We start from the raw sequence: 55,487 nt of genomic DNA, 5'->3' as shown, positions 1-55,487 counted from the left end.
AGTCAGGTCACACCGGAGCGAGGCCGTCGGGCACGGTGCGTAGGACGCCCCCAGAGGCACAGCGGCCCGCGGTCCACGCCCTCCACACCTCGCAGGCCTAGGCCTCCGACCCGCCGTCGCCGCTCGACTTGCGCTTGGAGCGACGGCGCTTGCGCTTCGGCTTCACGTCCGCCTCGGGCTGATCGTCGGCACGGGGCGTCTCGGAGGCGGTGTCGGTGGACACGTCGTCGCGGGCGTCGGCGTGTGCTTCGTCCGGGCGGTCGTCGGCCGCGTCGTCGTCGCGGCGGCGGGAGCGGCCCCGGCCTCCGCGGTCGTCGTCGTCGCGGCGGGAGCGGCGCTCGCCGCGGCCCTCGCGCTCCTCACGGGCCTCCCGCTGGCGGATGTCGTACTCGGACTCCGAGCGGTCCATCGCCGGGCCGACGGGCGCGCCGTGGAGGCTGGACTGGTAGGCCTCGTCCAGAAGCATGGCCAGCACTTCGGGCTCGCCCTCCTCGACCAGCGCCTTGGCGACGGCGACGAAGCGGCTCTGGCGCTCGCGCTCCAGGTTCGAGCGGGAGCGCATCCGGTCCTCCAAGAGGTTCGTCAGCCGCTGGCCGACGCGGGACGCGAGTTCCTCCTCGGTCGGCATGTCGCGCTCCTCGAGCGGGATGTCGTACTTGCGCGCGATCTGGCGCAGCGTCGGCATGTCGGTCGCCGTCGTGATGGCGATCGAGACGCCCGCCTTGCCCGCACGCGCCGTCCGGCCTGAGCGGTGGACGTAGTACTCGCGGTCCTGCGGGATGTCGTACTGAAAGACGTGGCTCAGGTCCTCCACGTCGATGCCGCGCGCGGCGACGTCGGTGGCCACCAGGAAGCGCAGCTCGCCGTCGCGCATCCGCTTCATCGTCTTCTCCCGCGCCTTCTGGGTCAGGTCGGACGAGATGCCGGCGGCGTCGTAGCCGTAGTTGTTGAGGAACGTGGCGAGGTACTCGACCTCGCGGCGCGTGTTGGCGAAGATGATGGCCGCGGTCGGGTTCTCCCACTCGATGAGCGTCGCCAGCGAGCGGTCCTTCTGCATCGGGTGGACCTGGTACGCGCGGTGCGTCATCAGCTCGACGTGGATCTGGCCGCCCGCCGTGGCCAGGAACACCGGGTCGGTCAGGAACTCCTTGCCGATGCGCTGCACCTGGAAGGGCATCGTGGCCGAGAACATGTACGAGTCGCGCTGCTTGGGCAGGTAGCGGCGGACCTTGATCATGTCGGGGAAGAAGCCCATCGAGAGCATCTCGTCGGCCTCGTCCAGGATGATCGTGCGCAGCTTGTCCAGCTTGAGCGTCCCGCGCGAGAGGTGGTCCAGCACGCGCCCCGGCGTGCCGACGACCAGCTGGGCGCCCTTTTCGAAGGCCTCCACCTGGGGGCCGTAGCCGACGCCGCCGTAGACCGGGATCGCGTTGAGCCGCTCCTCCGGGGCGAGCCCGGCGTTCATGCGCTCGAACTCGGCGTGGATCTGGCTCGCCAACTCACGGGTCGGACAGAGGACCAGCGCCTGCGTCGTCTTCTCGCGGACGTCGAGCTTCTCGAGCAGCGGCAGCAGGAACGCGCCCGTCTTGCCCGAGCCGGTCCGCGACTGCACGATCAGGTCGCGGTTGTCGAGGATGTAGGGGATCGCCTCGGCCTGGACGGGCATCAGCGCGGGCCAGCCGAGGGCCTCGACGCCCGCCTGGAGGCGCTCGGGCAGGTCGGCGATGGCCGCCGCGTCGACGTTCTCGTCGGGGGCGTCGAAGGGGGTGTCGAGCTGACGCTCGGCCTTGGCCTCGTTCTGGGCCTTCTGGGTGAGATCGAAAACGGCTTTGAACGCCATGTCGGTCGGGGGGAGTGGAGGGGGCCGCCCGGGTCTCGTCGTCTCCTCCCGACCGGCGTCGCAGGCGCGGGCTCTCGCCACGCGCGGATACGGAACGTCCGCACCTGCCTCACATTACGCATCTCGTCCGCCCTCGGTATGGCGCGCGGACGACTTCGGGCGGAGTTCTCTCCACGGTTCGTTGTCATCCCGGGGCTTCACACGCGGCCGTGACGCGAAAGGGCAGGCCTGACCGTAGGTTCCGGCATCCCACCACGACACGGTATGGATGCTCCAACCCTGGCCGAGGAGACCACCGCGCTCCTCGACGCGATCGGTCGCGGCGAGCCGCCCTCGGGCGCGCTCTTCGAGCGGATCTACGGCGACCTTCGGCAGATCGCGCAGCGTCACCGCTCGCGCTGGATCGGCAACGACACCCTCAACACGACCGCGCTCGTGCACGAGGCGTACATCAAGCTGGAGAACGCCTCGGTCGAGAACCGGGCGCACCTGCTGGCGGTCGCCTCGCGCGCGATGCGGCAGGTCCTCGTCAGCTATGGCGAGGCGCGCAAGGCGCAGAAGCGCGGCGGCGGCGCCGCCCACACGTCGCTGAACGAAGAGGTGATGGGCCTGCCCTTCACCGAGGCCCAGGCCGACCGTGCGGCGATGGTCGAGGAGGCGCTCCAGCGGCTTGAGGCCGCCGACCCGCGCGCGGCGCGCGTGGTCGAGTGCCGCTTCTTCGGTGGCCTCTCGGTGGTCGAGACGGCCGAGGCGCTCGGCGTGTCCGAGGCGACCGTCGCGCGCTCCTGGCGAGCCGCCCGGGCATGGCTCTACGGCGAGCTCCAGGGCGACATCACGGGCGCCCACGACCCGGACGCCGGGTAGCACCCCACCTCGTGGCCCTCTTCGACCCGCTTCGCCTCGTGACCGAGGCGGGCGGGGTCAGAGCGCGATGCGGAGCGACAGCCCGGCGCCGGACTCGCCCATCGGCGCCCGCAGGGGCACCGGGGACGCCTCTACGCGCCGGGAGGCGACCACCGAAGACACGCCGACGGCGGTCAGAATCCCCACGCCGCCGCCGATGAGCGCGGGCAGGAGGTTGTACTCCACCTCGGCCGTCGGGAGGTAGATCAGCCCCGCGACGAGGCCGCCGGTCACCAGCCCCGCCAGCGCGCCAGCCGGTAGGCCCAGCGCCGCATCCGTCAGCACCCGGCCCGGCGGCGCGTCCAGGCCGAGGGCCTCAGAGGCGAGCATCGTTCCGAGTGCGACTCCCGCTGGGTACGAAAGCACCAGAAGCGCCGCCCCGGGGGGCGTGTCGTACCACGAGGGGATCAGGTAGTAGGCCCCCACCACCGCGCCGACGCCGCCCGCCACGCCCACCGTGACGACGGCGGCCCGAGGAAGGAAGGCGGGCTCCCGGTCCTGGGCCTGAGCGGCGACGGTGAGGAAAAGCGAGAGCAGGACGACAGGACGCACGACGACTGAAGGAGAAACCCCCAACCTCGCACGGCGGTCGGCCTCTACCCTGATGCAGACGCACCAGGCGTGCTACATGGCCATCCCGCCGTCGACGTGCAAGACGTGGCCGGTCACGTAGGCCGCGGCGTCTGACAGGAGGAAGAGGACCGCCGCCGCGATGTCGTCCGGCTGGCCGAGCCGCTTGAGCGGGATCTGGTCCATGAGGGCCTCCGCGGCAGGCCCGAGGTCGGCCGTCATGTCGGTCTCGATGTAGCCCGGCGCCACCACGTTGGCGCGGACGCCGCGGCCGCTCAGCTCGCGTGCGATGCTCTTGGTGAAGCCGATCAGTCCGGCCTTCGACGCTGCGTAGTTGGCCTGCCCCGCGTTGCCCATCACGCCGACCACCGACGAGATGGTGACGATGGACCCGGCGCGCTGCTTCATCATCGGCCGGTAGGCGGCCTTGGTGACGTGGAAGGCGCCCGTCAGGTTGGTGTCGATCACGTCCTGCCACGCCTGCGCGTCCATCCGGATCATGAGCCCGTCGCGCGTGATGCCCGCGTTGACCACGAGCCCGTCGATGGAGCCCCACTTCGCCACGACCGCCTCGACGGCCGTCTGGGCGTCCTCTCCCGAGGCCGCGTCGGCCTGGATGGCGAGGGCCTTCTCGTCGCCGCCGAGCGCCTCGACCAGCTGGTCGGCCGTCTCGGTAGAGGAGCGGTAGGTGAAGGCCACCGAGGCGCCCGCGTGGGCGGCGGCTTCGACGATGGCGCGGCCGATGCCGCGGGTGCCACCGGTGACGAGGATGGCCTTGCCGGAGAGATCGAGGGTCATGAGGGTCGGTCGGTCAGAGGGGCCGAAAGATCGCACCCCCGGCCGCGCCCTGCTCGCTCGGCCTCGACTACGCCGTCAGCGCCGCCACCTCCGCGGCCGTTCCGGCCTGGACGGAGACCGCGTCGCGGCCCAGCGTTCGCTTGACGAGGCCCGAGAGCACCTTGCCCGTGCCCACCTCGACAAAGCGCTCGGTGCCGTCGGCCTGCATCCGCTCCAGCGACTGCGCCCAGCGGACCGGCGCGGTGAGCTGGTCGAGCAGCCGCATCCGGATCGCCTCCGGGTCGGTCGTCGGCTCGGCGGTCACGTTCAGGACGACCGGGCACGACGGGACGTGGAGCATCAGCGCGTCCAGCGTCTCTTTGAGCCCGTCGCGGGCGAATGCCATGAGCGGGCTGTGGAAGGCGCCCGAGACCGGGAGAGGGACCACGCGCCGCGCGCCCGCCTCCGAGGCGAGCGCCGAGGCGCGCTCGACGGCCGGGGCGTCGCCCGAGATCACGATCTGGCCGGGGTCGTTGTAGTTGGCCGGGACCACCTCGCCCTCGCCCGCCTCGGTGGCCTCGCGGCAGACGGCTTCGAGCGCATCGGCGTCGAGTGCCAGGACGGCCGCCATCGCGCCAGGGCGCACGTCGCCCGCGGTCGCCATCAGCTCGCCACGGCGCCGGACGGCGCGTAGCCCGTCCGCGAACGACATCGCGCCGACGGCTGCCAGCGCGCTCCACTCGCCGAGGCTGTGCCCCGCCGCCAGATCCGGCCGGACGCCCCGCGCTGCCAGCACGGCGTTGACAGCCAGACTGTGTGTGTAGAGCGCCGGCTGCGTGATCTCGGTCGGCTTGAGCGCCTCCGGGTCGTCGCCGAACATCAGGTCGGTCAGCGAGAAGCCGAGCACGGCGTCCGCCTCGTCGAGGATCGCGCGGGCCTCGGGGAGATCGACGAGGTCGGCGGCCATGCCGGGCGCCTGGGAGCCCTGGCCGGGGAAGAGGAAAGCGAGCATGTCGTCGTGCGTGGTGCGTTGTTCGTGGGATGCCTACGGCCTACGCTCCACGCCCTACGCGCCGTAGCTCCACTTGAGCCAGGTCGCGCCCCAGGTGAAGCCGCCGCCGAAGGCCGCCAGGATCAGGTTGTCGCCCGGCCGGAGCTGGTTCTCCCAGTCGCCGAGGCAGAGGGGGAGGGTGGCCGCGGTCGTGTTGCCGTACTTCGCGATGTTGACCATCACCTGGTCCGGCCCGACGCCCATCCGCCGCGCGGTCGCGTCGATGATGCGGAGGTTGGCCTGGTGCGGCACGAGGTAGCGGATGTCCTCGCCGACGAGCCCGTTGCGCTCCATCACCTCGGCCGCTGCGTCGGCCATGCCGGTGACGGCGCGCTTGAAGACCGTCTTGCCGTCCTGGCTGGCGTAGTGGAGGCGGGCGTCGACCGTCTCGTGGGTGGCCGGGTGGAGGCTGCCGCCGCCCGGCATCCAGAGCGAGTCCACGCCTGAGCCGTCCACGTACTGGACGCTGTCCTGGAAGCCCGTCCCGTCGGTGGTGGGCTCCAGCAGGACCGCCCCGGCGCCGTCGCCGAAGATGATGCAGGTCGCGCGGTCGGTGTAGTCGATGATGCGCGTCATCGTGTCCGCCCCGATCACGAGCACCTTCTGGTGCATGCCCGCCTCGATCATCTTCGAGCCCGTCGTGAGCGCGTAGAGGAAGCCCGAGCAGGCCGCCGAGATGTCGTAGCCCCAGGCGTTCGTCGCGCCGATCTGGTTCTGCACGAGGCAGGCCGTCGACGGGAAGACCACGTCGGGGGTGACGGTCGCGACCAGGATGCAGTCCACCTCGGACGCGTCGACGCCGGCCTTGGCGAGGCACATCCTGGCCGCCTCGGACGCCATGAACGAGGTCGCCTTGGTCTTGTCCTTGAGGATGCGGCGCTCCTCGATGCCCGTCCGCGTCCGGATCCACTCGTCGTTGGTGTCGACGAGCTTCTCGAGGTCGGCGTTGGTGAGGCGATCCGGGGGGAGGTAGGTCCCCACCGCCGTCACGGCGGCCGTCGTCTTGGAATCGGGCATCAGAAGGGAATCAGGAGGACGAGGCGTCGGGGCCGGGGTCGCGGAGCGCGCGGCCGATCCGGGCGGTCAGGTTCTGCTCGACGAGGCTGGCCGTGGAGAGCACCATCTGGCGGATGGCTCGCGCCGACGACCCGCCGTGGCCGATCACGACCGTCCCGTCGATGCCGAGCATGGGGACGCCGCCGAAGGCCTGGTAGTCGAACGGGGCCAGCATCCCCTTGAGGACGCCGCCGACCAACTGGGCCTGCTCCGGCGCGAGCTCCTGGCGCCCGATCTCGGACCGGACCATCTGGGGCAGGATCGTCGCCACCGACTCGGCCAGCTTGAGGACCACGTTGCCTACGAACCCGTCGCAGACGCACACGTCGGCGCCGTGCTGGAGGATGTCGCGGCCCTCGACGTTGCCCACGAACCGGATCGTGCCCTGCTCGCCGAGCGCGGCCAGCGTCTTGTGGGCCTCCTTGACCGTGTCGGTGCCCTTGCCGGGCTCCTCGCCGACGTTGATGAGCCCGACCGTCGGGTCCTCCTTGCCGAGGAACGCGGCCCCGAAGACGGCGCCCATCTGGGCGAACTGCACGAGGTGCTCGGGGCGGACCTCCACGTTGGCGCCCACGTCGAGCACGACGCACGTGCCAGACGGCGTGGGGAGGTAGCCCGGCAGGGCGGGGCGGAGCACGCCAGGCAGGCGGCCCAGTCCGAACAGCGCTGCCGTCATCACGGCGCCCGTGTTGCCGGCGCTGGCGAACGCGTCCGCCCGGCCGTTCTTGACGGCGCCGATGCCGATGTGGATCGAGGACTCGGGTTTGGTCTTGAGCGCCACCGTCGGGCTCTCGCCCATGCCGATGGCCTGCGGCGCGTCCACCACGCGCAGCGTCTCGTTCTCGGCGCCGCCGAGGCGGTCCAGCTCGGCGCGGACCTCGGCCTCGCGGCCGACCAGCAGCACCGTCACGCGGTCGCCGGCCTCGGCGAGCGCATCCAGCACACCTTCCACGACGACGCCCGGAGCATAATCTCCGCCCATGGCGTCGACGGCGACTCGGACGGGCATGGGCAGGCGGGGCGAGACGGGCGGGGAGGAGGGGACGGGAAGATACCCGCCGCCGTCAACGGACGCCGCCCGCGCGAGCCATGTCGGGTCGCGCGGGCGGGCAGGCGATCAGAGACGATGAGACCCCGCGAGGGCCCCGGTCCGTCTAGACGTAGCCCTTGACGGCGAGGACTTCGCGACCTCGGTAGTGGCCGCAGGTCGGGCAGGCCCGGTGCATCAGCTTGGCATTGCTGCAGTTGGGGCACTCGTGCGTCTGGGGCACGTTCTTGACGCGGTAGTTCGCGCGGCGCGAACGGGAGCGCGCCTTGGAATGCTTGCGTTTGGGGTTGGCCATCGGAGTCGGGGGTGTCGCCTCGCGGCGGGGTCAGTCGGAAGAGTCGGGGTCGCCGTCGGGGCGGAGGCCTCGAAGGGCCGCCCAGCGGTGGTCGGCCGGGCTGTCGTCGTCGTCGTCGGGCTCGCCGAACGTCGTCGGGATCTCGGCCGCTCGGGCGGCCGGGCTCACGCGCCGGAGCGGGAGCGCGAGCAAGAGCGTGTCGTGGACCGGCGCGGTGAGGTCGATGGCGAGCGCGTCCGCGTCGAGCGGCAGGAGGTCGTCATCGGGGTCGTCCCCGTCGGGCTGCGCGTCGGCCGAGAAGAGCACGGCGTGGTCGGCCTCGACCGGCTCGTCGTACATCTCCAGGGTCCGGTCGCACTCCAGGCGGGCCGTGGCGCGGGCCGTGTAGGCGGCCAGCACGCGTCGCTCGGCGACATCGAGCCGCAGGTCCACCTCGATGCCGGAGAACACCTCCGGGTCGAGGCCGAGATCCTCGGCCGAGGGGTGGTGGGTCTCCTGATGGAGGCCGTCGGGGAGCGGAGCGATGCGAACCCGGAACACGGTGTCTCGGACGTCGGTCGTCAAGGAACGCGGGCACAGGCCCGGCAGAATGAGGGCTGTCGCCCTGGGAGCCCGTGAAGGTAGAGGCGGGGCCGAGCGCCCGCCAAGAGCCTCACGCGATGTTCGATGAAGCCCCGCCCGGCATCCACATGCTGGAGCGCCGTCGCCTGTCGGTCCTACGGCCATCGAGCGGACCGAGGCGGAGCCCTGGAGCCTCTCGCATACGGCGGTAGGGAGAACCCGTGCCACACCTCATCCGGTACTGGAGCCAGAGCGTGCACAGGGTGTGGATAACGAGATTTCGAAATCGGGTCCACCGGCGCGCCATGCGTCATCTCGTGGTAATCCGCGCAGCCGTGCTCTGACCTGCTGGCTGCAACGTGTTGTCCTGCAACGGGCAGTGAATCGCTGTTGGTGGTGGACGGCCGGTGGACAACCTCATTCTGGAACCTGCGATCCTGGCGCGTATGGCGCATCGGCCGCTCGGCGGGTTGTGGACAACTCTCTGTGGAGGTTGTCGGGCGGGCTTCCTTTTGCGGCGGCAGTCCCGATATTCCAGGCCCTCCCACCCACATCCCTGCCCGTCACTCCCCCATGGACCGATCGCGTGACGACGTCTGGGACGAGTGCCTCGGGATCATCCGGGACAACATCAGCCGGCAGAGCTTCCGGACGTGGTTCGAGCCGCTCCGCGCGGTCGGGCTGGAGGAGGAGGACGGCGCGCTCAAGCTGACCGTCCAGCTGCCGAGCCGGTTCTACTACGAGTGGCTGGAGGAGCACTACTTCGCGCTGCTGCGCAAGACGATCACGAAGGTGCTGGGGCCGGGCGGGCGCCTCTACTACGACATCGTGATCGAGCGCGACGAGCCCACCTCGGGCGGGCGGCGGGGGGCGTCGATGGAGCTTCCGGCGAGGCAGCCGGCCAACGTGCCGCCTGCCGAGCGTCCGCCGCGCGTGGAGCTGCCCGAGGGGGTCACCCCGCCGCGCACGGCTGCCGACGTCCCGTCCGACGCTGGCCGGTCGGTCGACCGCACGCGCGGGTTCGACCGGTCGCCGGAGCGGCGCCGGGCGCCGTCGGCGCACCCGTTCGCGCTGCCGGGCGTCAAGCCGATCGAGGTGGACCCGCACCTCAACACGTCGTACACGTTCGAGAGCTTCATCGAGGGCGACTGCAACCGGCTGGCGCGCTCGGCGAGCTGGGCGATCGCGCAGGACCCGGGCGGCACCAGCTTTAACCCGTTCCTGATTTACGGGGGCGTGGGGCTGGGCAAGACGCACCTGATCCAGGCGATCGGCAACTACGCGCTGGCGAACAACCACGCGAAGACGGTCCGCTACGTCTCGTCGGAGATGTTCACGGCGGAGTTCGTGCAGTCGATCCAGTCGAACCGGATCGGGGAGTTCTCGCAGTTCTATCGGGGGGTGGACATCCTGATCATCGACGATGTCCAGTTCTTCGGCGGCAAGGAGAAGACGCAGGAGGAGTTCTTCCACATCTTCAACGAGCTGCACCAGCAGGGCAAGCAACTCGTGCTCTCGGCGGACCGTCCGCCGAAGGACATCGTGGGCATCGAGGAGCGGCTGCTGAGCCGCTTCCAGTGGGGGCTGGCGGCGGACGTGCAGCCGCCGGACTTCGAGACGCGCATCGCGATCCTGAACCGCCGGGCAAAGGACGACGGCACGAAGGTGCTGCCGGAGGTGATCGAGTACATCGCGACGCACGTCAAGAGCAACATCCGGGAGCTGGAGGGGGCGCTGATCCGGTTGCAGGCGCACGCGGCTCTGACGGGGCGCGAGATCGACCAGGAGCTGGCGCGGGACGTGCTGAAGGACCTCATCAAGGAGGCGCGCCCGCAGCTGACGATCGAGGTGATCCAGGCGGTGGTGTGCGAGTACCTGGGCATCCCGGAGGACCTCGTGCGGGCGCGGACGCGCAAGCGGGAGGTGGTGCAGGCCCGGCAGGTGGCGATGTTCTTCTCGAAGGAGATCACGAACCACAGCCTCAAGACGATCGGGCTGCACTTCGGCGGGCGCGACCACTCGACGGTGATCCACGCGGTGCGGAGCGTGGAGGACCAGGTGGACACGGACCCGCAGTTCCGGGAGATGGTGAACGCGGTGCGGAAGAAGATGGAGATGCACCAGCGCTGAGCGGGTTCGGGGTTCAGGGTTCGGGGTTCGTCGGCGGGTCGAGGGTGCCCGCCTCGGGGTCGAGGTGGGCTGGAAGGCGGTCGGAGGGGTCTGGAACCGGGTCGGAGGGTTCTTGAGTCACGTCCGACTCGTCTGGGGCCGGGTCGGAGGCTTCCTGGGTCAAGTCTGAGACCTCTTTGGCCAGATCGGAGGGCTCGGATGCCGTTTCGGAGGGTTCTAGTGCCGTGTCGGAAGGTTCTGATGCCGTCTCGGAAGGTTCTGATGCCGTCTCGGAGGTCTCCGATGCCGCGTCGGATTGCCTTCACAATTGGGGGGCGGTCCGCCTCGGGGCCGAGGTGGACGGGACTGCGGAGTCAGGCGAGCGTCATCTCGCCGGTAGGGGCACACCGCCGGTGTGCCCCTACGGAGGATCGAGGAGCGGGCCGCCACGTCTGGGTGGACGAGTCGGCGGACCCTCGGCGGCGGCGGCGGGTTGACGGCGGCCCTGTCTCCCCGCTCGTCCATGCCTGCCGTCCCGCACCACCACGTCGCTATCGTCGGCACCGGCTTCGGGGGGATCGGGGCGGCGGTGAAGCTGCTGGAGGACGGCGTGGACGACGTGGTCCTGTTCGAGCGGGCGGACTCTGTCGGCGGCGTCTGGCGCGACAACACGTACCCGGGCGCCGCGTGCGACGTGCAGGCGCACCTCTACGCGTTCTCGTTCGCGCCGAACCCCGACTGGTCCTTCCGCTACGCGCGCCAGCCCGAGATCCGGGCGTACCTCGAGGAGGTGGCCGGGCGGTTCGGCGTGACGCCGCGCATCCGGTTCGGCCACGAGGTCACCGAGGCGGCGTGGGACGAGACGGCGGCGCGCTGGCGCATCGCGACGACGGGCGGCGACGTGACGGCGGACGTGCTGGTGGCGGCGCCGGGCGCCCTCGCCGAGCCGCGCCTGCCCGCCATCCCCGGCCTGGACACGTTCGCGGGCGAGGTGATGCACACCGCGCGCTGGGACGACACGGTGGACCTGGACGGGAAGGCCGTCGCGGTGGTCGGGACCGGGGCGTCGGCGATCCAGGTGGTGCCGGAGCTTCAGAAGGTGGCGGGCGCGCTGACGGTGTACCAGCGGACGGCGCCGTGGGTGATCCCGCGTCGCGACGCGCCCATCAAGGAGGCCACGCGGCGGCGCTTCCGCGAGCAGCCGGCCGTGCAGCGGAAGCTGCGGCAGACGCTCTTTCAGTACCACGAGACGAACGGGCTCGCCTTTCGCCACGCGTGGATCGGGCGGGCCGCGGAGCGACTCCTCGCGCGCCCGCACCTGAAGCGGCAGGTCCCGGACCCCGCGCTGCGCCGCGTGCTGACGCCGGACTACCGGATCGGCTGCAAACGGGTCCTCCTTTCGGACGCGTACTACCCGGCGCTCATGCAGCCCAACGTGACTGTCGTGGATGGCGCGCTGGTCGAGGTCCGTCCCCACGAGACGGTCGGGGCGGACGGCGTCGCGCGGCCGACGGACGTGTTGGTGTTCGCGACGGGCTTCTACGCGACCGAGATGCCGTTCGGGACGCGTATCGCGGGGCGTGCCGGGCAGCGGCTGTCGGACGCGTGGGGCGAGAGCCCGGTCGCCCATCTCGGCACGACCGTGGCGGGCTTCCCCAACCTCTTCCTGATCCAGGGGCCGAACACTGGCCTGGGGCACTCGTCGGTGGTGCTGATGGCCGAGGCGCAGATCGACCACGTCGTGAACGCGGTCCGCGTGATGCGGGAGCGGCGGCTGGCGGCCGTCGAGCCGACGCGGACGGCGCAGGCGGCATGGGTGCGGGAGGTGGACGCGGTGGGCGAGGGGACGGTCTGGACGAGCGGCTGCGCGTCCTGGTACCTGGACGCGACGGGGCGCAACGCGGCGATCTGGCCGGGCTCGGTGCCCGCCTTCCAGAAGCGCGTCGCGCCGTTCGACCCGGACGACTACCGCTTCCGTCCGCTCGGCCCCGACGTCGGCGGCGCTCGCGCGCTAGGACGCCTTCCCTCCGCACCGGCGTCGCCGCCCGCCGAGCCGACGCCGGTGGACCGCGTCCGCGGCGTCGGGGCCCGCGTGCTCGGCGCGCTGCCGGAGGCGGTCCAGGTGGCCGCCGCACAGAGCGCGCCGCCGGAGGTGGACGGGCAGCGCCTGGACCCGGCCGTCCACGCCGTCCTCGAACTCAACCCGCGCCCCGACGGCGCCGTCATCGTGCGCACAGACCCCGAGCGGGCGCGGGCGCAGTACCGACGCGACACGCTCGCCATCGGGAGTGCGTCGGCGACGGTCGCCAGCGTCCGCGACCTGACCGTCGACGGAGCCGAGGGGCCGCTCGACGCGCGCCTCTACCTGCCCGAGGGCGTCGAGCGGCCGCCGTTGACGGTGTTCTTCCACGGCGGCGGCTACGTCCAGGGCGACCTCGACACGCACGACGGCCCATGCCGCATCCTGTGTCGCCAGGCCGGGCACGCGGTCCTGAGCGTTGCGTACCGGCTCGCCCCTGAGCACCCGTTCCCCGCGCCCGTCGACGACTGTGTGGCGGCGTTCCGCTGGGCGCAGGCCAACGCCGCCCGCCTCGGCATGGACGCGGGTCGGGTCGGGGTGGGAGGCGACAGCGCGGGAGGGGCGCTCGCGGCGGTCGTGGCCCAGCAGACGCGCGACGAGCGCCCGCCGGTCGGGCAGTTGCTGCTCTACCCGGCGACCGACCATCCGACGCACCGAGCGTCGCGCGACCTGTTCGATGGCTACCTGCTGCCCGACGCCGTCCGCCAGGCGTTCTTCGGCGTCTACACGTCGGGCGCCGACGTAGACGGACGCGACCCGCGGCTCTCGCCGATCTACGGAACGCTCGACGGGCTCGCGCCCGCGCTGGTGGTCACGGCCGGGTTCGACGTGCTCCGCGACGAAGGGGAGGCGTACGCCCACGCGCTCGCCGAGGCGGGCACGCGCGCCGACCTCTACCGGCAGGCAGACCAACCGCACGGGTTCATCCACCTGACCGCCGTGAGCCGGTCGGCCGAGCGGGCGACGGTGGCGGTCGCGCGGCGGTGGCGGCGACTGGTGCAGGAGGCATGAGCGCGCTCGACCTCAGCGGCGGCGTGGTCGTCGTCACGGGCGCGGCGTCCGGCATCGGCCGGGCGACGGCGCTGGCGTTCGCGCGCCGCGGCGCCGCCCTGGCACTGGTGGACCGGGACGCGGACGGGCTGGCGGACACCGCCGCCGACGCTCGCGCCCTGGGCGTCTCGGTCACCGAGCACGTCCTCGACGTGGCCGACGCCGAGGCGGTCGCTGCACTGCCGGAGGCGGTCCTCGCCGAACACGGGCGGGTGACGGTCCTCGTGAACGCGGCGGGCGTGGCGCTGGCGGGGCGTTTCGAGGAGCTGTCGATGGACGAGATCCGATGGCTCTTCGAGATCAACGTGTTCGGTCTGATCGGCCTGACGAAGGCGTTCCTGCCGGCGCTGACGGCGAGCGGCGGGCAGGTCGCGAACGTGTCGAGCCTGTTCGGCATCATCGCCCCGGCGGAGCAGACCGCGTACGCGGCATCCAAGTTTGCCGTGCGCGGCTTCAGCGAGTCGCTGCGGCATGAGTTGGAGGGGACGGGCGTCGGCGTGACCGTCATCCATCCGGGCGGGGTGGCGACGGCGATCTCGCGCAACGCCCGGGTGGCGGCGGGCGCGGTGGACCCGGAGGCCGCCTCGAAGCAGGCACTTCGCTTCGAGCGCGTGTTCCTGACGACGCCTGCGGAGACCGTCGGCGAGGCCATCGCGGGAGCGGTCGCGCGGCGGCAGCCCCGGCTGATCGTGGCGAGTGGGGCGCGGGCCGGGACGTGGCTCCAGCGGCTCATGCCGGTCCGCTACTGGCGGGTCCTGGGTCGGGGCTACCGGCGGTTCACGCGGCGGTGACCCTGCCTGCCTCGGTCCCGAGGCAGGGTCAGCCGGACACCACGCGGACGGTCACGAGCAACTGCCCGACGTGCCGCTGGGTGTGCTCGGCGGCGTGCACGAGCGTCCCGATGACGGTGGACGGCAGCGCCTTCCGCCCGACCGGGCGGGCCTCGGCGAGCGTCGCGGGGTCGGTGGCGCGGAGCTGGGCGAGCGCGGCGTCGATGCGGTCGGAGAAGGCGGCCAGCAGCGAGGCAGGGGAGAGCGTGTCGTCGGGGACGCCCTCGGCGCGGAGCGCGGCGAACTGGGCGTCGGAGAGCGGCTCGCCGCGGGCGTAGGTCAGCATCCGGTCGAGCACGCCCGCGAGGTGCTGGAGGTGGAAGCCCGCCGACGCTGCGCCGCCGGGGCGGTCCCAGAGGCGGGCCGCCGGGAGGCCGGCGACGAGCGCGGTCACGTCCTCGCGCGCCTGGAGCAGCGCGTGGGCGACCGGCTGGAGCAGCGCCGGGACGCCGTCGACGGGGCCGCGAAGCCAGACTTCGGGCACCGCCTACGCCAGGTTGTGGAAGACCCGCTGGACGTCCTCGTCGGCCTCGATCTTGGCGACGAGCTCCAGGACCGCGTCCGCCTCCTCGTCCGGCAGTTCGGTGGTGGTCGTGGGGACGTAGTCGATCTCCGAGGCGATGGGTTCGATGCCGCGCTCTTCGAGCGCCTTCTGCATCGTCCCGAAGTCCGAGAACGCGCACCGGACGAGGAGCGCCTCGCGGCCGTCTTCGGTGGTCGTCTCGTCCAGCTCTTCGAGCCCCTCGTCGATCAGCTCCAGCTCCAGCTCGTCGCGGTCGCCGACGGACGCTGGATCGAGCGTGAAGGCGCCCATCTTGGTGAACTGGAACGCGACCGAGCCGGTCGTGCCGAGGTTGCCGCCGCCACGCGAGAGGATGGCCCGCAGATTGGCGACCGTCCGGTTGACGTTGTCGGTCGCGGCGTCGACCAGCAGGGGGACGCCGTGGGGGCCATAGCCCTCGTACAGGACCTCGTCGTAGCTGGCGGTGTCCTTGCCGAGGGCCCGCTTGATGGCGCCCTCGACTTTCTCCTTGGGCATGTTGACGCCCTTGGCGTTCTGCATCGCCCGCCGGAGCTGCGGGTTGAGGTCGGGGTCCGGCCCTCCGGCCTTGACCGCGATGACGATGTCCTTCCCGATGCGGGTGAACTGCTTCGCCATCCGGTCATACCGCGCAAACATCGTGTGCTTGCGCTTCTCGAACATGCGGCCCATGCGCGCGGGGTCTGGTGAGCCCAGAAGCTACCGACGTACCAGCGTGCCGCCCGCGACGCCGTCGGCGGTCGTGACGCGGTACAGGTAGACGCCGGGCGCCAGCGCGGACGCGTCGAGCGGCACCTGCTGCGAACCGGCTGCGAGGCGCCCGTCGAAGGGGACCGCGACGCGGCGTCCGAGCACGTCGTACACCTCGACGGTCACGGGGCCCGGTCGCGGCTGGTGGATCGAGACGACGGCCCGGGCAGAGAACGGGTTGGGGGCCACGCGGACCGTGACCTGCTGCGGGGCCTCCGGCGTGGCCGCCTGGTAGCGGATCGAGACGAAGTCCGCCACGACCGGGAGGTGGTCGGAGGCCGTTCCCGTGTCGGTGGCCAGGAGCCCGGCCGCCTCCAGCGCCTCGTCCGACAGGTGCGGGGTGAACAGGACGAACGCGTTGCCCATCGCCAGCGCGTTGTCGGTGTACACGATGAAGTCCAGCCGCCCGGCCGGGAAGCTGCTTCCCGCGTCGTACCACGTGAAGGCCGCGGGCGCGCCGAGGTGGAGCGGGAGCGCGTCGGTGAGGTCGGTGCCGTCGAGGTCGGGCGCGAAGTCCGGACCGTAGCGCGCGTTGTCGACGAGGTCGCCGGTCAGCATCGTCCGCAGCGGGCGGTCGGTGCCCACCATGTTGAGGTCGCCGACAATGGCGAACGGCGTGTCGGGGGCGATGCCGGGGATGCTCCCCTCCTTGACTTGGCGGACGAACTGCATGTAGCGGTCCGTCTCGTCGAGGCGCCCGTCCTCGTTGTTGCAGCACGGCGTGTGGGCGTTGACGAGCAGCAGGTCGTGGTTCCACTCCGCCGGCGTCTGGACTACGAACGCGCTGTTGCCGCCGAGGTCGCGCTCCAGCGTCACGGGCCAGCGGCTGACCAGGAGGTTGTCCGACCCCGCGTCGCCGCTGTACCACGTGCCACCCAGCGCCTCCGCGACGAGGGCCGCGGCCTCGGCCCCCGAGTGATCGTAGATCTCCTGGAACGCGACCACGTCGGGCCCGATGGCGCGGACGAGGCGGAAGAACGCCTCCCGCGCGGCGCCCGCGAAGATGTTGTCGCGGAGCACGTTGTAGCTCATCAGGCGGACGCTCTCGGGGGATCGGTCGAGCGTGGGCCCATCGTAGGCCGGGAGCGCGGTCGCCCGGTCGATGGTGTACGCCGCGCCCGGCTCCGCCTGGGGAAGCCGCTCGCCGGTGCTCGTCGCCAGGGCCACCAGAATCTGGTCGCCGGGGAAGACCGGCGCGCCGCCGACCACCGCGTCGAGGGCGATCTCGACCTCGAACTCCGGCGCCGAGAACGTCGGCGCCCAGGAGAGGCGGAGCGGGGCGTGCCGCACCGCGATGCTGCTCCCGTCTACCACCACCGTGCCCGAGCGCGACCCGAAGGCGAAGGAGAGGTCGGCCCCGATGCCGGAGACCGGCTGGCCGGTCGTCGCGTCCGCGTCGGTGTCGATGTGGAGGACGAGGTCGTTGTTCTCCTGGAGCTGCACCACGTCGGCGAACGCGATCCGGAGGCGCAGGAACTGCTCGTCGTTCGTGATTGCGAGGGCCTGCAGGTCGACCGCGCCCGCCGGTTGATCGTCCGGGTCGGTGGCGACGGGCGCGATGGCGGCCCAGTCCTCGAACCGGCCGTCGTGGACGATGCGCGCGGCCGGGCCATCGAGCACCTGGGAGGCCGCCGGAAGACAGGCCAACCCGGCGATGAGACACAGCGCGAGACGACGGAGAGACAGGGAGGACACGGGCACGAGGGGGGACGCCCGAACCTACCTCCCCCTGCGGCGCCGCTCGGCCCGCCTCGGGAAACGCACCGGAGGGGCCCGTGCTACCCGTCCTCGCGGCGAGTGCCGTCCATCTCCAGGGCAAAGTCGGCCCCGAAGGCCGACGACGGCGTCTGGAATCCCGCCTCGGTGCGGCCGTCGAGGACCGCGAGCGCCGAGCGGAGCGCCGCGTCGGCTGTGAAGGCGTAGCCCTCCGGCCCGGCCCAGGTGGCGACGGCCTGGCGACCGGCGTCGTCGGTGGCCTCGCCCCAGACATGCGAGGCGCCGCGCTGGCGGTCGGCCTCGGTGGGACCGGTGACCGTCCTCGCCACGAGCGCCCTCAGCAGAGACTGCACCGGGGAGGACTGAAGCACCGGGCCGAGGACACGGCTCGCCTTCATCACGCGGACGGTCGACGCCGGGAAGGCCGCGTACGTCGTGATGGTCGGGATGCCGGTCGAGTGAAACGCCGTGCTCACGTCGCCCCAGGGGATGGCGACGCACGGCCGCGTCTTTCCGTCTGCGAACGTGGCCTCGACGGTGTCGTGCGCCGCCGGGACCGATACGATGCGTCCGTCGCGCCGCATCGCGCCCCCCGCGCCGAGGTTCTCGACCGCCGTCTGGGCCGTCCCGTGTGAGGCCGACGACAGCGCGCGGATGGCCAGCTTCAGCGTCGTCGCCGTCGGCAGTCGGGTCTTGAGGTGGAGCGCGAGGCAGTCCGTCGGCACCACGTCGAAGCCGGTGCCGGGGAGGACCGTGATGCCCGCCTCCTGCGCCTCGGCGTCGCGCGCCGCGAGCGCCTCGAACACCGCGATCTCGCCGGTCACGTCGAGGTAGTGGGTGCGGGTGCGAAGGCAGGCCTCGATCATCGGAGCGGACGTGCGAGAGAATGGACCCGCGGCGTGGAGCACGAGAGGGTGATCCGCGAGGGCGCGGTCGAGCGCGGCCGGGTCGTCGAGGCCGACGGCGACATGGTCGAGGCCGGTGGAGTGGGCCACGGCGGCGAGCGTGTCGGCGCTGCGGCCCGCGAGGGTGGGGCGGAGGCCGCGCGCGACGGCGAGGTCGGCGATCAGGCGGCCCGTGTAGCCGGTGGCGCCGTAGAGGAGAAAAGGCATGGGCCGTGAACGCGGCCCGTCCGGCGGGGTGCCACGGACGTGTCGCGCCCCTGCCGTAGCCTCTGGTCCCCATCGTCCCCGTGCTCATGGCCGAGAACCTGACCCAGCCCACCGACGCGTCCGTCCCCGACTTCCTCGCCGCCGTCGAGCCGGCGCGCCGCCGCGACGACGCCCTCCGCCTCGCCACGATCATGGCTGAGGTCACCGGCGAGGTGCCGGAGCTGTGGGGGGAGAAGATCGTCGGCTACGGGCGCTACCACTACACGTATGCGTCGGGGCGCGAGGGCGACTGGATGCGCGTCGGCTTCTCGCCGCAGAAGCGCCATACGTCGCTCTACCTGATGGGCTGCGACGCGGACGCCCGCGCCGAGATGCTGTCTCGGCTCGGTCCCCACCGCGCGGGCGTGGGCTGCGTCTACGTCACCCGGCTGGACGCCGTCGACGAGGAGGTGCTGCGGGAGATGATCGCGGCATCGTACACCGGGACGGCCGCGCAAGCCCTCTGACGGTCGACCTCCGCGTCCCCGAGGCGGGGAGACTGAGGGCCGGCCCAGCCCTCCGGCCGAGCCGGTTACCGTTTCGTTCGCCCGCGTCCCACGCGCGGGGCGCTCCACTCCGGCGGGGTGGACGTGCTGCCGCCGTCGCTGGTCGAGGCCACGACCGAGGCGCGGAGCGAGGTCAGGATGCTCAGCAGCGTCTTCCGGTTGTCAATCGTCCGGAGGACGACGAGGGTCGAGTTGGCGGCCAGCGCGCGGAACTCGATCACGGCAAGGTTGCCGTAGGCCACGTCCGACATGGCCTTCATGACGGCGGTGTGGTCGTCCTCGACCGACTGTCGGTAGTCGGCGTAGCGTCGGGCGGCGTCCTCGTCGAGCACGATCCCGGCGGACTCGAAGAGCGCGTCCGCCTGGCGGACCACGTCCATGGCCTCCTGGAGCAGCAGCGACGCCGTGTGGGTTGCCGAGAGCGCCACCGCGCGGTGCTTCTCGCGCTCCAGCCGCCGGTTGTCCGCGTAGACCAGCACCGCGAACACGAAGCTCGCGACGGAGACCAGCAGAGCGACGATCGCGGTGACGACGGGCATTCGAAGCCGTGTGAGCGGCGGGATCGATGGACTGTGTAGCCTACAGGTTCAGGGACCCAATCGCAAGCCTGGGGGCCAGGACGCGCCAGGGTCTGACGTGGCGGCCTCAGCAGGTGCGGGCCACGGCCACCCCGCCGACCGACACCAACTGGTCGGCGCGCACCTCGGCGCCGGTCCCGAGGCGGACCCAGTCGGCGCCGCCGCGCGCGTACACGTCGGCGATCTGCGTCGTCGCGGCGTGCTCCGCCTCGGCGTCTCGCCAGACGACCTCGACGGTCGCCCGGCGGACGGCCCAGCTTTCCAGGCGGTCGTGGAAGGCGCAGGCGATGGGGGTGTAGTCAGGCATGGGCGGTGGGCCACAGCGAGTGGCGGCGGGATCCGACGAACAGCGCGCCCAGCACGACGACGCCAGCGGCGATCATCGTACCCAGCAGGAGGCCGCTCGACTGCGTGGCGATGGCCGCGAACGCCCACAGCAGCACGAGCGCCGCCGCCAGGTCCGCCGTCCGCGTCAGTAGCCATGCGCCGACGGCCGTGACCGCCGCGATCACGAGCACGGGCCACAGCACCGCGTCCGAGGTCCAGCCGAGGTCGATGAGCAGGATGGTCAGGTTGAGGGGCGTCGCGACGGAGAGCCAGGCCATCCACAGGGCCGTCGGCACGCCGAGGGCCCAGCGCTCGGCGCCGCGCAGGTCCATCCGGTCCAGGCGCAGGTAGGTCACGACGAGCGCCACCAGGATGCCGATGATGACGACGGCCGCGATCCCGAAACGGCCCGTCAGCCACGGGATCTGCCAGAACCCGTTGAGCAGGTTGGCGACGACGAAGGGCAGCGCGAACCGGTCGTACCGGGCGTCCCGTTGCGCGGGGAGCGCCTGCCACACGGCCGTCACCAGCACGCCTGCGAAGATGACCGACCAGATCGAGAACGCCCAGCCGGGCGGCGTGATCGGCGTCGGCGCGGCGTTCGAGACGGCGCCGGTCTCGACGCCGAACAGGAGGCCCGCGCCAGCGAGGCCGTTGAGGATCAGGTTGACCAGAACGGCCAGGACGACGGCGATCTGGCGAGGGAGTCCGCGCATGAGACAGAGGAGAGGAGGCGAGGTCTACGCCTCGCTCCCGTCTCGGCTCCGCCCGCCTCGGCCCCGCCCGCCTCGGCCCCGCCCGCCTCGGCCCCGAGGCGGACTACCCGAACGCCGCGGCGACCAGTTTCTCGGACTCGTCGTAGGCATCGGCCGCGGCCGTCAGCTTGCCGAAGGCGTCCTCCAGCGAGCCGCCGCCGCCGGACGCCGTGATCTCCTCCGGCGAGCCCGTCTGCAGGATGGTGCCGTCGCGGATGACGACCACGAGATCGGCCACCTTCTCGACCGCGTCCAGCAGGTGCGATGAGTAGAAGATGGTGCGCCCGCGTGCGGCCAGCGTGCGGAGGAGCGCGCGCGTCTGGAGGACCGCGTGCGCGTCGAGGCCGCCGAGCGGCTCGTCGAGCAGCAGCACCGGCGGGTCGTGGAGGAGCGCCGCCGAGAGGAGCACCTTCTGCTTCATGCCCTTCGAGAAGCCCGTCATCGAGCGGTCTGCCGCGTCGGTGAGTTCCCAGAAGGCGAGGTGGGCTCCTGCGCGCGTGCGGATGGTGTCCTCCGGCAGCCGGTGCATCCGGCCGATGAACGTCAGGTACTCGTTCGGGGTGAAGCTCTCGTAGACGTGCCCATGCTCGGGGACGTAGCCGAACCGCCGCTTCGCCTCCACAGGATCCGCCACCACGTCCACCCCGCCGACGGTCACGCGCCCCGCGTCGGGCGGGAGGGCCCCGGTGAGCAGGCGCATGGTCGTCGTCTTGCCCGCTCCGTTCGGGCCGACGTACCCCGCCACCGACCCCGCCGCGATCTCGAACGAGACGCCGTGGAGGATCTCGACGCCGTCGATGGCGACGCGGACGTCCTGGACTTGAATCATGGGATGAGGAATGAGGGGTCCGGAATCGGGAGTCAGGGTTGAGAAACCACCTGATTCCTCGGTCCTGCGGCCAGATGCCTATCCCGGAGGCCACTGCAGGCCGCGCCCGCCGAGGAGGTGGACGTGGAGGTGGAAGACCGTCTGCCCCGCGCCCTCGCCGTTGTTGACGACCAGCCGGTAATCCGTCAGGCCCTCCGCCTCGGCGACCCGTCGGGCGACCGTGAAGAGGTGCCCGACGAGCGCCTCGTCGGCCTCCTCGATGGCGTCGGCGCGGGGGATCGGCTTGCGCGGGACGACGAGGACGTGCGTCGGCGCCTGGGGCGCGATGTCGCGGAAGGCGACCGCGCGGTCGTCCTCGTAGACGAGGTCGGCGGGGAGGTCGCCGTCGGCGATCTTCTGGAAGAGCGTTTTCTCTGAGCCGTCGGCCATGGGAGAGGTATCGGCGGGACGGCCGCCAAGCTAACCGGCGATGACGGGCGTCCCGGTGTCCTCCACGACCTGCCCGGCGCGGAACGAGATCGTCCGCTCGCAGCGCGCGGCCAGTTCGGGGTCGTGCGTCACCACCACGAGCGCCGTGCCCGCCTCGCGGTTGAGGTCGAACAGGAGCGCCTCGACGCGGGCGCCCGTCTCGGCATCCAGATTGCCCGTCGGCTCGTCGGCGAAGAGGAGGCGGGGGCGGCCCGCGAAGGCACGGGCCAGCGCGACGCGCTGCTGCTCGCCACCGGAGAGCTGGGCCGGGTAGTGTCCCGATCGGTCCGCCAGCCCGACCCGCTCCAGCAACTCCAGCGCCGTCGCCCGCGCGCCGCTCTCTCCGCGCAGTTCGAGGGGGATGGCGACGTTCTCGGCCGCCGTCAGCGTGGGCAGGAGGCGGAAGCTCTGGAACACAAACCCGACCGACGCCGCGCGCAGGGCCGCCCGCTCGTCCTCGTCGAGCGGGCCGAGGTCGACGCCTGCGAGGCGGACCGTGCCGCGCGTCGGCCGGTCGAGCCCGGCGCACAGGCCGAGCAGCGTCGTCTTGCCGCTGCCCGACGGGCCGACGATGGCGCACGTGGAGCCGGCGGGCACGTCGAACGAGACGCCGTCGAGGACGGTCAGCGAGCGGCCGGCGTTGGTGAACGTCTTGGAGAGGTCGCGGGCGGAGAGAACGGGGCCGTCCACAGGCACGGGGGGAAGGGGGCGGGCTCGAACCGGGACGCCCCGGAAGGGTTCGCGGAGACCGCGGCACGCCGGAACCGCCCGCTCGCGTTTCCGGTGTGCCGCCCGTTCCCGCTCGAGCCCATGCGCGCCGTTCTCTTCTCCGTCGTTCTCCTCCTCGCCGGCTGCCAGGAGGTCCAGCCCGACCCCGGCCCCGATCCCACCGAGGCGGCTCCGCCCAGCGCGACGGCCACGCCCGAGTCCGCCACCACGCCCGACGTGCCCCTCGCCGACGCGGACTCCTCCGCGGTCACCATCCTCTTCTTCGGAGACAGCCTGACGGCGGGCTACGGCCTGAGCGACCCCAAGCTGGCGTACCCGGCGCTGGTCGGCGCCGAGCTCGAGGAGGCCGGCGTACCGGTGCGCGTCGTCAACGCAGGCATCTCGGGCGACACCTCGGCGGGTGGGCTGGGGCGCATCGCGTGGACCCTCCGACAGTCCCCGCCCGACGTGTTCGTGCTCGCTCTCGGCGCCAACGACGGCCTCCGCGGCACCGACCCGGCGGCGACGCAGGACAACCTGTCGGCGATCCTCGACGCGGTCGAGGAGGCCGCGCCCGACGCGCGGCTCGTGGTCGCAGGCATGGAGGCCCTCCCCAACATGGGAGGCGACTATGTGTCGCGCTTCCGCGCCGTCTTCCCCGCCGTCGCCGAGGCCCACGACGCGGCCTTCATCCCGTTCCTGCTGGAGGGCGTCGCGGGCGTCGAGCGCCTCAACCAGGGAGACGGCGTCCACCCGACGGCGGAGGGCCAGCGCAGGCTGGCCGCGACCGTCGCCGAGGTGGTCGTGCCGATGGCGAAGCGGGCGGCGGGCTGACGCCGCCTCGGCGCCGAGGCGGAGGCGGAGGTGGTCAGAAGTTGATGCGGAAGCCGAGCGTGCCTCCCGAGACCGGCCAGTTGCCGACCCTCGAGGAGCGGTACGCGGGGACGATCGCGGCGTCGGTGCCGAACAGACGGAACGTGACCGGCGCCTCGACCTGGAGCCCCAGGTTGGTGCGCCAGTCTCCAGCCTCACGGAGAGACCCCTGGACGCCCGAACTCTCGATGCTCAGGAGTTGGTTGGCCTGTCCGAAGACGCCCACCGTCGGGCGGACGCTGAACGACCCGGCCACGGGCACATCGTAGCCGACCGTCGCGGAGAGGTCGAGGCCGACCGCTGCCCCGTCGTAGTCGACGAACGGCTGCTGCTGCGTTTCCTGGAAGGTGGCGCCCTGGCTCCTGTAGGCGACCAGGCCCTGCACGCGGGCGACCGTTCGCGGCGCTGGGCGCAACGTGTAGCCGCTCGCGAGGCCGAGCGACCAGGAACTGCCATCACGCTGGTCGCTGCCCAGGCCGAGCGCGCTGTAGCTGCCGGTCAGCGCCACATCCGCGCCGTTGCCGAACCGCCAGCCGACCCCGACCTCTCCGCCTCCGTTCCATCCGTCGCTCCCGGCTCGTTGGAGGGTGAACTCCTCGAAGGTGAGGAAGGCGCCTTCCTCCTCGGAGAACTGAGACTGCGCAGTGGCAGGGAGGGCGAGGACGAGGAGGAGGGCGGAGAGGACGAACCGCATGGGCAGAAGGAGAACGTGAGAAGGGTCCTCAACGGCACCTTTTCTGGGTTCGTATGCGCACGACGATACCGGATTGCAGATCACGTCCTGAGAGGTCCTGTTCTCGTCCAATCGAAGAGACGAACGATCCTGGCGACGGAGCCGTCGCCTAGAAGTCCACGCGGACGGCGGCGTCGAGGGCGAACGTCCACGGCTGCCCCGCGCGGAAGAAGTCGGTCCGGTAGACGCCGGCCGACGTGTCGAGCGTCAGGGCCAGCGAGCCGATGGCGACCGTGGTGGGGGTGGTGAGGAAGACGCCCCACGAGGTCACGTCGCTCACCGGCGACCCCGCGAGCCGACGGTCCACGGCGACCGCGAGGCCGACGCCGGGCGCCATCCGCCCGCCCTCGCGCTCGATGGGGACGGCCAGCGCGACGCTGGCCCCGGCATGCCCGAGCGTCGCCGCCGAGCGCTCGACCTGGTCCACCTCGACGTAGCCGTCCTCGGTGTAGACCCGCTCGGTATGCCGCTCGAAGGAGGCGCGCCCCAGCGCCACGGTGCCCCGCGTGCGGGCCTCGACCGCCCCGGCCGACTGGCGCAGGCTGGCGCCCAGCGTGAGCGCACGGCGCGTGCTCGTCATCTCCCCCTTGGTGCCCCCAGGCTCTGCGGGCATCCGAGACGAGGAGCCGAACAACTGGGTTGTGCGCCGGGACGCCACGCCTGCCTCGACGGCCACGCCGCCCCCGAGGCGGACGCCCGCCGTCAGCAGCGGGGAGGCGTCGTAGCGGAAGAGCGTCTGCTCTGGCGTGGCCGAACTGAAGGCGACGTAGGGCCTGAGGCCGGCGGTGGGTTGGGCGAGGGCAGGGACGGCGAGGATCGCCAGAACGGGGAGGACGAGACGCAGGGGCATCGGAACGCGGGGAGGGTGAGCGTAGCGATGGGCGATGCGGTCCGGGCAGGTGACGGGCCTCAGGCTACGCGGCGCCACTCGGCGCGGAGGAGTCACATCGTCGTCCCCAGGCGGTATGTACCGGGTGCGAGGGCGGGTTCTTCCCGGTGCCAGGCGCCGTCCTCTACGAGCGCGCCTCTGCCGGCGTGCCGTCTCTGGCCGCCGCGCCGAGGCGGGTCAGGTCGCCTTCGCCCCGATCCGCGTCTCGGTGCCGTTCATCAGGCGCTTGACGTTGGCGCGGTGCGTCCACACGATGAAGGCTGGGACGACGGTCGCGAAGATCCAGACCGGCGGCGGAGCGGACGCGCCGAAGGCGACCTGCAACACGACCAGCGACAGCGGCAGCGAGATCGCCGCCAGGATCGAGCCCAGCGAGACGTAGCGCGTCGCCGCCAGCGTGGCGATGAACACCAGGAGCGCCAGCCCGACGGCGATCGGCGCGAGGCCGGTCAGCATCCCAGCGCCCGTCGCGACGCCCTTGCCGCCCTTCCACGAGCCGAAGAAGAGGCGGCCCCACAGCGTCACGACGTGGCCCACCATCGCCGCGGTGCCCGCCAGCGTCGCCGCCCACGCCTGGGCGAGCTCGGGCCGCGAGCCGAGCAGCCCGACCAGCGACTCGTCGCCCACACGCAGTTGCGAGATCAGGGCGACCGCCGCGAGGCCCTTGCCGAAGTCGAGCGCGAACACGAGCAGGCCGGGGCCCTTGCCGAGCACGCGGAGCGCGTTCGTCGCCCCGGCGTTGCCGCTGCCGTGCTGGCGAAGGTCCACACCCATCATCCGCCCGACGACGAGGCTGAAGGGGATGGCCCCGAGGAGGTAGCTGAGGACGACGATGAGGACGAGCGAGGCCACCGGCGCGGGGGAGAGGGGGACGGGAAGATAGAAGGCGCCCCGTGTCCACTGTGCATGACAGTCGGTTGCCTTTGTGGAGGCCCGGTGGCGGTCCGCCGGAGGCCTGGTCAAGGGGCGTCCAAGACTCCGCGATACAGGGCTTGGTGCGTCGAGGCACGCGGGGGGGCGCCCTATCCTCGGCCCTCAGACCTCACGGCGCCCGCCTCTGGGGCCCGTCCGCGCTGTATCACCCGCCACCTTCTGTGTGACGCGACCGCTTTTGATTCTGGCCCTCGCGGCCCTCTCGCTCCCCGCCCTTGCCCAGTCGGGCCCCATCGCTCCGGGCGGCCGCCGCGCCGAGAGCCGCCGGGCCGCCCAGTCGGGCGTGGCGAGCTACTACGCTGCCTCCCTGCACGGCAACCGGACCGCCAACGGCGAGCGCTACAACCACAGCGCGCTGACCGTGGCCCACCGCTCGCTCCCGTTCGGGACGCTCCTCCGGGTGACCTCCGTCCACAACGGCCGCCGCGTGCTGGTGCGCGTCAACGACCGCGGGCCGTTCATCCGGGGCCGCCAGCTGGACCTCTCGGGCGGCGCGGCGGACCGCCTGCGGATGCGTCAGCGCGGCACCCACCGCGTGCGCTACGAGATCGTGAATCCGGCGACGTTGCCGAGCCGCCAGGCGCCGCCGCGGCGCAAGGTCCGCCACGTGTAAGGGCCGGGCGTCCTGCCCGCTCTCGTCACCGTGCGACGGTCAGCACGGTCGAGGCGTGGAGGCGCCCATCGACGATGAGCCGGGCGACGTAGACGCCGGCGGGCAGCGCGCGCGTCTCGACGCGGAGGCGGTGCGTCCCCGCCTCCTCGCTCCCTCCGAGGCGGGCGACCTCGCGGCCGAGCAGGTCTGCCACGACCACCTCGGCCTCGGCCGGGGCGTCGAGGGTGTAGGCCAGCGTCGCCGCGCCCGCGGTCGGGTTGGGCCACGCGCGCAGGCCGACCACCGGTGCGGGCAGCGGCTCGGCATCGACCGGGTCGTCGGTCAGCGTGACCACCCAGAGGCCAGACTGGAGATCGGACACGATCACCTTGCCCGAGGCGAAGTACGGGTACGCCGTCCACGCGCCCCGGAAGCCGTAGCCCGTGTCGAGGTACGTGTCCAGGTAGGCCGTCTCGACGGGCGCGTGCGGGTCCGAGATGTCGAACACACGGAGGCCCTCGGTGTAATGGGCCACGTAGAGCCGGTCGCCGCGGACGTAGCAGTTGTGGACCACCGCCTCCGGGTCCACGATCACCGCGCCCACCAACTCCGGGTTGCCGAGGTCAGCCACGTCGAAGATGCGGATCCAGTTGCCGCTCGACCCGATCTCGTCGCTCACATAGACTGTCGCGCCGTCTTCCGTGGTGCAGGTGTTGTGGGCGCCCGCGCCGGGGTACGTGAACGTGGCGAGCAGGCGGAGGTCGGACGGATCCGACACGTCGAGCACGTCCACGCCACCGCTGGCGTAGATCGCCGCGCCGTAGCCGATGCCGTCACGGACCTCGAAGTCGTGGTAATACGCGACCGCCTGGTGCGTCGGCTCGAAGGTGTCGGTGAGGACGGGCCGGGCGGGGTCGGCGAGGGAGTAGACGCGGACACCCGCGTTTCCCGTCGTGCGCCCTCCGGTGACCCAGAGGTGGCCCTCGGCCACGAGCACGTTGTGCGCCCCGCCGCCGCTCACGCCGGGCTGGACATCCAGGAGCCCCACCTGCGCCGGCACCGCCGGGTCTGACAGGTCGACGATCTGGATCGGCCCGCTCTCGTTGACGACGTACGCGTGGTGCCCGTACACCTTCACGTCCTTGGCGTCCAGCGTGCCGGGCGGCGCGGCCAGGAAGCCGACCTCGACGGGTGGCGCGGCCGGCGCCCCGGTGATGTCGATAACCGAGAGCCCGGCCTCGCGGACCGCCAGCAGGGCATACTCGGTGCCGTCGGGCGCAGTGTAGCCCCACGTGTCGCCGTAGGAGCCGGGCCCGGCGCGGCCAGGGTCGAGGTGCGAGGCGCCCGCCACGCCCGAGGAGGTCTTCGCGCGGACCGACACCGTCCGCTCGCCGATCTGGCCGTCGGGCGTCCAGAGCTGGACGGCTAGGTTGACCTCGCGGGTCGGGTCGAGGCCCGTGAGCCGGAGCGTGCCTGCCGCGGGCGCCGCGGTCCCGATCACGGCGCCGTCGGCGACGACGCGGACCTCGGTGGCGCCCGTGTAGGCCGCCGCTGTCCAGTCGACTTCGGCGACGCCGTTGGCGATGGCCGCCACCACCACGTCGCGGAGGGGCGCAGGCGTCAGCCGCATCTCGGCCGGGGCCTCGTAAAGCGCATGCCCGTCACGGACGCGCGCCGCGAGCCCGTAGTAGGTGTCGAGGCGGTAGCCCGTCTGGCCCGCGTACGTCTCGCCGGTGCCGTCGTAGTCGCTGGCGAAGATCAGCAAGTACTCGTGCCCGCCGGTGGGCGAGACGTCGGGCTCCCAGCGTCCGTTGGGTCGCCCCGCGTTGCGGTCCTCCAGGAAGCCGACGTTGAGGCGGCGCGGCGCGTCCGGGTCGGACACGTCGTAGGCCGCGCCGAAGAAGCGGCCGGTGCCGCGGTCCGCCAGCCCGGCCCGGTAGTCGAAGACGCGCGCGAGCGTCTCCAGCGAGCGGTCGAACACGACCACGACTGGCGGGATGTCGCGGTCGGCGACGGTCGTGTGGACGAACGGCTCCCCGAAGCCGAGCCCGCCGAAGAACCACCGCTGGTTGGCGTCGGCGACGCCGTCCAGCCAGCGCGGCTCGGGGCTCCAAGTCCACGCGAGGTCCGGTACGTCGCTCGCCCGGGTCGCTGCCTCCCCAGGGATGCCCTGGGCGGACGCCCCGAGGGCGACGGCGAGAAGGAGGCCGAGCAGAGACACGCGCATGATGCAGTCTACGGCCTCACGTGCCGGAGCCGTCAGCACGGCTCCAGGCCGATCTTCAGCGACACGTCGAGCGCCGTCACGGAGTGCGTCAGCGCGCCGGACGAGATGAAGTCCACGCCGGTCGCGCCGATCCGCCCGACGGTGTCGAGCGTGACGTTGCCGGACGCCTCGGTCTGGATCGCGTTGCCGACGCGGCGCACGGCCTCCTCCAGCACCGACACGTCCAGGCCGTCGGGCGTGCGTCGAGCCATGTTGTCGAGCAGCACGCGGTCCACCCGGGCGCCGTCGCGGACGGCCGCGAGCACGGCGTCGACCTCGTCGAGCGTGCGCGCCTCCACCTCCACGGGCACGTCGAGGCCGGCCGCCTCGGTGTGGCGCCCGACCGCCTCGATGGCCTGCCGGATGCCGCCCGCCGCGGCGATGTGGTTGTCCTTCACCAGCACCATGTCGTAGAGCCCGACGCGGTGGTTCTGGGCGCCGCCCAGCGCGACGGCCCACTTGTCGAGCATCCGCAGGCCGGGCACCGTCTTGCGGGTGTCGAGCACGGTCGCCGGAGCGGCTTTCTCCGCCATTCGCGCTGCGGCCGTCGCCACGCCGCCCATGCGCTGCATCAGGTTGAGCGCCAGCCGCTCGGCCACCAGGATCGACCGGGCTCGCCCGACGACGGTCCCAAACACGGTCCCGGCCGTGAGCCGGTCGCCGTCGGCCGCCGTCCACGTCACCTGAAGCGCGGGGTCGACCGCCTCGAACACGCGCTCGGCGACGGCCAGCCCGGCCACGACGCCGTCCTCCTTGAGCAGGAAGCGCGCCGTCGCGCGGGTGCCCTCGGGGATGGTCGCCTCGGTGGTCACGTCGCCGGTGCCGAGGTCCTCGGCGAGGGCGCGGGTGATCAGGTCGGAGAGGTCGGCGGCGACGGCGTCGGGGAGAGGCAGCATGCGGGGAGGAGACGAGGCGGCATCGGGGGAGCGCCGTAGCATGCTACGGCGCGACGGTGCGGCCGGGGGCCTCAGCCGCCGGCGAACTCGGCGATGATGGGCTCGGCGACGCGCGCGGGCGTCTCGCCCCAGTCCTCGAAGCCCGGAATGAGAAGCCCCTCGATGTCGACCGCGGTGGCGCCATCGGCCGCGCGGGGCACGATGGCGCGGCGAGCGGCGGCGAGGAAGTCGCGCATCGTCAGCAGGTCGGCACGCGTGCCGATGACCGGGAAGCCGTCGCCCGCGTGGCCGAACACGAACGCGGTTTCGTCGGAGAACCGGCTGTGGACGGTTTCGAGGAGCGTGCCCCAGGCCTCGACCGAGGCGCCACCGGCCCGGTCGATGAACGGCTGGCGGCGGTTGAACACGAGGTCGCCCATGTGGACCACGTCGGCGCGCTCGAAGTGGACCACGGCGTCGCCGCAGGTATGCGCGGGGCCGAAGTAGTGGAGCGCGAGGACCTCGTCGCCGAGGTCGGCCCGCCACGACTCGCGAAACGTCTCGTCGGCGTAGCGCTGGGTAGCGTAGCCGTCGCTGCCGACGGCGCGGGCGCGCTGCAGGCCGGGCACGGCCTCGTGGGCCACGTGCAGGTCGGCGACGGGCGCCAGCACCGCGTTGCCCGCCGTGTGGTCGCCGTGGTGGTGCGTGTTGACGAGCACGTCCAGCCGTCGGTCACTGCCCTCGCGGAGCCCGTCGAGGAAGATCTGCGCCGACTCCGGGAACTGGGTGTCGACGGCCACCAGCGCGGCGTCGCTCTTCAGGTACCCGATGGTCCCGCCACGGTCCGTGAACGCGCCCACGCCGCGGCGGATGTCGGTGAACTCCGCCCGCCCGGAAGCCGGGGCGGCCCACCTCGGCGGGGTGGCTAGCGGGCTCGCCGAGGCGAGGGGGGTGAGGAAGGGCAGCGCGGCGGTGGCGGCGGCGCTCCGGGCGACGAACTGACGGCGGGAGAGGGACACGGCGACGGGGGCGGTTTCCTCGACTTCGCAGGGGCGGCGCGTTCGGTTCCCCGCGACGCGCGCATCAGGATCTCCCAAAGGAGCCCGCTAGCGGTCCTCCTTCCGGATCACCAGCTTCAACGCCGTCCAGGTCTGGTCGATGCGGCAGACCTTGACGTCCACCAGCCCGAGCGGCAGGGCGGCGGCGCGGACGGCGTCGCCGGACATGTCGGTCGGCACACCGGAGGCCTTCTTCGGCCACGAGATCCAGATGGCGCCGGTCTTCGGGATCACGTCCTTGAACACGGCCAGCCGGGCGCGCAGGCCCTCCGCCTCGGTCGTGAAGTGGTGGATCAGCTTCGGGCGGTCGTCCAGCGTCCCGTCGAGGCGGACATCCTGGGGCAGGCCGCGGAGCAGCGCGCGGTAGTGCTCGGGCGCCTCGTCGAGGCACGCGACCATCCCGCGACGGTAGCCGAGTTTCCGCCAGAGCGCCTTGCTCATTCCCGTTCGAAGACAGCCCGCACGCGGTCCGGCGGCGCCACTGGCCGCCCCCGCTCCCGATCGACGAAGCAGAGCGTCACGCGACCCGAGATGAGCACCTTCTCCTCACCGACCCGGCGCACCGCGTAGTCGATCGGCAGCCGCACGCCGACGCTCGGAAACGACGCCTCCACCTCGACGAGGTCGTCGTAGAACACGCTCGCGTGGTACTTCACGGACAGGTCCACGACCGGCATGATGACGCCGCTCTCTTCCAACTCGCGGTACGGCAGCCCGGCCTCGCGGAGCGCCTCCGTCCGTGCCGCCTCGAACCAGTCGACCACGTGGGCATGGTAGACGACCCCCATCGGGTCGCACTCGCGGTACCGGACGCGGTGGCGGTGGACGTAGCTCAGCATGGGCGGGCAGCGGTGAGGCGCGACGCACGCCGCCTCGGGGCCGAGGCGGACGGCGCTAGCGTTCCTCGAACGAGCCCATCGCGTCGAACTTGGCGAGGCGTCCGTCGAGGAGCGCGTCGGTGTCGAGGCCGAGCAGGTGGTCGAGGTGGGTCGCGATGGCGCGGCCGGTCGCGTCGAACGTCGCCGCCGGATCGCGGTGGGCGCCGCCGACGGGCTCGGACACGATCTCGTCGATGACGGCGTGCTGGATGAGGTCGGGCGCGGTCAACTTGAGCGCCCGCGCCGCGTCCTCCTTGTGGTCCCAGGAGCGCCACAGGATGGACGAGCAGGACTCCGGCGAGATGACCGAGTACCACGCGTTCTCCAGCATCAGCACGCGATCGCCGACGCCGATGCCGAGCGCGCCGCCCGACGCCCCCTCGCCGATCACGACGATGATGATGGGCACCGGCAGCCGAGCCATGACGAGCAGGTTGCGGGCAATGGCCTCGGCCTGGCCGCGCTCCTCGGCCTCCAGGCCGGGGTACGCGCCGGGCGTGTCGAGGAACGTGATGATGGGCTTGCCGAACTTGGCCGCCATCTCCATCAGCCGCTGGGCCTTGCGGTAGCCCTCGGGGTTGGGCATCCCGAAGCGGCGCTCCTTGCGCTGCTTGGTGTCGCGTCCCTTCTGGTGACCGAGCACCATCACGGCGCGGTCGACGGAGCCGTAGCGCGAGCCGCGGAACGTTGACGGGCCGCCGACGAGCGCGCGGTCGTCGGCGAAGAGGCGGTCGCCGTGGAGTTCGGTGAACCCCGACGTGAGGGCGCCGATGTAGTCGAGCGTGTAGGGCCGCTCGGGGTGGCGCGCGAGTTGCACGCGCTGCCACCGCGTGAGGCCGCGGTAGATCGACTGCCGGAGGGTGTCGACGCGGGTTTCGAGCGCGGCGACCTGGGCGGAGAGGTCGACGGAGCCGTCCTCGGCCTCGAAGGCGCGCAGCTCGGAGAGCTTGGCCTCGAGGTCGGCGAGGGGCTTCTCGAAGTCGAGGAGATGAGCCATGCCCAAAGGTAGCGCTCCGCTCGGTCGAGGCGGCGACCCCGCGTCACAGAGTCTCCGGTGGGTGCCGGGCCGGGGGCTGTGTCAGCCTCCGGCCGAGGTCGTCGGCCCGTCGGCCGGCTCGGCCCAGAGGGCGCGGAGCAGGATGTCGAGGTCCAGCCATGCGGACTGATGCCGCGCGTAGAACCAGTACGCCCGATGCGCCTCGGCGATGGTGCGGGGTCGCGGGCCGCGCGTGTCGAGCACCGAGACGGCACCGGGCAGCAGGCCCCACGCCGGAGGCGGATGTGCGCCGTCGGTGTCGTAGCCGACGAGCGCGAGGCGGCCGGCGAGCACGGCGGGCATCTGGTCTGCCAGCGTGCCGAGGCGGGTGAGGTGCGCGCTGGGGCGGAGCCGCGCCAGCAGCCGAAGGCCGGGGCCGAGCAGCACGAACGCCACCGCGACGGGCACCTCGACCACGCGGCGCGTCCACGCCGGGCGGAGGGGCGCGACGGTCCGCTCGGCGGCCTGCAGCGGCGCCGCGTAGTCCTCCACGGACGCCTTGCCGATGATTCGGTCGTGGCCCGAGGCGAGGATCTTGAGCTGGACCGGGAGGTCGCGGAGCGCCCGCATGCCATCGAGGATGGCCGTGTTGGTGAGGCTGTCCGAGGCGAAGACGATGTCGTTGGCCCCGTGAAGGCGGGCGAGGTCGCGGAGCTGGCGCGGGCGCCCGAGCCACGGGAGCGTGCCGTCCGCCTCGGTCTCGGCCACGTAGCCGACGACCGTGCTGCCGCGGGCGTGGTCGTCGAGGAGGCGCTGGAGCCGTTCTGCTTCGCCACCCGCGCCGACCAGCAGCGCGCGCCGGGGGGCGCTCCGCGCGGCCCGCCCACGGAGTCGCCGGGCGAGCAGCAGGCCCGCCGCCACGCCCAGCCCGAGGCCGACGACCGCGCGGCTGAAGGCGAGCGTCGGCACGAAGAAGGCGAGGGCGGCCACGGCGAGGCCGGCCAGCGCGGCGCCGGCCAGCACCGGCCGGAGCGACTGCCCCGTCCGACGGTAGCCCCCTGTCAGGCCGACGGCCGACACCAGCACGGCGGCGTAGGCGGGCAGCACGAACGCGTAGTAGCTCGCCTCGAACGTGAAGCCGTCGGCGCGGCTCCATGCCGCGGCCGTCGCAGCGAGCGCCGCCCACGCCAGCGCGCCATCCACCACGGGCCCCGAGACCGCCCGGCCGACCCGCCCCAGCGCCGCCAGCGCCGCCCGGCTGACGATTCCGAGCCGGAGCCCCACGGCCAGCAGGGCCGACGCGATCCGGTCCGCCACGCCTGCCCCCTCGCGGTGCGTCACGTGCTTCTCCACGAATCGGAGCATGGCCCCGTAGAAGAGCATCACGTAGCGGAGGTCGCCCTTCTTGGTGCTCTCTCCCTTGTAGTGGACGATCTGGGTGTCCGGCGTGTAGTAGATCCGCCAGCCCGCCTGCTGGATCCGGTAGCACCAGTCGAGGTCCTCCCCATACATGAAGAAGGCTTCGTCGAAGAGGCCCGCCGACGTTCCCGGCGCCGACGCATCGGACTCCGAACCCAGGACGGCGTCCCGCCGCACCATCATGCACGAGCCCGAGAGCGCGTCGACCTCGCAGACCTCGTCGAGCGGGAGGTACGTCAGGTTGTAGCGGCCGAACGTCGGGCTCTGCGGGAAGAGCTTGCTCAGGCCCGCGATGCGGTAGAAGGCGACCGCGGGCGTCGGGAAGGCGCGGCGGCTCTCGGGCGCGAAGGTGCCGTCCGGGTTGAGGATGCGGCAGCCGACGGCGCCCGCCTCGGGGTGGTCGTCCATGAAGGCGACCATCGTGCGGAGCGTGTCCTCCTGGAGGATCGTGTCCGGGTTGAGGACCAGCACGTGGCGCCCCGCCGCCTCGCGGATGGCCTGGTTGTTGGCCGTCGCGAAGCCCACGTTTTCCTCGTTGGCGATCAGCCGCACGTCCGGGAAGCGCTCGCGCACCATCTGCGCCGAGCCGTCGGCTGAGTCGTTGTCGACGACGAACGTCTCGACGGTCAGCCCCGCGCTCGCCTGCTCGACCGACCGGAGCGCCTGCTCCAGGAACTCCCGCACGTTGTACGTCACGATGACGACGGACACGTCGACGGTGTCCGTCGCGGTCTGGAGGCGGGGCGGGGCGGCGTGCATCAGGTGCAAAGTATGCGGTCCGAGGCGGGGCGTCTGTCACAAAGACGTTAACCGGGCATCTCCCGGCTCAGGCGGGCGTGGGGCCGCCCCGATCGGTCGCCGTGTCGGAGCGGCAGAGGCCAATGGCCCCCCAAGGCGGGCGGGGCGGGAGGGTAGCTTGCCGCTCCCCCCACGGAGTCCATGCCTCGCCTGCCGGTGAGTGGCGAGGTCCGCGCCACGCTCACGCTCGCCGTCCCGCTCGTCCTCGTCCAGCTCTCGCAGATGTCGATGAGCTTCGTGGACGTGATGATGGTGGGCCGGTTGGGAACCGAGGCGCTGGCCGCCATCGTGCTGGGGTCCACGACCTTCTTCACCCTGGCGCTGATCTGCGTCGGCGTGCTCATCGCGGTCCAGCCGACCGTCGCGCAGGCGGTGGGCGCAGGGGACGAGGACGCCGCGGGGCGGGGGGCACGGCAGGGCCTGTGGCTCGCGCTGATCCTGGGCATCCCCTGCACGGTCGGGCTGGGGTTCGCCGAGCCGGTGCTCCTGGCGACCGGGCAGGCGCCCGAGACGGCGGCACTGGCGGCCGCCTACCTCGGCGCGATCCGCTGGGGCTTCGTGCCGAACCTGCTGTTCACGGCGCTCCGCGGGCTCTGTGAGGGCGACGCCCGGCCCCGGCCCGTGCTCGCGGTGACGCTCCTGGGCGTCGGCGCCAACGTGGTGCTCAACTACGGGCTCATGTTCGGTGCGTGGGGCCTGCCCGCGCTGGGCGTCGTCGGCACGGGGTGGAGCTCGGCCGGGACGATGACGCTCATGTTCATCGCCCTGGCGCTGTACGTCCGCACGGGGCCGCTGGCGCGCTTTCGCGTGTTCGCCGGGCTGCGGCGGCCGGATCCCGAGGCCCTCGGCGCGCTGTTCCGCCTCGGGTGGCCCATCGGCGTGGGGTTCGGGCTGGAGGCGGGCATCTTCACTGCGGCGACCCTGCTCGTCGGGCGGCTGCCCGACCACGAGGTGGCGTTGGCGGCACACCAGATCGCGCTCAACGCGGCCAGCGTCACGTTCATGGTGCCACTCGGGATCGGGATGGCCGGCGGCATTCGCGTCGGGCAGGCGGCAGGCGCGGGGGACCTCGCGGGCGCCGCCCGGGCGGGGTGGACGGCGACGGGCCTCGGCGCCGTCTTCATGGCGGGCTCGGCGCTCTTCTTCTGGCTCGCCCCCGAGGCCGTGGTCTGGCTCTACGCCGGGGCCGACCCTCAGCCCGAGGTGGCCGCCCTCGCGGCGACGCTGCTCGGCATCGCGGCCGTCTTTCAGTTGTTCGACGGCGTGCAGGCGTCGGTGGCGGGTGCGCTGCGGGGCCTCAAGGACACCCGCGTGCCGATGCTGATCGCGGCGGGGGCATACTGGGGCGTCGGCATCACGGTCGGCGGCGTGCTAGGGCTGGCGTGGGGGGGCGGCGCCCCCGGCCTCTGGTGGGGACTGACGCTCGGCCTGGCGACGGCGGCGGTCGGCCTCTCGCTCCGATTCTCACGCCGGACGCGCGCGGCCTCTTTCAGTGCGGCCTGAAACGGACGGCGAGCGTGGGTATCCTGTGGGCAGACGAAGGTGGTGCCGGCCCCGGCCCTCCAGCGACCGATCCGCAACGCTCCGGCAGGCGGTTCTCGCGCTCCGGGACGGCCATTCTATCTATCTTCGCCGGGTCCCTCTCAGGGGCCGATCTACCTTCGCGAGCGCCCCTCTATCGCTCGACGGGCTCCCTCACCCAGCGGTCATGCCTCAGCTTTTCCCGCGCAACGCCAACGCCCTCCCGGCCGTTTCGCTTCTCGTCGTGCTCCTCGGCGGCCTCGTCGTCGTCGTGGGCGGCTGGTACTACCTCTCGCCGAGGTTCTACGAGGTCGGGTACATGCCCGAGCAGCCCGTCCCGTACAGCCACGCCTTCCATGCGGGCCAGCTCGGGATGGACTGCCGGTACTGCCACAACCACGTCGAGCAGAGCCCGCACGCCAACGTGCCGAGCACGCAGACGTGCATGAACTGCCACGGCGTGGTCGCCACCGAGTCGGCGCAGCTGCTGCCGGTGCGCGAGAGCTGGGCGACGGGCGTGCCGGTGGAGTGGGTCAAGATCCACCACATCCCGGATTACGCGCAGTTCAGCCACGCGGCTCACGTCAATGTGGGCGTCGGCTGTGAGAGCTGCCACGGGCGCGTGGACCAGATGGTGGTCGTCTCGCAGGTCGAGCCCCTCTCGATGGGCTGGTGCCTGGAGTGCCACCGCAACCCGGAGGAGCACCTCCGCGACCCGTCGCTCGTGACCCAGATGGGCTATCTCGACGAGATGACCGAGGCTGACATCGCTGCCAACCGCGAGCGCATCGAGCAGGAGGGCATCAAGCCCCCTCAGAACTGCTCGGCCTGCCACTACTAGAGCGTTGAGCGTGCGAGGTTGAAGGTGGAACGTCTGTCCTCCGCCCCCTCAACCTTCCACGTTTGAACCTTCCACGTTCAACACACTATGATTGAGCTCGACGTCCTGAGCGCCGCCCAGACGGCCGCTGACGAAGACGCGCAGGCCGCCGCCGGCCAGGCGCCCACGTGGCGCAGCCGCGCCGGCCGCGACGGCGCCCTCGGGGCCCTCGCCCAGAACGAGTTCCTGCCGGACGCCCCGGTGACCGAGGCCGACGAGGGCACCAGCCGCCGCTCGTTCCTCAAGGTGATGGGCGCCAGCGCGGCCCTCGCGGGCATGACCGGCTGCCGCCGGCCGGTCGAGACCATCCTGCCGTACGCCCGCAAGCCCGAAGACGTGGTGCCGGGCGTGCCGACCTACTTCGCGACCGCGATGCCGCTCGGCGGCGTCGGGCACGCGCTCCTGGTGCAGAGCCACGAGGGGCGCCCGACCAAGGTCGAGGGCAACCCCGAGCACCCGATCTCGGGCGGCTCGACCGACCTCTTCGCGCAGGCGTCCGTCCTGCAGCTCTACGATCCGGATCGCAGCCGCCACGTCTGGATGCGTGGGGAGGGCGAGCCCGCCCGTGCCGACTGGGGCGCGTTCGTGGCCGCAGCAGGGCGCCTCCGCGCCCAGTCCGGCGCCGTCGCCGTGCTCGCAGAGCCCTCGGCGTCGCCCACGGCCGACGCCCTCCGCGACCGCTTCCTCGCCGCCACGCCCGGCGCGCGCTGGATCACGCTACACCCCCATCTCGACGACCACCAGGCGCTCGGCACGCAGCAGGCCCTCGGCCAGCCCGCCCGCCCGCTCTACCGGTTCGCCCAGGCGGACGTGATCGTCTCCCTCGACGCCGACTTCATCGGTGCCGAGGACCCCAACTCGGTCTGGAACAACCGCCAGTACGCCGCCTCGCGCCGCGTCGACGAGCGGGGCTCGATGAGCCGCCTCTACGCCATCGAGTCGACCATGACGACGACGGGCGGCATGGCGGATCACCGCAAGGCCGTCAAGGCGGGCGCGGTCCCGTTCGTGGCCGCTGCCATCGCCAACGGTCTCGGCGTCTCGACGGGCGTCTCGCCCGTGCTCGCGGAGGACATGCAGCCGTTCGTGGACGCCATCGTGGCGGACGTGCAGGCGGCCGGGGGCAACGCGGCCTTCGTCGCAGGCGCCCATCAGCCCGCCGAGGTCCACGCCCTCGCGGCGGCCCTCAACGGTCAGTTCGGCGGTGGTGTGGTCGAGTACCTCGCCACGGGCGCCGGGCCCGTCGAGCCGGTCGGCCCGCAGCTGGAGGCCCTCGTCCGCGACATGCAGGCCGGGCAGGTGGGCACGCTCCTGATGCTGGGCACCAACCCGGTCCACACGCTCCCCGCCGACCTCGGCTTCGAGGCGGCGCTGGCCGAGGTCCCGACCTCGATCCACGTCGGCCTGTACCGCGACGAGACCGGTCAGCGCGCGACGTGGCACGTCCCCCGCACCCACTACCTGGAGAGCTGGGGCGACGTTCGCGCCTACGACGGCACGCTGAGCATCGTCCAGCCGCTCATCGCGCCCCTCTTCGCCGACGCGCACTCGGACCTGGAGGTCCTCAATACGCTCACGACCGGCCGCAACAACGCCGGGTACGACCTCCTCCGCCAGTCGGCCCGCGGCTCGCTTTCGGGTCCGTTCGAGAACGCATGGCGGACGGCCCTCCACGACGGCTTCGTCGCGGGCACCGCCTTCGCGTCGCTCGGCTCCGGCGGCGGCTCCGCCGACCTCTCCGGCCTCGACGCGCCCGAGGCGGACGCCATCGAGTTGGTCGTCCGCACCAACCCGACCCTCTACGACGGCGCGTTCTCGAACGTCGCCTGGATGCAGGAGACGCCGCACCCCGTCACGAAGGTGACCTGGGACCCGGTGGCTCTGGTGTCGCCCGCGACCGCCGTCGCACTCGGCGTCGACGATGCCGACCGTTTCACGTACGACCCGGACGCGCTCGATCAGGCCGACCGCTACGAGGGCACGGCTCTCGACGCTGGCAAGAACTACGCGTCGGTGATCACCCTGACGGTCGGCGGGGAGTCGGTGGAACTGCCCGTCTGGGTCCAGCCCGGCCACCCCGACAATTCGGTCACGGCGTTCCTGGGCTACGGCCGTGAGATCGCGACCGACCGCGCGATCGAGGACATGAACGTCTTCGGTCGGCTCAACCGCTGGCTCCGGCCGGGCTCGGTCGACACCGACGTGTACCGGGCGGGCGCCATCGCCTCGTTCGTGGGCATGGAGCTGAGCGAGGGCGCGCCGTCGGCGCGTGTCGAGCGGCTCCGCAGCCTGACTGGTGCGCCAGTGACGGCCGCCGTTGAGCGCACCGCGGGCGAGTACCTGCTCGCGAGCACGCAGGACCACGGCTCCATGGAGGGCCGAGCGATCGTCCGCATGGCGACGGTCGAGGAGTACACCGCCGATCCCGCTTTCGCCAAGATCGAGGGCCACTACGTCGAGGACACGCCCTGGGAGAACTTCGACCCGCTCTGGGGCGACCAGAACGCGGCCTCCGAGGATCCCCGCATCGGCGAGGCGCTCTACTCGGACAACCAGTGGGGGATGACGGTGGACCTGAACGCGTGCACGGGCTGCAACGCCTGCGTGACCGCGTGCCAGGCCGAAAACAACGTGCCCGTCGTCGGCAAGGAGCAGGTGTCGCGCGGTCGCGAGATGCACTGGCTCCGCCTCGACCGCTACTACGTCGGCACCGACGAGAGCGACCCGGGCATGGTGACGCAGCCGATGATGTGCGTCCACTGCGAGAACGCGCCCTGCGAGCAGGTCTGCCCGGTCAACGCGACCTCGCACTCGCCGGACGGCATCAACGAGATGACGTACAACCGGTGCATCGGCACCCGGTACTGCGCCAACAACTGCCCGTACAAGGTTCGCCGGTACAACTTCTACAACTGGACCAAGACGCTCCCGCTGGAGGTCCAGATGCAGTCCAACCCGTACGTGACGGTCCGCTACCGCGGCGTGATGGAGAAGTGCACGTTCTGCGTGCAGCGCGTCCGCCAGACGCAGCAGGTGGCCCACATCGAGGACCGGCCGCTGACCGACGGCGAGGTGGTCACGGCCTGCCAGCAGGCCTGCCCGGCCGACGCGATCGTGTTCGGCGACCTCCGGGACGCCACCAGCGCCGTCTCGCGCAGCAAGACGAGCCCGCGCAACTACGCCGTCCTCGAAGAGCTGGCCGTGAAGCCGCGCCTGACGTACCTCGCCCGCCTGCGGAACCCGAGCCCCGCCCTCGCGGGCATCGACACCCGGTTCGACTCGCTCGACGCCCATCACGGCGCCGACGAGCACACCGAAGCTGAAGCCTAAGCCCACATGGCCACCGTCACCTCCAAAACTGCGTACGACCGCCCCAGCGGCGACGGCGCGCCGACCTACCCGGACGGCGCCCCGCTGACGCTCGAGGACGCGCCGCTCGTGCGCGGCAACCTGTCGTTCCACGACGTCACGGAGCTGGTCTCGTACCACACCGAGAAGAAGACGCCGGGCTGGTGGTTCCTCGCCTTCGGCGCGGCGCTGACCGGGCTCGGCATCCTCGGGCTCTCGGTCGCCTACCTCGTGTGGAACGGGCCGGGTGTCTGGGGCCTGACGAACCCGGTCTTCTGGGGCTGGGCCATCGTCAACTTCGTGTTCTGGGTTGGCATCGGCCACGCCGGGACGCTCATCTCGGCCGTCCTCTTCCTGTTTCGGCAGAAATGGCGCACGTCGATCAACCGGGCGGCCGAGGCGATGACGCTGTTCGCCGTCGCCTGTGCATTGCTCTTCCCGACGTTCCACGTCGGGCGTGTGTGGGTGATCTTCTACACGCTGCCGCTGCCGAACCAGATGGCGATGTGGCCCAACTTCAAGAGCCCGCTGCTCTGGGACGTGTTCGCGGTGTCGATCTACGGGACGGTCTCGCTGCTGTTCTGGTACGTCGGCCTGATTCCGGACCTGGCGACGATCCGTGACCGTGCCGCCCGCGCCGGGCGGACGCTGCGGGCCAAGATCCTGGGCTTCTTCGCCCTCGGCTGGACCGGCTCGAACCGCCACTGGCGCCACTACGAGCGGGCCTACCTGATCCTCGCCGGCCTCGCCACGCCGCTGGTCCTCTCGGTGCACTCGGTCGTCTCCTTCGACTTCGCGGTCTCCCTGATCCCGGGCTGGCACACGACCATCTTCCCGCCCTACTTCGTGGCCGGCGCCATCTTCTCCGGCTTCGCGATGGTGCAGACGCTCCTGATCGTGGCCCGCAAGGTGTACGACCTGGAGAACCTCATCACGCTCGACCACATCGAGAAGATGAACATCATCATCCTCGTGACGGGGACGGTGGTCGGGTTCGCGTACATCACGGAGTTCTTTATGGCGTGGTACTCAGGCGTCGCCTACGAGCAGTACGCCTTCGGCAACCGCGCGGCCGGGCCCTACTGGTGGGCCTACTGGATCATGATGAGCTGCAACCTCATCTTCCCCCAGCTCTTCTGGAAGAAGTCCTTCCGCCGCTGGATCGGGCTCTCGTTCGCGATCTCGATCACGACCAACATCGGCATGTGGTTCGAGCGCTTCGTGATCACGGTCACGTCGCTCCACCGCGACTTCCTGCCGTCGAGCTGGGACTACTACAGCCCGACGCTCTGGGACGTGCTCCTCTTCGTCGGCTCGTTCGGGCTCTTCTTCACGCTCTTCCTCCTCTTCCTGCGGTTCGTGCCGATGGTGGCCATCGCGGAGGTGAAGGGCGTCATGCCGCAGGCCGACCCGCACTTCTACCACCACTCGGGGGACGGCCACAGCGATGCGCACGCGCTGCCCGCCTACCAGCAGGACGCGTTCGCGCAGACCGCCAGCCCGGCGCCCTCCGACTCCGACCACGACGGGATCCCGGACGATCCGGACGGTCCCGCTCCCTCTGCCGCCTAATCCGATGCTGAGCAAAATCCGCCAGTCGCTCGACGATCGGGCCAACCAGCACGTCGGTCTCCTGGCCGAGTTCTCCGACCCGGGTGCCCTCGTCCACGCCGTCGAGGGGCTCCGCGAGAAGGGCTACTCCGAGCTGGACACGTTCACGCCGTTCCCGATCCACGGGATGGACCGAGCCATGGGGCTCGGCGTCTCAAAGCTCGGCTTCATGGTGTTCGGCGGCGCCATCCTCGGCGGCCTGCTGGGCGCCTTCCTGCAGTGGTACACGAGCGCAAGTCCTCGGCTGGGCTTTCTGTGGACGGAACTGCAGTCCTACGCGATCAACATCTCGAACAAGCCGCTGTTCGCCTGGGAGAGCTCGGTGCCGGTCATCTTCGAGCTCACGATCCTGTTCTCGGCGCTGACGGCCGTCGGCGGGATGCTGGCGCTGAACGGGCTGCCGAAGCCCTACAACCCGCTCTTCAACTCGGAGCGTTTCGGCCGGGCTACCGACGACGCGTTCTTCGTCCACGTCTCGGGCCGCGACGGCACGTTCTCGCGCGAGACGACGGCGAGCGACCTCTTCGACCTCGGCGCGATGGCGGTCGAGTTCGTCGACCACGAGGGCGTCACTCAGGTGACCGGGCCCGAGGCCGCTCCGGCGGCGCTTCCGGCGCCCGCCGTCCCCCAGCACACCACCGGCGACATCTAGAGGTGTTGCGTGTTGCGTGTCCGAGGACGCCAACACAGAACACGCACCGCGCAGCGACGGCGCAGCCAACACAGCCCAATGACTCACCGCCTCTCCCTCCTCGCCCTCACCCTCGCGGTCGCCCTCGGCGGCTGCCGAGGCATGAAGAGCGAAAAGCCGCCGATCCACCCGAACCTCAACATGGACTACGTCCAGCGGTTCGAGGCGCAGGAGGCCAACCCGCTCTTCGAGGACGGCGCCGCCATGCGGACGCCCGTCGCGGGCACCGTCGCGCGCGGCCAGCTCAAGACGACCGACAACGCGCCCTTCGAGTACGGCCGCACCGCCGACGGTGCCTACGTGGCGGACATCCCCGTCCCGGTCACGGCCGACCTGCTGGAGCGCGGGCAGGAGCGCTACAACATCTACTGCACCGTGTGCCACGGCTACGCGGGAGACGGCCGCGGCATCGTCGCTGTCGGCAACGGCGGCCAGGGCTACGGCTTCGCCGTGCCGAGCTACCACACCGACGCCCTCCGCGCCCGCCCGGACGGCTACATCTACGACGTGATCCAGAACGGCGTCAACACGATGCCGAGCTACGGACACGAGATCGCGCCGGACGACCGCTGGGCGGTCGTGGCGTACATCCGCGCCCTCCAGCGCTCTCAGAACGCATCCTCGGCGGACGTGCCCCAGGCGGAGCGCGACCGGCTCCGGAACGCGAACGACAACGTCCGGCAGAACTGACCCTGTTCCGTATTGCGTATCTGACGACTCCAATACGCAACACGTAATACGCACCGCGGCAGCGACGGCGCAGCCAACACGAACCCATGGCGAACCCTCTTTCCTTCCTTCTCGACCCCGTCGACGCCGAGGGCGACCGCGTCCCGGCGCGCTACCGGTTCACTGGCGGCCAGCGCTGGTGGACGGTGCCGGTGGGCGTCGGCCTGTTCCTGCTGGCGGCGAGCGTCGTCGTCGGGCTGGCGGGCGGCGGTGCGCAGCGCGTGCTGTTCTCCTACCTCATCGCCTGGGTGTTCTGCCTGTCGGTGAGCATCGGCGCGCTGTTCTTCGTGATGATCCAGCACATCACGCGGGCGCGCTGGAGCACCACCATCCGCCGGATCGCGGAGGTCCTCGCGGCCTCGTTCCCGCTGCTGGCGCTGGCAGGCATCCCGGTCCTGTTGGGCATGCACGACCTGTTCCACTGGACGCACGCCGAGCTGTTCGACCCGGCCTCGCCCGAGTACGACGCCATCATCGCGGGCAAGCAGGCGTACCTGAACACGCCGTTCTTCATCATCCGGTACGTCCTCTACTTCGGCATCTTCTCGCTGCTCGGCACGAAGATGTTCTCGCTGTCGGTCCGCAACGACCGGACGCCGTCGATCGAGAACACCGACAAGCTGCGTTGGTGGAGCGCGCTCGGCATCCCGCTCGCAGCCGTCGCGACGGCCTTCGCCGGCTACGACTTCCTGATGTCGACCGACCCCCACTGGTTCTCGACCATGTTCGGGATCTACTTCTTCGCGGGCGGCTGGCTCGGCGCGCTCTGCCTGATCACGTTCATCGCGTTGCTGCTCAAGAAGGCGGGCATGGCGGACGAGATCACGGTCGAGCACACGCAGGACATGGGCAAGTTCATGTTCGCCTTTGTCGTGTTCTGGACGTACATCGCTTTCAGTCAGTACATGCTGTACTGGTACGCGAACCTGCCTGAGGAGATCGTCTGGTTCCACAAGCGCTTCGAGGGCGGCTGGGAGACGGTGGCGTGGTCGCTGCTGCTGTTCCACTTCGTCCTCCCGTTCCTGATTCTGCTGCCGCGCGCCACCAAGCGGATCGCGCCCGCGCTCGCGACGATGGCCGTCTGGCTGCTCGTGATGCACTGGGTGGACCTCTGGTGGATCGCGATGCCGTCGATGCACGCCACCGGCGAGGCGGCGCACGCAGCCCTCGCGACCGGCGGCGGGGACCTGCTGGCCAGCCTCCAGGCGATGCCCGCCGAGGCCGCCCACGAGGCGACCTCCGGCATGGCGCTGCACGTCGTCGAGCCCCACCTGCCGTTCGTCGAGATGGGCATCTGGCTCGGTCTCTTCGGCTTGTACATCGGGGTGGCCTTCGTCCGCCTCGGGCGCCACGCGATCACCCCGTACAGCGACCCGACCTTCCGGGACTCGCTGCGCTTCGAGAACGTCTGATCCCGTCGGACGACGGATCAGGGGAGGCCCGGCGCGCACGCCGCGGCCTCCACGTAGCTTTCAATCAGAACTGAAAACAAGCGGGCTGCGGGCTCGTTCTTCTCGCCATGGCAGACCAGGCTCCCAAGACTCCAGCTTCCGACGAGCACCCCGGGCAGACCGTCGACGAGACGGCGCGCCCGGCTGAGACCGAGCCCAACGGCCCGCTCGCGGGTCTCATGGCGGCCGGCGCCGAGGACGTCAAGGCCGAGGCTTCCGATGTCACCGGCGACTCCGACGCCGAGGCGGAAGCGCTCCTCGCCCAGATGGGCGTCGAGGACGAGGGCATCGCCTCGGGCCAGCTGCTCGGGCTCGTGGCCGCGGTCCTGGTGGGCGTCGCCGCGCTGGCTGTGGTTCTGATCTTTCTCTTCTACATCCCCTACCGCACCCAGGTGGGTGACCGCGAGGCGGGCGAGGCGCGGGCCACGGACCAGGAGATCCTGCGCACCGAGGCGGTCGCCAAGATCGGCAACTACTCCCGCACCGACTCCACGTACGGCCTCCCGATCTCCCGTGCCATGGGCCTCGTCGCGGCTCGCTACGGTGCCGCCGACTCCGTCGGTCAGTCGACGTCGCGCGCGGAGTGGAACGAACGCGGCGTCACGCGCGGCATGGGCTCGGCCGTCCAGGACACGCCCCAGCAGGGCGAGATCGCCCGGCGTGTTCTCCCCGCCGGTGACGGCGACGAGGAGGTGGGTGTGGACGAGAACGTCGACACCATCGAGGCCATCGCTCCTGACGCTGCCTCCGACACCATCGAGTAAATGATCACCCGTGCCCTTCTGACCCTTCTGTTCGGGGCCGCGCTCGCGGTCGGGGCACAGGCACAGGTCACGCTCCCGGGCGATTTCCAGCCGCTCGACGGCCAGGACGGTCAGGGCGCGCTGCCGAACCGCCTCACGGGCGCCGTCGGCATCACGGAGTTCCTCGGCGATCAGGTGCCCACCGACCTGACGTTCCTCGACGAGGAGGGGCAGGAGGTGTCGCTGGCGACGCTCCTCGACGGCGAGCGCCCACTGATGGTGGCGTTCGTCTACCACAACTGCCCGATGCTGTGCAGCCTCGTGCTCGATGCCACGGCCAACGCGGTCGCCGAGACCGACCTGACGCTCGGGGAGGACTACGAGGTGCTGGCCGTCTCCATCGATCCGCGCGACACGCCCGCCCGCGCCGACAGCGCCAAGGCCCGCTTCGTCAACCTCGCGGCCTTCGGTGACCTGGATGCATTCCACTTCTGGACCGTCGGCGAGGAGCACGAGGCGAGCGTCCAGGCCCTCGCCGACGCCGTCGGCTTCCGCTACGCCTGGGACGCTCGAACGGGCGAGTACGCCCACAACGCGGCCAACGTGCTCCTCAGCCCGACCGGCACGGTGACGCGCTACCTCTACGGCATCGACTTCGACCCGAAGACGGTCAAGCTCGGTCTCCTGGAGGCCAGCGAGGGCACCGTCGGCAACGCGCTCGACCGCTTCCTCATCACGTGTTACGAGTACGACGAGGATGCCCAATCGTACTCTCTGGCTGTTCTCACGGTGACCAAGATCGGCGGCGGGTTGCTGCTGCTCGTGTTCGGCGGCCTGCTCGTGTACTTCTGGCGCCGCGAGGCCAAGAGCCCGGATGCCTGGGCCGACGCCCGCCCCGCGCCCACCCCCTGACCCACCGTTGTCGCTTCGTGCGACGACCTTTCCGAGATGATGCAGACTGCTGCCGACTCCGCCGCCTCGCCGCTGACCCGCCAGTCCTTCTGGACGGAGGGCGGCTCGCTCTGGCTGCCCCCCCAGGAGTCCACAACGGCCCACGAGATCGACGCGATCTTTTACTTCATCCTGTACGCCAGCATCATCCTGACGCTGCTGGTGACGGCGGCGATGGTGTACTTCGTCTGGAAGTACCGCCGTAAGAGCCACGCCGACCGCCCCGTGGACGTCCACGAGAGCAAGTGGCTGGAGCTGAGCTGGATCGTGGTCCCGACGCTCCTGGTGCTCGTGGTCTTCTTCTGGGGCTTCCGCGCCTACGTCAGCACGTCGATCCCGCCGACCGACGCCATCACGATCAACGTGAAGGCGCAGAAATGGGCGTGGTCGTTCGCGTATCAGAACGGCGCCGCGCCGATCCCGAATGAGATCTGGGTCCCCGTCGGCACGCCGGTCCGCCTGGAGATGACGAGCCAGGACGTGCTGCACAGCTTCTTCGTGCCCGAGTTCCGGATCAAGCACGACGTGATCCCCAACCGCTACTCCTACGTTTGGTTCGAGGCGCCTCGCGAGGGCACGTATCAGGTCCTGTGTACCGAGTACTGCGGCACGGCGCACTCCGCCATGGGCGCCCGCATCCATGTGGTCTCGCGTGGCGCGTACTACGACATCCTCCGCACCGGCCCGCCCGGTGCAGGACCGATGGCGCCCGTCGACCTCGGTGAGAAGGTCTACACCCAGTACAACTGCCAGACGTGTCACTCCATCGACGGCTCGGCGGGTGTCGGTCCGTCGTGGCAGGGCATCTGGGGCCAGCCGCGCCCCGGCAGTGAACAGGGGGTCGTGGACGACGCCTACATCACGCAGGCCATCTATGCCCCTCAGGCCTACATCGTGCCCGGCTACGAGAACGGCAACATGCCGGCCTACGACGGCCAGCTCGACGAGACGCAGGTCGCGGGCGTGGCCGCCTACATCCGTGAGTTGAGCGGGGCCGCCACCGAGGCGGACACGACGGTGCCGTCCGGTGACGGCGCGGCCTCCGACTCGACCGCCACCCAGTAATCCGCGAAGCCCCTGAGGCCCCGCCTCTCTTTCAGCACGCTCCCCCCATGGCGACGCTCTCTCCTCCCTCTCCGACGACGACGGCCCTCCCGACGGAGGCGCGGTCGTACCCGGTCGGTCACGAACCCGTCCACAACTACCTCCGCGAGCCGCGCCCGGCCGACGACGTCCGCGGCCTGGCCCGCGCCTGGGCCTGGATCAAGTCCTGGGCGCTGTCCGTGGACCACAAGCGGATCGGGATCATGTATCTCGTGGCCGTCTCGGTCTTCTTCAGCATCGCGGGCATCCTCGCGCTGCTGATCCGGACGGAGCTGTTCACGGTCGGCGAGACCATCATGGGGCAGGACACCTACAACCGGGTGTTCACCATGCACGGCCTCATCATGGTGTTCCTGTTCATCATCCCGTCGATCCCGGCGACGATGGGCAACTTCCTGCTGCCCATCATGGTCGGCGCGAAGGACGTGGCGTTCCCGAGGCTGAACCTGCTGAGCCTCTACGTCTACGCGGCGGGCGCTCTGATCGCGCTCTACTCCATTACGACGGGCGGCGTGGACACAGGCTGGACGTTCTACACGCCCTACTCCAAGGACACCGGGACGGCGGTCATCGCAATGGCGCTGGGGGCGTTCGTGATGGGCTTCTCGTCGATCCTGACGGGTCTCAACTTCATTGTCACAATCCACAAGATGCGGGCGCCGGGCATGACCTGGAACCGGATGCCGCTCTTCCTGTGGTCCATCTACGCGACCTCCATCGTGCAGGTGCTCGCCACGCCGGTGATCGGCATCACGATGGTGCTGCTGGTGATGGAGCGTTTGCTCGGCGTCGGCATCTTCGACCCGGCTCTCGGCGGTGACCCGGTGCTGTTCCAGCACTTCTTCTGGTTCTACAGCCACCCGGCGGTCTACATCATGATCCTGCCGGCCTTCGGCGTGATCTCGGAGCTGATGGGCACCTTCAGCCGCCAGCGGGTCTACGGCTACCGCGCCGTCGCGCTGTCCTCGGTCGCGATCGCGCTGCTCGGCTTCCTCGTCTGGGGCCACCACATGTTCACCTCGGGCCAGAGCCCGGTGAGCTCGGTCGTGTTCTCGCTGATCACGTTCCTGATCGGCATCCCGTCCGGCATCAAGATCTTCAACTGGGTCTGGACGATGTACAAGGGCTCGGTCTGGCTCAAGACGCCGATGCTCTATGCGCTGAGCTTCCTGTTCCTGTTCACCATCGGCGGCGTGACGGGCATCATGGTGGGCGCGCTCGCGGTCGACATCCACCTGCACGACACGTACTTCGTCGTCGCCCACTTCCACTACGTGATGATGGGCGGCACCGTGATCGCGTTCCTCGGCGGCATCCACTACTGGTGGCCGAAGATGACGGGCAAGCTCTACAACGAGACGCTCGGGAAGGTCTCGGCGCTGCTGGTGTTCGTCGGCTTCAACCTGACGTTCTTCATCCAGTTCGTCATGGGTAGCCAGGGGATGCCGCGCCGCTACCACGACTACCCGGACATGCCGTGGCTGGAGCCGCTGCACCAGGTGTCGACGATCGGCAGCTACGTGCTCGGCCTCGGGCTGCTGGTGGTGCTCGTCAACGGGCTGCTGTCGCTGCGCAAGAAGACGCCCAAGGCGCCCGGCAACCCGTGGGGCGGCGCCACGCTGGAGTGGACCCACACCACCAGCCCGCCGGACCACCACAACTTCCACCACACGCCGCTCGTGACCCACGGGCCGTACGACTACGAGGTCCTCTTCAAGACCTCCGGCGACAGCCAGCGCGGTGCGCCGGTCCCGGTCGTCGAGGTCGGTGGACCCCAGGAGACCACGTCCGTCGACGACGGCACCTCGCAGCCCGATTCCGCGACCGACATGTAGGTCGGTCCGTGTTGCGTGGTGCGTGCTCAGAGCGCATCCACGCGACACGCAACACGCAACACTGCACTCATGGCGACACCCACCCCCACCACGCTGACGGTCGACGACCCGCACGCCGGGCACGACCACGGCGGCGACGGCCACGCGCACGAGGCGCCGATGCTGGTCGGCCACGATGGCCAGCTGCACCCGTCGAACCTCCAGCACTTCTTCGTCTCCTCGGAGCAGCAGTTCGAGGCCTCGAAGCTCGGGATGTGGCTGTTCCTGGCGACCGAGATCCTGCTCTTCGGCGGGATGTTCGTGGCGTACGGCATCTTCCGCGTCCTCTACCCCGAGGTCTACGAGGCGGCGAGCCTCCAGCTGGACACGGTGCTCGGTGCGACCAACACGCTGGTGCTCCTGCTGTCCTCGCTGACGATGGCATGGGCGATCCGCGGGGCGCAGATGGACAACCGCAAGGTGCTGGTCAACAACCTGATCGCGACCATGGTGCTGGCCTCGGCCTTCCTCGTGGTCAAGTACTTCGAGTACAGCCACAAATTCCACGAGGGCATCTACCCGGGTCAGGGCTTCGTCCTGCACGAGGGCACCGCGTCGGTCTCGGACCTCAACGGCGCGACCCCGCTGACGCCCATCTACAGCCCGCCTGCGCCGCATCACGAAGGCGAGGAGGGAGCAGCGGCGCACGAGGAGGTGTCGGGAGCAGAGGTGGAGGCCGCCGAGGCGGCGGGCGCGGTCGTGAACGCGACCCCTGCTGAACTGGAGGCCGCGCGCGACGCCGCGCCGGGTCTGGCGGGGAGCACCGGTGAATCGGTGGCCGCAGCGACGGCCAGCGTGGCCGCGCGTGCCGGAGCCTCCACCGAGGCGGAGCCGCTGAGCCGCGCCGAGGCCAAAGAGGAGATCTTCTTCCAACGCCGCGCGGGCATCTTCTTCTCGATCTACTACGTGATGACGGGCATCCACGCCATCCACATCCTGATCGGGATCATCGCGATCGGCTTCCTGACGGTCTTCTCGATGAAGGGACGCTACTCGTCGGTGTGGTACACACCGGTCGAGAACGTGGGCCTGTACTGGCACATCGTGGACATCATCTGGATTTTTGTCTTCCCCCTCATGTACCTCATCTAGTGCGGCGGGCGTGACTCGGTCACGCGCTGCGACTACCGACTATGGCAGACCACACACATTCTGAGGGACATGGCGGCCACGGCGATCACCACCACCATGTGTTCGACGCCGGGACACTCAAGAAGACGTTCGGCGTCCTCGTCGGGCTGACCATCCTGACGGTCGTGCTCGCGCTCTGGGAGCGCGGCTACGCCAACGTCTTCGGGCTGGAGTTCGAGTACCCGGCGCTGCCCGTCGGCTGGCTGAGCGTGCCGCTGGCGCTCGCCATCGCGGGTACGAAAGTCTACTGGGTCGCCTCCCGATTCATGGGCCTGAAGGACGAGAAGACGGGTACCAACACGCTGGTCTTCCTCGGCAGCACGTCCTTCCTGATCGTCTTCTTCGCGTTCACGGTGCTCGACTTCGCCTTCCGCGACACGTTCGAGGAGCTCTCGGCGGTCCCGGTGGACATCCTCGAAGCCGAGGCGCTGGAGGCGCAGACGACCGCCGAGGAGATCGCGGACGAGTTCGACGCGGAGCCGCTGGTGCTCCCCGCCGACCCCGACCTGTTCGGCACGCCCGCCGAAGCGACGCCTGCACCCGCCCCGACCGAGCCGTAGCCCGATGCCGATCGAAGTCGCCTTCTTCGCGGTCACGATCCCGACGATCCTTCTCCTCGCCGTCTGGGCAGGGGTGACGGCGTTCCGGATCCTGTTCCCGGACGAGGCGCTCCCGATGGACGCCGTCTCGCGTCGTCGTCGTCTGGCTGCCCGCGGCGAGTCCGTGCCGGTCCGCCTCCGGGACATCATGGACGACCAGCGGGCCCGGCAGGCCGTCGGCTCGTTCCCGGTCCTGCCGGGCGACGCTTCGGAGCCGAGGCCCGTGGACCGACCGGAGACGAACCCGCTCTTTGCGGACCTGTGGCTGCGGCGCAACTAGGCAGACGCCATTCGAGGGCCAGCTTGTCCAGGCAAGAGTGGGGCCGCCGCGTCGATTCCTGATTTCTGACTCCTGACTCCCCTTCGATGCGCGTCACCGACCACTACGCCGCTGCCGACGAGCCGCTGTTCTCGTACGAGATCATCCCTCCGAAGCGAGGCAGCTCCGTCGCCGACGTGCTCGGGGTCGTCGAGGCGCTCGCGCCCTACGATCCGCCGTTCATCGACGTCACGAGCCACTCGGCGGAAGCGATCTACGACGAGCAGCCGGACGGGACGCTCCGCAAGCGGGTCAAACGAAAGCGACCCGGCACGTTGGGGCTCTGCGCGGCGATCCAGTACCGGTTCGGCATCGACGCCGTCCCGCACATCCTCTGCCGCGGGTTCACGCAGGAGGAGACCGAGGACGCGCTCATCGAGCTCAACTACCTCGGCATCCACAACCTGCTCGCCGTCCGCGGCGACGACACGGGGGTGGCCAAGCTGGAGCGGCCGGACCGCACGCGCAACGAGTACGCCTGCGACCTCGTCGGCCAGATCCAGGCGATGAACGACGGCCGCTACCTCGCCGACCTGCTGGACGCGGCGCCCACCGACTTCTGCGTCGGTGTGGGGGGCTACCCGGAGAAGCACGTCGACGCGCCCAACCTGACGTGGGACGTCCTCAACCTGAAGCGCAAGGTGGACGCCGGGGCCGACTACGTGGTCTCGCAGATGTTCTTCGACAACCGGCACTACCTCGACTGGGCGGCGCGCTGCCGCGAGGTCGGCATCGACGTGCCAATTGTGCCGGGCCTCAAGATCCTGACCTCGAAGCGCCAACTGCAGTCGCTCCCGCGGGCCTTTTACACGGAGATCCCCGAGGCGCTGGCCGCCGAGGTGGAGGAGGCCAAGGACGAGCACGTGCCCGAGATCGGCATCGAGTGGACGCGCAAGCAGGCCGAGGGACTCCTGGAAGCGGGCGTGCCCGGCATCCACTTCTACATCATGTCGACAGCGAAGCACGTCGTCCGCGTCGCCGAGCCGCTCCGCAAGCTGGTCGGATAGCCGACCTCGGCACCGAGGCGGACGGGGTCAGATCCCTGGTCGGCCGGGAAGCGGGAGGTGCCAGTTGCCGCCGATGCTGAGCAGGGGCACGGCCCCACCGCCGACCAGCGGCAGCGCCAGACGCACCGATGCGGACTGGGTCCCTGTGATCGGCACGTTCACCGAACTGCTCAGGAGCAACCGGTCGCGGTCGGTATCGAGACCGGTATCGGGACCGCTGACGCCGACCTGCCCCTGCAGCCCCACCTGCACGTCGATGCGCTGCAGGGCATACACGCGGGAGAAGGCGAGGCCCAGGGCCGCGTCCATGGCGAGGCGCGGGGTGTCCATCGTGTCCCGGGCGGTATAGATCGCGCCGACGTGCCCGCGAAGCGAGGGCGCGAACCCGCCCTCGCCGAACGACTGGCCCCCGGCGAGGAGGGCGCCGAGCACGAACCCGTCGGCTCCAGGTGTGGTGCCGAGGGTGGGGTCGCCGTAGTCCATCCGAAGATCGAGGCCGAGGTACTGACGGTCGACCTCCTCGCGCACGTCTGCGGCGGCGGCGTCGAGACGCTCGTACAGGTAGGCCGGGGTTCGAGTGAACTCGGCCGAGCACCCCTGGCCGTCTGCCGCCAGGAGGTGCTCGGCGCACGCGGTGGGATCGTCGGAGGCCAAAAGCGCGCGGGTGATGCGCGCAGCGAGGCTGTCGGTGGAGACGGCGAGCCCGTCGAGGGCGCCGCGGTACGCCTCCCGCAACTCGTCCAGAACGACCTTCGCGCCCGCGGCGCCGATCACGTTGTACCGCCCGCGCAGCCCGATGTAGTCCACCCGCCCGTCGTCGTTACGATCCGCGTCGTCGACGGGGATCACGAGGCTCAGGTCGAACTGGCGCGTTTGCGCTGCGAGGCGGTCCACGTTGTCGAGCGGACCGGTGAGGACCAGCGGGTTGATCGTGAGCGTGGCCAGCGCCCCGGCGCCGTCCTCCGTGCCGACCGCGGAGAGGCTGCCGCCGACGAGCGGCTCGATGCCCAGGCCCGCCAGCGCGTCCGTCTGGCCGATCGAGCCGCTGCCGCCACCGGACGCCCCCCGGGCGGGCTGGACATCCCGAGGCTGGATCGCCCGCGCCATCATCAGGCCGACGTTGTCGAGGGAGTCGGCGACGACGTAGGCCAGCGCCACGCAGGACGTGATGGTGGGCGGCGTTCCAGGCAGCGCACCGGCCTCGACGAATCCGGCGTAGGTAGCGGCGCAGTCCGCGTCAGTCGACTGTGCCTGGACCAGCGGGGCGGTCGAGGCGAGGGCCGCGAGGACGACGGCACGGATCATCACTGGACGATGTAGGTCCAGAACCCGTCCGTGCCCGTCGCCCCAGAGTCGATCCGGGCCCCGTTCGCGGTCACCTCGACTTCGATGATGCCGCCCTCAGACGGAACGTCGAGGTGCAGTCGCAGCGCATTCGCCCCCGGCTCGGTGTGGCGGTGGGTCTCGTGGCCGCCCGGAATCAGGAACGAGTCCTGGGTCTGGCGGTCGCCGGAGCCCAACCAGACGGACCCCGCGACAGCAGTGCCCTTGTTGCCCGCGGGCGCGCGAAACTGGACGGTGACGGTGGACCCTTTCGGGATGGAGCCTCGAACGGACATGGCAGCGGGGAGAGAACACGACCATGGTACAGTGGAGCCCACGAACGGCCATACCGCCGACGCAGGATTCCGCCGGATACGTCGGGCCGAGGTGTACCGCTTACACGCCCGCCTCGGCGAGGTAGCGGTCCTCCAGCGCCCGCATGGCGGCCCGCTGACCGTCGGTCGCGTCGTCGTGGCCGCAGAGGTGGAGCACGCCGTGTGCGACGTACCGAAGCGCCTCGTGCTCCGGCGTCACGCCGAACTCGGGGGCCCGCTCGGCGGCCGTGTCGAGGTCGACGTAGACCTCGCCGTCCAGCACACCGCGCGCCTGGGCATCCTCATCGAGCGTGAACGACACGACGTCCGTCTCGTAGTCGTGACCGAGCCACTCGCGGTTGAGTTCGTGGACCAGCGCGTGGTCGCCCAGGATGATGCCCACCGACTCCGCCTCGGCGCCCTCCCCGGCACACACCGCCGCCACGACGGCGCGGACCGCGTCCTCGTCCAGTCGGCGCGTGTCGTGGGCCTGGTGGACCTCGACGGTGTCCTCGTCGGGACCGAGGTCCGCCGACTCGGGCGTCACGCCTCGTTCTCCGGCGACCAGTCGCCCTCGAAGAGCGGCTCGCTGAGCGACAGCACCACAGCCGCCTGCGCCACCTCGGGCGCGACCGTCAGGAAGTCGGCCGAGAGCAGCCGCTCGGCGACGTTGGCGTAGAGCGAGCACGCCGCCTCGCGCTCGATCACCAGCCCGGCCACGCGTCCGCCCCCACGTGCGAAGAAGATGACCTCGCCCAGCTCGTCGGACGTCACCAGGCCGGCGCAGTCGTGCAGCTCCAGGTGCGCCTCGGTACCGTAGACCTTGACGATGGCGCCGGTGTCCGTCCGTGTCACCTCGACGGCGAGACGGCGCCCGCTGGCGGGGTCGGAGAGGGCGAGGCGGGTCAGCGCGCCGTCGCGCTCGGGCGCGACGCCCAGCACGGCAGCCGCGCGGTCGAGGTCGGCGTCGGGGAGGAGCTGCGGCATCGGTCGGGAAGGCGGGGGCTGGAAACTACGCCCACCCGGATCGGGGCGGGGCTCGCAGCGGGCGCTCGAAATGACGGAACCCACGCTCTCCCCGGGCGCCGAGGTGGGCCGGCCC

At 71.1% G+C, this 55,487-nt stretch carries 54 protein-coding genes; 22 read left to right on the top strand and 32 right to left on the bottom strand.

Annotation, left to right across the window (positions count from 1 at the left end; genetic code table 11):
• Nucleotides 1-97: 97 nt before the first annotated feature.
• Nucleotides 98-1,840: a DEAD/DEAH box helicase gene (locus B1759_RS07820; RefSeq protein WP_095514455.1), complete on the bottom strand. Its 1,743-nt coding sequence runs from the start codon at nucleotides 1,838-1,840 to the stop codon at nucleotides 98-100.
• 264 nt (nucleotides 1,841-2,104) lie between these two features.
• Between B1759_RS07820 and B1759_RS07815 the strand changes: the two genes are divergently transcribed.
• Nucleotides 2,105-2,704, top strand: a complete 600-nt coding sequence (locus tag B1759_RS07815) for an ECF-type sigma factor (RefSeq protein ID WP_095514454.1) — start codon at nucleotides 2,105-2,107, stop codon at nucleotides 2,702-2,704.
• Between the two features lie 57 nt (nucleotides 2,705-2,761).
• Here B1759_RS07815 and B1759_RS07810 read toward each other — a convergent pair whose 3' ends face one another.
• From B1759_RS07810 to B1759_RS07780, 7 genes are all read right to left on the bottom strand, one after another.
• Nucleotides 2,762-3,295, bottom strand: coding sequence for a hypothetical protein (locus B1759_RS07810; RefSeq protein ID WP_095514453.1), 534 nt, complete (start codon nucleotides 3,293-3,295; stop codon nucleotides 2,762-2,764).
• A gap of 72 nt (nucleotides 3,296-3,367) precedes the next feature.
• Complete coding sequence (gene fabG / locus B1759_RS07805; RefSeq protein WP_095514452.1) at nucleotides 3,368-4,111, bottom strand: 3-oxoacyl-[acyl-carrier-protein] reductase; 744 nt, start codon at nucleotides 4,109-4,111, stop codon at nucleotides 3,368-3,370.
• Between the two features lie 67 nt (nucleotides 4,112-4,178).
• Nucleotides 4,179-5,102, bottom strand: coding sequence for an ACP S-malonyltransferase (gene fabD, locus B1759_RS07800; protein WP_095514451.1), 924 nt, complete (start codon nucleotides 5,100-5,102; stop codon nucleotides 4,179-4,181).
• Nucleotides 5,103-5,156: 54 nt separating this feature from the next.
• Nucleotides 5,157-6,158: a beta-ketoacyl-ACP synthase III gene (locus B1759_RS07795; RefSeq protein ID WP_095514450.1), complete on the bottom strand. Its 1,002-nt coding sequence runs from the start codon at nucleotides 6,156-6,158 to the stop codon at nucleotides 5,157-5,159.
• Between the two features lie 10 nt (nucleotides 6,159-6,168).
• Nucleotides 6,169-7,206, bottom strand: coding sequence for a phosphate acyltransferase PlsX (gene plsX, locus B1759_RS07790; protein WP_095514449.1), 1,038 nt, complete (start codon nucleotides 7,204-7,206; stop codon nucleotides 6,169-6,171).
• Between the two features lie 145 nt (nucleotides 7,207-7,351).
• Nucleotides 7,352-7,540, bottom strand: a complete 189-nt coding sequence (gene rpmF, locus B1759_RS07785) for a 50S ribosomal protein L32 (RefSeq protein ID WP_095514448.1) — start codon at nucleotides 7,538-7,540, stop codon at nucleotides 7,352-7,354.
• A gap of 30 nt (nucleotides 7,541-7,570) precedes the next feature.
• Complete coding sequence (locus B1759_RS07780; RefSeq protein WP_158225169.1) at nucleotides 7,571-8,104, bottom strand: DUF177 domain-containing protein; 534 nt, start codon at nucleotides 8,102-8,104, stop codon at nucleotides 7,571-7,573.
• Between the two features lie 570 nt (nucleotides 8,105-8,674).
• Here B1759_RS07780 and dnaA point away from each other — a divergent pair.
• The 3 genes from dnaA to B1759_RS07765 all read left to right on the top strand — a co-directional run bounded on the left by dnaA (nucleotide 8,675) and on the right by B1759_RS07765 (nucleotide 14,131).
• Nucleotides 8,675-10,231 carry a chromosomal replication initiator protein DnaA gene (dnaA, locus tag B1759_RS07775; protein ID WP_095514446.1) on the top strand — a complete coding sequence of 519 codons (1,557 nt, stop codon included), beginning with the start codon at nucleotides 8,675-8,677 and terminating at the stop codon, nucleotides 10,229-10,231.
• Nucleotides 10,232-10,733: 502 nt separating this feature from the next.
• Nucleotides 10,734-13,301, top strand: a complete 2,568-nt coding sequence (locus B1759_RS20450) for an alpha/beta hydrolase fold domain-containing protein (protein WP_095514445.1) — start codon at nucleotides 10,734-10,736, stop codon at nucleotides 13,299-13,301.
• Nucleotides 13,298-14,131 carry an SDR family oxidoreductase gene (locus B1759_RS07765; RefSeq protein WP_095514444.1) on the top strand — a complete coding sequence of 278 codons (834 nt, stop codon included), beginning with the start codon at nucleotides 13,298-13,300 and terminating at the stop codon, nucleotides 14,129-14,131. Before B1759_RS20450 ends, B1759_RS07765 begins: the two co-directional genes overlap by 4 nt.
• Before the next feature lie 28 nt (nucleotides 14,132-14,159).
• On the opposite strand, the gene B1759_RS07760 is transcribed toward B1759_RS07765, so the two are convergent.
• The 4 genes from B1759_RS07760 to B1759_RS07745 form a co-directional block, all read right to left on the bottom strand.
• Nucleotides 14,160-14,654 (bottom strand): DinB family protein, encoded by a 495-nt coding sequence (locus tag B1759_RS07760; protein WP_095514443.1) that lies wholly within the window; start codon nucleotides 14,652-14,654, stop codon nucleotides 14,160-14,162.
• 3 nt (nucleotides 14,655-14,657) lie between these two features.
• Complete coding sequence (locus B1759_RS07755) at nucleotides 14,658-15,383, bottom strand: YebC/PmpR family DNA-binding transcriptional regulator (RefSeq protein WP_095514442.1); 726 nt, start codon at nucleotides 15,381-15,383, stop codon at nucleotides 14,658-14,660.
• Between the two features lie 27 nt (nucleotides 15,384-15,410).
• Complete coding sequence (locus tag B1759_RS07750) at nucleotides 15,411-17,156, bottom strand: endonuclease/exonuclease/phosphatase family protein (RefSeq protein ID WP_095514441.1); 1,746 nt, start codon at nucleotides 17,154-17,156, stop codon at nucleotides 15,411-15,413.
• Between the two features lie 83 nt (nucleotides 17,157-17,239).
• The gene (locus tag B1759_RS07745; RefSeq protein WP_095514440.1) at nucleotides 17,240-18,289 is read right to left on the bottom strand and encodes a trans-acting enoyl reductase family protein; all 1,050 of its coding nucleotides are present in this window, start codon (nucleotides 18,287-18,289) and stop codon (nucleotides 17,240-17,242) included.
• Between the two features lie 86 nt (nucleotides 18,290-18,375).
• Between B1759_RS07745 and B1759_RS07740 the strand changes: the two genes are divergently transcribed.
• Nucleotides 18,376-18,795 (top strand): DUF1801 domain-containing protein, encoded by a 420-nt coding sequence (locus B1759_RS07740; RefSeq protein WP_095514439.1) that lies wholly within the window; start codon nucleotides 18,376-18,378, stop codon nucleotides 18,793-18,795.
• A gap of 65 nt (nucleotides 18,796-18,860) precedes the next feature.
• On the opposite strand, the gene B1759_RS07735 is transcribed toward B1759_RS07740, so the two are convergent.
• From B1759_RS07735 to B1759_RS07710, 6 genes are all read right to left on the bottom strand, one after another.
• Nucleotides 18,861-19,373 carry a hypothetical protein gene (locus B1759_RS07735; RefSeq protein ID WP_095514438.1) on the bottom strand — a complete coding sequence of 171 codons (513 nt, stop codon included), beginning with the start codon at nucleotides 19,371-19,373 and terminating at the stop codon, nucleotides 18,861-18,863.
• Between the two features lie 106 nt (nucleotides 19,374-19,479).
• Entirely contained in the window at nucleotides 19,480-19,719 is a 240-nt protein-coding gene (locus tag B1759_RS07730; protein WP_095514437.1) for a hypothetical protein, read from the bottom strand.
• Nucleotides 19,712-20,455: a tryptophan-rich sensory protein gene (locus B1759_RS07725; RefSeq protein WP_095514436.1), complete on the bottom strand. Its 744-nt coding sequence runs from the start codon at nucleotides 20,453-20,455 to the stop codon at nucleotides 19,712-19,714. Before B1759_RS07725 ends, B1759_RS07730 begins: the two co-directional genes overlap by 8 nt.
• 103 nt (nucleotides 20,456-20,558) lie before the next feature.
• A complete protein-coding gene (locus B1759_RS07720) occupies nucleotides 20,559-21,323 on the bottom strand; it encodes an ABC transporter ATP-binding protein (protein WP_095514435.1) in 765 nt (254 codons plus the stop codon).
• Between the two features lie 78 nt (nucleotides 21,324-21,401).
• Entirely contained in the window at nucleotides 21,402-21,752 is a 351-nt protein-coding gene (locus B1759_RS07715; RefSeq protein WP_095514434.1) for a histidine triad nucleotide-binding protein, read from the bottom strand.
• 30 nt (nucleotides 21,753-21,782) lie between these two features.
• A complete protein-coding gene (locus tag B1759_RS07710; RefSeq protein WP_095514433.1) occupies nucleotides 21,783-22,481 on the bottom strand; it encodes an ABC transporter ATP-binding protein in 699 nt (232 codons plus the stop codon).
• Between the two features lie 120 nt (nucleotides 22,482-22,601).
• Here B1759_RS07710 and B1759_RS07705 point away from each other — a divergent pair, with 120 nt between their 5' ends.
• On the top strand, nucleotides 22,602-23,333 hold the full coding sequence (locus B1759_RS07705; protein WP_095514432.1) for an arylesterase: 732 nt from the start codon (nucleotides 22,602-22,604) through the stop codon (nucleotides 23,331-23,333).
• 34 nt (nucleotides 23,334-23,367) lie between these two features.
• Here the strand turns inward: B1759_RS07705 and B1759_RS07700 are convergent, their stop codons facing one another.
• The 3 genes from B1759_RS07700 to plsY all read right to left on the bottom strand — a co-directional run bounded on the left by B1759_RS07700 (nucleotide 23,368) and on the right by plsY (nucleotide 25,846).
• A complete protein-coding gene (locus B1759_RS07700) occupies nucleotides 23,368-24,066 on the bottom strand; it encodes an autotransporter domain-containing protein (RefSeq protein WP_095514431.1) in 699 nt (232 codons plus the stop codon).
• A gap of 148 nt (nucleotides 24,067-24,214) precedes the next feature.
• Nucleotides 24,215-24,955 (bottom strand): hypothetical protein, encoded by a 741-nt coding sequence (locus B1759_RS07695; protein ID WP_095514430.1) that lies wholly within the window; start codon nucleotides 24,953-24,955, stop codon nucleotides 24,215-24,217.
• A gap of 216 nt (nucleotides 24,956-25,171) precedes the next feature.
• A complete protein-coding gene (plsY, locus tag B1759_RS07690) occupies nucleotides 25,172-25,846 on the bottom strand; it encodes a glycerol-3-phosphate 1-O-acyltransferase PlsY (RefSeq protein WP_095514429.1) in 675 nt (224 codons plus the stop codon).
• 244 nt (nucleotides 25,847-26,090) lie between these two features.
• Between plsY and B1759_RS07685 the strand changes: the two genes are divergently transcribed.
• On the top strand, nucleotides 26,091-26,540 hold the full coding sequence (locus B1759_RS07685) for a septal ring lytic transglycosylase RlpA family protein (RefSeq protein ID WP_198948785.1): 450 nt from the start codon (nucleotides 26,091-26,093) through the stop codon (nucleotides 26,538-26,540).
• A 25-nt stretch (nucleotides 26,541-26,565) separates the two neighbouring features.
• Here the strand turns inward: B1759_RS07685 and B1759_RS07680 are convergent, their stop codons facing one another.
• The 7 genes from B1759_RS07680 to B1759_RS07650 form a co-directional block, all read right to left on the bottom strand.
• Nucleotides 26,566-28,746 (bottom strand): choice-of-anchor B family protein, encoded by a 2,181-nt coding sequence (locus tag B1759_RS07680; RefSeq protein ID WP_095514427.1) that lies wholly within the window; start codon nucleotides 28,744-28,746, stop codon nucleotides 26,566-26,568.
• 32 nt (nucleotides 28,747-28,778) lie between these two features.
• Nucleotides 28,779-29,681: a carboxylating nicotinate-nucleotide diphosphorylase gene (gene nadC, locus B1759_RS07675; protein ID WP_095514426.1), complete on the bottom strand. Its 903-nt coding sequence runs from the start codon at nucleotides 29,679-29,681 to the stop codon at nucleotides 28,779-28,781.
• 71 nt (nucleotides 29,682-29,752) lie between these two features.
• Nucleotides 29,753-30,679, bottom strand: a complete 927-nt coding sequence (locus tag B1759_RS07670; protein WP_095514425.1) for an MBL fold metallo-hydrolase — start codon at nucleotides 30,677-30,679, stop codon at nucleotides 29,753-29,755.
• Between the two features lie 87 nt (nucleotides 30,680-30,766).
• Nucleotides 30,767-31,159, bottom strand: a complete 393-nt coding sequence (locus tag B1759_RS07665) for a DUF3052 family protein (RefSeq protein WP_095514424.1) — start codon at nucleotides 31,157-31,159, stop codon at nucleotides 30,767-30,769.
• Nucleotides 31,156-31,557 (bottom strand): thioesterase family protein, encoded by a 402-nt coding sequence (locus B1759_RS07660; protein WP_095514423.1) that lies wholly within the window; start codon nucleotides 31,555-31,557, stop codon nucleotides 31,156-31,158. The genes B1759_RS07665 and B1759_RS07660 overlap by 4 nt, the downstream gene beginning before the upstream one ends.
• 55 nt (nucleotides 31,558-31,612) lie before the next feature.
• Entirely contained in the window at nucleotides 31,613-32,593 is a 981-nt protein-coding gene (locus B1759_RS07655; protein WP_095514422.1) for an acetyl-CoA carboxylase carboxyltransferase subunit alpha, read from the bottom strand.
• Nucleotides 32,594-32,674: 81 nt separating this feature from the next.
• Entirely contained in the window at nucleotides 32,675-34,750 is a 2,076-nt protein-coding gene (locus B1759_RS07650; protein WP_095514421.1) for a glycosyltransferase family 2 protein, read from the bottom strand.
• Between the two features lie 180 nt (nucleotides 34,751-34,930).
• On the opposite strand from B1759_RS07650, the gene B1759_RS07645 reads away from it, so the two are divergent.
• From B1759_RS07645 to B1759_RS07575, 15 genes are all read left to right on the top strand, one after another.
• A complete protein-coding gene (locus tag B1759_RS07645) occupies nucleotides 34,931-36,292 on the top strand; it encodes an MATE family efflux transporter (RefSeq protein ID WP_095514420.1) in 1,362 nt (453 codons plus the stop codon).
• Nucleotides 36,293-36,497: 205 nt separating this feature from the next.
• Complete coding sequence (locus tag B1759_RS07640; RefSeq protein WP_095514419.1) at nucleotides 36,498-37,151, top strand: cytochrome c3 family protein; 654 nt, start codon at nucleotides 36,498-36,500, stop codon at nucleotides 37,149-37,151.
• 87 nt (nucleotides 37,152-37,238) lie between these two features.
• The gene (locus B1759_RS07635) at nucleotides 37,239-40,520 is read left to right on the top strand and encodes a TAT-variant-translocated molybdopterin oxidoreductase (RefSeq protein WP_095514418.1); all 3,282 of its coding nucleotides are present in this window, start codon (nucleotides 37,239-37,241) and stop codon (nucleotides 40,518-40,520) included.
• Nucleotides 40,521-40,526: 6 nt separating this feature from the next.
• A complete protein-coding gene (nrfD, locus tag B1759_RS07630) occupies nucleotides 40,527-42,110 on the top strand; it encodes an NrfD/PsrC family molybdoenzyme membrane anchor subunit (RefSeq protein ID WP_095514417.1) in 1,584 nt (527 codons plus the stop codon).
• Nucleotides 42,111-42,114: 4 nt separating this feature from the next.
• Nucleotides 42,115-42,801 (top strand): DUF3341 domain-containing protein, encoded by a 687-nt coding sequence (locus B1759_RS07625; RefSeq protein ID WP_095514416.1) that lies wholly within the window; start codon nucleotides 42,115-42,117, stop codon nucleotides 42,799-42,801.
• A gap of 78 nt (nucleotides 42,802-42,879) precedes the next feature.
• Entirely contained in the window at nucleotides 42,880-43,530 is a 651-nt protein-coding gene (locus B1759_RS07620) for a cytochrome c (RefSeq protein WP_095514415.1), read from the top strand.
• 86 nt (nucleotides 43,531-43,616) lie between these two features.
• Complete coding sequence (locus B1759_RS07615) at nucleotides 43,617-44,981, top strand: hypothetical protein (protein WP_095514414.1); 1,365 nt, start codon at nucleotides 43,617-43,619, stop codon at nucleotides 44,979-44,981.
• Nucleotides 44,982-45,088: 107 nt separating this feature from the next.
• Complete coding sequence (locus B1759_RS07610; RefSeq protein WP_095514413.1) at nucleotides 45,089-45,784, top strand: hypothetical protein; 696 nt, start codon at nucleotides 45,089-45,091, stop codon at nucleotides 45,782-45,784.
• Nucleotides 45,785-46,675, top strand: a complete 891-nt coding sequence (locus tag B1759_RS07605) for an SCO family protein (RefSeq protein ID WP_095514412.1) — start codon at nucleotides 45,785-45,787, stop codon at nucleotides 46,673-46,675.
• Between the two features lie 39 nt (nucleotides 46,676-46,714).
• Nucleotides 46,715-47,779 (top strand): cytochrome c oxidase subunit II, encoded by a 1,065-nt coding sequence (gene coxB, locus B1759_RS07600; RefSeq protein ID WP_158225168.1) that lies wholly within the window; start codon nucleotides 46,715-46,717, stop codon nucleotides 47,777-47,779.
• 47 nt (nucleotides 47,780-47,826) lie between these two features.
• On the top strand, nucleotides 47,827-49,653 hold the full coding sequence (gene ctaD / locus B1759_RS07595; RefSeq protein WP_095514410.1) for a cytochrome c oxidase subunit I: 1,827 nt from the start codon (nucleotides 47,827-47,829) through the stop codon (nucleotides 49,651-49,653).
• A 69-nt stretch (nucleotides 49,654-49,722) separates the two neighbouring features.
• The gene (locus B1759_RS19965) at nucleotides 49,723-50,784 is read left to right on the top strand and encodes a cytochrome c oxidase subunit 3 (RefSeq protein WP_198948784.1); all 1,062 of its coding nucleotides are present in this window, start codon (nucleotides 49,723-49,725) and stop codon (nucleotides 50,782-50,784) included.
• A 41-nt stretch (nucleotides 50,785-50,825) separates the two neighbouring features.
• Nucleotides 50,826-51,383, top strand: coding sequence for a cytochrome C oxidase subunit IV family protein (locus tag B1759_RS07585; RefSeq protein WP_095514409.1), 558 nt, complete (start codon nucleotides 50,826-50,828; stop codon nucleotides 51,381-51,383).
• 4 nt (nucleotides 51,384-51,387) lie between these two features.
• On the top strand, nucleotides 51,388-51,702 hold the full coding sequence (locus tag B1759_RS07580; RefSeq protein WP_095514408.1) for a hypothetical protein: 315 nt from the start codon (nucleotides 51,388-51,390) through the stop codon (nucleotides 51,700-51,702).
• Between the two features lie 86 nt (nucleotides 51,703-51,788).
• Complete coding sequence (locus B1759_RS07575) at nucleotides 51,789-52,748, top strand: methylenetetrahydrofolate reductase (protein WP_095514407.1); 960 nt, start codon at nucleotides 51,789-51,791, stop codon at nucleotides 52,746-52,748.
• A gap of 27 nt (nucleotides 52,749-52,775) precedes the next feature.
• Here B1759_RS07575 and B1759_RS07570 read toward each other — a convergent pair whose 3' ends face one another.
• From B1759_RS07570 to B1759_RS07555, 4 genes are all read right to left on the bottom strand, one after another.
• Complete coding sequence (locus B1759_RS07570) at nucleotides 52,776-54,053, bottom strand: hypothetical protein (protein ID WP_095514406.1); 1,278 nt, start codon at nucleotides 54,051-54,053, stop codon at nucleotides 52,776-52,778.
• Nucleotides 54,053-54,367 (bottom strand): hypothetical protein, encoded by a 315-nt coding sequence (locus B1759_RS07565; RefSeq protein WP_095514405.1) that lies wholly within the window; start codon nucleotides 54,365-54,367, stop codon nucleotides 54,053-54,055. Before B1759_RS07565 ends, B1759_RS07570 begins: the two co-directional genes overlap by 1 nt.
• A gap of 100 nt (nucleotides 54,368-54,467) precedes the next feature.
• Nucleotides 54,468-54,932 carry an rRNA maturation RNase YbeY gene (gene ybeY / locus B1759_RS07560; protein WP_095514404.1) on the bottom strand — a complete coding sequence of 155 codons (465 nt, stop codon included), beginning with the start codon at nucleotides 54,930-54,932 and terminating at the stop codon, nucleotides 54,468-54,470.
• Nucleotides 54,929-55,372, bottom strand: a complete 444-nt coding sequence (locus tag B1759_RS07555; RefSeq protein ID WP_095514403.1) for a hypothetical protein — start codon at nucleotides 55,370-55,372, stop codon at nucleotides 54,929-54,931. The genes ybeY and B1759_RS07555 overlap by 4 nt, the downstream gene beginning before the upstream one ends.
• Nucleotides 55,373-55,487 lie beyond the last annotated feature (115 nt).

This window comes from Rubrivirga sp. SAORIC476 (assembly GCF_002283555.1).
Taxonomy (GTDB): Bacteria; Bacteroidota; Rhodothermia; order Rhodothermales; family Rubricoccaceae; genus Rubrivirga.
Note: the sequence above shows the minus strand (reverse complement) of the source record. Positions and strands in the feature narration are given on the sequence as shown.

Bases quoted from the DNA above. Each gene is read 5' to 3' on its own strand.
- B1759_RS07645 (WP_095514420.1), top strand. From the start codon at position 34,931: ATGCCTCGCCTGCCGGTGAGTGGCGAGGTCCGCGCCACGCTCACGCTC.
- dnaA (WP_095514446.1), top strand. From the start codon at position 8,675: ATGGACCGATCGCGTGACGACGTCTGGGACGAGTGCCTCGGGATCATC.
- B1759_RS07655 (WP_095514422.1), bottom strand. From the start codon at position 32,593: ATGGCTCATCTCCTCGACTTCGAGAAGCCCCTCGCCGACCTCGAGGCC.
- B1759_RS07755 (WP_095514442.1), bottom strand. From the start codon at position 15,383: ATGGGCCGCATGTTCGAGAAGCGCAAGCACACGATGTTTGCGCGGTAT.
- B1759_RS07585 (WP_095514409.1), top strand. From the start codon at position 50,826: ATGGCAGACCACACACATTCTGAGGGACATGGCGGCCACGGCGATCAC.
- ctaD (WP_095514410.1), top strand. From the start codon at position 47,827: ATGGCGACGCTCTCTCCTCCCTCTCCGACGACGACGGCCCTCCCGACG.
- B1759_RS07680 (WP_095514427.1), bottom strand. From the start codon at position 28,746: ATGCGCGTGTCTCTGCTCGGCCTCCTTCTCGCCGTCGCCCTCGGGGCG.
- B1759_RS07745 (WP_095514440.1), bottom strand. From the start codon at position 18,289: ATGCCTTTTCTCCTCTACGGCGCCACCGGCTACACGGGCCGCCTGATC.
- B1759_RS07795 (WP_095514450.1), bottom strand. From the start codon at position 6,158: ATGCCCGATTCCAAGACGACGGCCGCCGTGACGGCGGTGGGGACCTAC.
- B1759_RS19965 (WP_198948784.1), top strand. From the start codon at position 49,723: ATGGCGACACCCACCCCCACCACGCTGACGGTCGACGACCCGCACGCC.
- B1759_RS07575 (WP_095514407.1), top strand. From the start codon at position 51,789: ATGCGCGTCACCGACCACTACGCCGCTGCCGACGAGCCGCTGTTCTCG.
- B1759_RS07705 (WP_095514432.1), top strand. From the start codon at position 22,602: ATGCGCGCCGTTCTCTTCTCCGTCGTTCTCCTCCTCGCCGGCTGCCAG.
- B1759_RS07765 (WP_095514444.1), top strand. From the start codon at position 13,298: ATGAGCGCGCTCGACCTCAGCGGCGGCGTGGTCGTCGTCACGGGCGCG.
- B1759_RS07695 (WP_095514430.1), bottom strand. From the start codon at position 24,955: ATGCCCCTGCGTCTCGTCCTCCCCGTTCTGGCGATCCTCGCCGTCCCT.
- B1759_RS07740 (WP_095514439.1), top strand. From the start codon at position 18,376: ATGGCCGAGAACCTGACCCAGCCCACCGACGCGTCCGTCCCCGACTTC.
- B1759_RS07660 (WP_095514423.1), bottom strand. From the start codon at position 31,557: ATGCTGAGCTACGTCCACCGCCACCGCGTCCGGTACCGCGAGTGCGAC.
- nrfD (WP_095514417.1), top strand. From the start codon at position 40,527: ATGGCCACCGTCACCTCCAAAACTGCGTACGACCGCCCCAGCGGCGAC.
- B1759_RS07640 (WP_095514419.1), top strand. From the start codon at position 36,498: ATGCCTCAGCTTTTCCCGCGCAACGCCAACGCCCTCCCGGCCGTTTCG.
- coxB (WP_158225168.1), top strand. From the start codon at position 46,715: ATGCAGACTGCTGCCGACTCCGCCGCCTCGCCGCTGACCCGCCAGTCC.
- B1759_RS07555 (WP_095514403.1), bottom strand. From the start codon at position 55,372: ATGCCGCAGCTCCTCCCCGACGCCGACCTCGACCGCGCGGCTGCCGTG.
- B1759_RS07715 (WP_095514434.1), bottom strand. From the start codon at position 21,752: ATGGCCGACGGCTCAGAGAAAACGCTCTTCCAGAAGATCGCCGACGGC.
- B1759_RS20450 (WP_095514445.1), top strand. From the start codon at position 10,734: ATGCCTGCCGTCCCGCACCACCACGTCGCTATCGTCGGCACCGGCTTC.
- B1759_RS07735 (WP_095514438.1), bottom strand. From the start codon at position 19,373: ATGCCCGTCGTCACCGCGATCGTCGCTCTGCTGGTCTCCGTCGCGAGC.
- B1759_RS07700 (WP_095514431.1), bottom strand. From the start codon at position 24,066: ATGCGGTTCGTCCTCTCCGCCCTCCTCCTCGTCCTCGCCCTCCCTGCC.
- B1759_RS07565 (WP_095514405.1), bottom strand. From the start codon at position 54,367: ATGTCCGTTCGAGGCTCCATCCCGAAAGGGTCCACCGTCACCGTCCAG.
- B1759_RS07665 (WP_095514424.1), bottom strand. From the start codon at position 31,159: ATGAGCAAGGCGCTCTGGCGGAAACTCGGCTACCGTCGCGGGATGGTC.
- B1759_RS07605 (WP_095514412.1), top strand. From the start codon at position 45,785: ATGATCACCCGTGCCCTTCTGACCCTTCTGTTCGGGGCCGCGCTCGCG.
- B1759_RS07725 (WP_095514436.1), bottom strand. From the start codon at position 20,455: ATGCGCGGACTCCCTCGCCAGATCGCCGTCGTCCTGGCCGTTCTGGTC.
- nadC (WP_095514426.1), bottom strand. From the start codon at position 29,681: ATGCTGCCTCTCCCCGACGCCGTCGCCGCCGACCTCTCCGACCTGATC.
- fabG (WP_095514452.1), bottom strand. From the start codon at position 4,111: ATGACCCTCGATCTCTCCGGCAAGGCCATCCTCGTCACCGGTGGCACC.
- B1759_RS07635 (WP_095514418.1), top strand. From the start codon at position 37,239: ATGATTGAGCTCGACGTCCTGAGCGCCGCCCAGACGGCCGCTGACGAA.
- B1759_RS07650 (WP_095514421.1), bottom strand. From the start codon at position 34,750: ATGCACGCCGCCCCGCCCCGCCTCCAGACCGCGACGGACACCGTCGAC.
- B1759_RS07610 (WP_095514413.1), top strand. From the start codon at position 45,089: ATGGCAGACCAGGCTCCCAAGACTCCAGCTTCCGACGAGCACCCCGGG.
- B1759_RS07615 (WP_095514414.1), top strand. From the start codon at position 43,617: ATGGCGAACCCTCTTTCCTTCCTTCTCGACCCCGTCGACGCCGAGGGC.
- B1759_RS07820 (WP_095514455.1), bottom strand. From the start codon at position 1,840: ATGGCGTTCAAAGCCGTTTTCGATCTCACCCAGAAGGCCCAGAACGAG.
- B1759_RS07720 (WP_095514435.1), bottom strand. From the start codon at position 21,323: ATGATTCAAGTCCAGGACGTCCGCGTCGCCATCGACGGCGTCGAGATC.
- B1759_RS07620 (WP_095514415.1), top strand. From the start codon at position 42,880: ATGACTCACCGCCTCTCCCTCCTCGCCCTCACCCTCGCGGTCGCCCTC.
- plsX (WP_095514449.1), bottom strand. From the start codon at position 7,206: ATGCCCGTCCGAGTCGCCGTCGACGCCATGGGCGGAGATTATGCTCCG.
- B1759_RS07580 (WP_095514408.1), top strand. From the start codon at position 51,388: ATGCCGATCGAAGTCGCCTTCTTCGCGGTCACGATCCCGACGATCCTT.
- B1759_RS07625 (WP_095514416.1), top strand. From the start codon at position 42,115: ATGCTGAGCAAAATCCGCCAGTCGCTCGACGATCGGGCCAACCAGCAC.
- rpmF (WP_095514448.1), bottom strand. From the start codon at position 7,540: ATGGCCAACCCCAAACGCAAGCATTCCAAGGCGCGCTCCCGTTCGCGC.
- B1759_RS07815 (WP_095514454.1), top strand. From the start codon at position 2,105: ATGGATGCTCCAACCCTGGCCGAGGAGACCACCGCGCTCCTCGACGCG.
- B1759_RS07730 (WP_095514437.1), bottom strand. From the start codon at position 19,719: ATGCCTGACTACACCCCCATCGCCTGCGCCTTCCACGACCGCCTGGAA.
- fabD (WP_095514451.1), bottom strand. From the start codon at position 5,102: ATGCTCGCTTTCCTCTTCCCCGGCCAGGGCTCCCAGGCGCCCGGCATG.
- B1759_RS07570 (WP_095514406.1), bottom strand. From the start codon at position 54,053: ATGATCCGTGCCGTCGTCCTCGCGGCCCTCGCCTCGACCGCCCCGCTG.